Raw genomic sequence first — 57671 nt, forward strand, 5'->3', positions numbered from 1 at the left:
AGTTTTTTCCTTTAAGCTGAATATGGTTGAATTTCTGAATACCAAAAGCCGTAAAGAATCTCATCATTTCCATAGCAGGGCTATAGCTGTCGGTAGTTGTTACTCCGTAATATTGTTTTCCATTCCCATTTTCGTAGACAGGAAGTGTTTTTGCGCCTTTCTCCAATCCATCAAAAAAAGACTTTTCTTTATCCTGCGGAATAAAAAATACAGTTCCTGTTCTGTCATAGGCATCACCATTCGACTGTTGTTTCAGTTCTGCAAAAATATTTTCACCTTCTGTAATCGCAGGGAATTTTACTTTTTTAAGAATGATAGTTCCGTTGGCATATCTTTTAATTTGGTCGTCGGATTTTGAGGCATCAGAGAAATTGATGGTTTCATTTTCAAAAACATTCAAAGTGGTAAATCTGCTTTTCCAAAGTAAATCTTTGTATCCCAGCTGATCTGTTGTTTGTATGTTTCCTTTTACAATATTTTCAATTCCGGTATTCTTAATTTTTTTGATTGATCCGGCTGTAATTAAAGAGTTTTTATTTCTTTCCACTTCGAGAACCAGTCCTAAATTCTGTCCCAGAACAGAAGGTCCGCCCTTCAACTTCAGATCATTCGTATACCAGACTTCAATGGTGTTTGAATTGACCTTTGTAACAGCCTTTTTACAGTTATATCCTAAGATTTTTTTTGTTTCGTTGGTAAGCTCAAAGTCTTGTTTTCCAATGGACTCGGCGTCTGATGCTGAAATAATTGATCCCGGCTTTAAGAAAGCATAAGAAACAATAGTATTGGATGGTTTTTCAACCTTAGTAATCTCATAAGGGTAGCTGCTTTTTTGTTCTTTGATTGTACTGTTGAGAATGAAATTTTCTTTCTCATTCACCCAAACAATCGTGGAGGGCTGATCTGTTATAGCTTTTCCGTTATAAGAGCTGGTGTACTGAATTTCATATGTCTGTGCAGAAAACAGACAGTATAAGAAAACAGCCAGAAAATTGAAAACAATTCTTGTATGCATAAATAAATGAGTTTGCTGCAAAGTTATTCTAAACTTTTTACAGCATCAATACGGTTTTAATCTATATAGTTAGTAGACAATAAATTTGAAATGTTACAAAAATTGTTACATTTTTTCGGAAAGGTTTTAAAAACAAAAAAACTACTCCAAAAGATAGAGTAGTTTTTTGTATTGTTAATTGGGTTTAGATTAAGAAACTCTCTCAATCAAAGCCATATAGAATCCGTCATAACCTTCGCTAGGCATTACTTTTTCATCTTTAATCATTTTGAATCCAGGATTGTTTCTGATGAATTCATCTACCTGCAGATTATTTTCAGATGGAAGAATAGAACATGTAGCATATACCATTTTTCCTCCTTTTTTTAACATTTTAGAGTAGTCCTGAAGGATTTGTTGCTGTTCTTTTTTAATTCTGTCAATAAAGTCCTGATCAATTTTCCACTTACTGTCCGGGTTTCTCTTCAAAACTCCAAGACCTGAACATGGCGCATCAATCAACAGTCTGTCTGCTTTTTCATGAAGACGCTTGATCACTTTGTTGTCGGAGATCATACGGGTTTCAATATTGTGTGCTCCAGCTCTTTTTGCACGACGCTTCAATTCAGCAAGTTTCCATTCGAAGATATCTAATGCTACGATCTGGCCTTTGTTTTTCATTAATGCCGCTAAGTGAAGTGTTTTTCCTCCTGCTCCAGCACATGCATCCACAACTCTTTGCCCTTCTTTTACATCAAGGAAATACCCGATTTTCTGAGAAGACGCATCCTGAACTTCAAATAATCCTTCTTTGAAAGCTGTAGTAAGGAAAACATTCTTCTTTTCTTCCAGCTGAACAGCATCAGGATAATTTTTGATAGGAAAAGAAACAACACCCTCATCAGAAAGATCAGAAATAAGTTCTTTGGTTGTTGTTCTTAAAGAATTAGCTCTTAAAACTGTAGGAGCCTGCTCATTCAAAGCTGTCATTTCTCTTTCCCAGTTGGCACCTATTTCTTTTTCAAGAGTTTCAGCCAGCCATTCAGGAATAGAGTGTTCTATTGCTTTTGTAGGAACAGTATTCTTTTTAAGTTTAGTAAGAATGTCAGCAATTTTGATTCCGTCAAATTCTTCAAATTTTTTATAATTGGTTTTACTCCAAAGTAAATAGGCAATAATCAGTTTGTAGATATTGTTGGGCTTTACCCCTTCACCCATATAGTATTCAAGGCGTTTTTTCCAACGGATAATATTGTAAAAAATTTCAGAAACAACAGCTCTGTCCTGGCTTCCCCATTTTCTGTTTGCTTTCAAAAGTCTTTCAATAACTTTATCTGCATATTTGTTTTTCTCAAAAAATGTCTCCTGTAAGGCATCGTGAATTCCGATTGCCAAGTTTCTGTGAATAAGTTCCATAAGTTTGCTTCGCTGTTTGAATCTGCAAAAATACGACTTTTAATTGAGAGTTGAAGATTGAGTTGGAGAGTTTGGGAATTGGAGGAGTTTAGAGTAAGGGAGTAATGTGAGCTTATATTATTGATACAGGGTCAATCTGTTTATTGATTTTTTAAATGGTAGAAATAAATTTTAATGCTGAATTTGTAAAGATTTTCCGAATATTTATATTTTTTTATTTGTTGACAATAGTCTTTCACTTTAAAACGAATAAACCTGTGTTTTTGCTTAATGAAAAATATTTACTAACAAAAGATACACTGTTCATTACTATACTTTATTTTCTTTGCAGCAAGTTTATTTAATTTGTATTAATTCACAATATTGTGTAAAATTAATGTATGCTTATTATCTACTATACTGAACTTTATCTCTTGACTTCAACCTCCAAAAAGCTCTACCTTTGTAAAAAATAAGAATATGAGTGATACAGTACTTTGTCCAAAATGCAGCTCCGAGTTTACATATCCGAGCGATAATATGATGGTATGTTCCCAGTGTTTCTACGAATGGGATCCTGCAGAAGCAGCTTCTGAAGCAGCAAATGAAGGAAAAATATTGGATTCAAACGGAAACGAGCTTCAGGATGGAGATTCGGTAGTTGTTGTAAAAGACCTTCCTGTAAAAGGAGCTCCCAAACCGGTAAAAGCTGGAACAAAAGTAAAGAATATTCGTCTGAGACCTGGAAGTGATCACAATATTGACTGTAAAATTGACGGTTTCGGGGCAATGGCGCTTAAGTCAGAGTTTGTAAAGAAAGCATAAGAAAACATTGTTTTTCTTATGTCCTAAAAATAAGAAAAGGAAAAGATTGGACAGTGTAATCTTTCATAAGACTTAATTGCAAGATTGCTAATGTCCGTCTGGAAGGCAGAAAGAGAAATAACCAAAAATTTCCTTAAGCTTTTGTGGTACAAATGTAAGAAAAAGTTTGAATAACGGATTCTTACATTTGTATTTTTTTTATAGATAAGTGTAAGGAAATGTATAAGTTATGTAATGAATGGAAAAAAGGAAAAATCCAATTTGTAATAATGACTTACTTTCGCAGTCTTTAGATAAATGAAATATTTACAGATCCGGACATTCTCTCATCTGTATAGATAACAAGTTCTTTCTCCTTTGCTCTTAGTTTATTCCAATAATAATTTCCTGCAAATCTACTTTCCAGAACTTCAGCTTCGAAACCGGTTTCTGTGATTTTGATTTCTTTAGGGTAGAAAGAAAATTTCGGAAGCTGAAACTCTTCTGCTTCGGTTTCGCTGAAAATATTCACTTCTCCGAATAATTTCGCAACATAAGAGTTGTAAGGATTTCTGTAGGTTTCTTCCGGACTGTCATTTTGAATCAGTCTTCCATTTTGCAGAATAACAATCTGATCCAGCCATGGCATGATATCCTGAAGTTCGTGAGTAGAGATAATTAAAGAAACCCCATGCTGTTTTACATATCTGAAAAGTCTTTCTCTAAGCTCAATTTTTCTCGGAAAATCCAGATTACTGAACGGTTCGTCTAAAATCAGGAGTTTTGGAAGTACAGATAATGCTCTCGCAATAGCCACTCTCTGCTGCTGCCCGCCACTTAAATATTTCGGAAGTACATTCGCAAATTCCTGAAGCCCCACCACTTCAAGAAGTTCTGTTACGGTTTCTTTTTTTTGTTTTAAATTGATATTAGAAATAAATTTTCCTACGTTTTCGGCAACCGTAGCGTAAGGCATAAGATCAAAATTCTGTGCTACGGATTTCATTTCCGGTTCTCCGGGAACAAGATTTCCTTTCGGTCCCAAAAGCTTTGTTCCGTTAAAAATAATCTCTCCGCTTTCCCAATCCAAAAGACCATAAATAAGGTTGAGAAGAGTGGATTTTCCGCATCCGCTTTCCCCGGCAAGAGCTATGATTCTGTTTTCTTCAAACCTTAGGTTAAGGTTCTGAAACAGGGGATTTTCTTTGTTGTGAGAGAAAAATAAATTGTTTATTTCTAATAGCATATTACAAATGTAAGGTTTTTATGAAAACATAATTTTTTTTATTATATTAGCGGAACTAATAAAAATAAATCAAAAATGAGAAAAAAACTGTTTTCATTAGCTATTCCTGCTTTATTCGTTGCTGCTGTAATGGTTTCTTGTAAAAAAGACAAACCGCTTACCAGTGAGAGTAATGAGGTGGCGACTACCAGAGAAGGTAGTCAGTTCACTTTGGATACGCTAAACAGTAAGGTTGAATGGAAGGGATATAAAGTATTTAAATCTGAAAATACGAGCCATTTTGGAACAATCAAGTTTGAAAGTGGAGATGTGACGGTGAAAGACGGAAAACTGGAAAGCGGAAAATTCGTTGCTGATATGAATTCTTTAACTTCTGTGGACTTGAAAGACAGTCCTGAAGATTTAGGAAAATTAAATGGCCACCTGAAGAGCGGTGATTTCTTCGAAGTTGAAAAATTCCCGACAGCTTCTTATGAGATTACAAAGGTTACTCCGGCTACAGAAGGTGATTACAATACTCTTTTGGATGGTAATTTAACCATTAAGGGAATTACAAAACCCGTTCAGTTTAAAGCTAATGTTTCTGTGAAAAATGGAGAGGTGAGTGTAGCTACTGAACCGAAAGATATCAAGAGAGAAGAGTTTGGAGTGAAGTTCCAGGCTCCTGCTGAAAACGGTGTGATTAAAGACGAGGTGACTCTTCAGATCAGCGTTAAAGCTTTAGAAAAGAAATAATTTTTTTATTTAAGTGAAATAAGTGATTGAAGTCTGCCTCCCGAAAAAGAGGCAGATTTTTTTATGACGGACTTATTATTCAACTTAAAATCGTATTTTTGCAAAACATTTTGAAAGGGTAAAATAATGATAGAAAAGATAGAAGAACTACTGGTCGAAGTAAACGGCTTCAATGCTACCTCTAAGGAAGATATCGAAAGCTTCCGAATCAAGTACAACGGTAAAAAAGGTGTTCTTAATGATTTTTACGAAACATTAAAAGAAGTTCCTAACGACCAAAAGAAAGATTTCGGACAGAAGATCAACACCTTGAAACAGGCAGTTGCTGTAAAACTGGAGGATTTGAAAAATGCTTCAGAGTCTTCTGTTGTGATAGAAAAAGAAGATCTTACAAGACCTGCTTTTCCATTGGAATTGGGATCAAGACATCCGATCAATCTTGTAAAAAACAGAATTATTGAAATCTTCAAATCTATTGGTTTTGCGGTAGCAGACGGACCGGAGATTGAGGATGACTGGCATAACTTTACGGCACTTAACCTTCCGGAATATCATCCGGCAAGAGATATGCAGGATACATTCTTTATTGAACAGAATCCTGATATTCTTTTAAGAACGCATACTTCTTCCGTACAAACCCGTTATATGGAAGAAAACCAGCCGCCAATCAGAATTCTATCTCCGGGAAGAGTTTTCAGAAATGAAGCAATTTCTTCACGTTCTCACTGTATCTTCCATCAGATTGAAGGATTATATATTGACGAGAATGTAAGCTTTGCAGATTTGAAGCAGACGATCCAGTTTTTTACGACTGAACTTTTCGGAAAATCTAAAATCAGAATGAGACCTTCTTTCTTCCCGTTCACAGAGCCAAGTGCTGAGATTGATGTGTATTGGGGATTAAACTCTGAAACAGATTATAGAATTACGAAAGGAACAGGATGGCTGGAAATCATGGGTTGCGGAATGGTAGACCCTGCCGTACTGAAAAATGTGAATATTGATTCTGAGAAATATTCAGGATATGCATTCGGGATGGGTATTGAAAGAATTACCATGCTTCTTTACCAGATGAGTGACATCAGAATGTTCTTCGAAAATGATATCAGAACACTGGAACAGTTCAAAACACTATAAAAAATCAAACCTCCGGAGCTCCGGAGGTTTTTTGTTTTTAATTACTGACCTAAGAAACAAAACGTAATTAAAAACTGATCTTATTGAAAAATTTACACGTGTCTGTTTCTTATGCCTATACTTTGGATCAACCGCTGTCGAAATGAAGTATTGACATGCTGCAGCTCTCTGTCTGCCTCTATAATTAAGACAATCAATATTAACATTCTATTACATTGAACATAAAAAAAACCTGTAAAAACTTACAGGTTGTATCTTTAAAAACTTATGATTGTTATTTGCTGAATTTTAAAGGGTATTTTACGTTTTTGTAATCATCAATACTTGCTTTCAGTGAGCCTACCGCAAGTTCTGCTTTCAATAGCATAGGAACATGGTTGGCATCATTGGAAACCCACATGGTTACGCCTTCTTTTTCTTTGAATACTCTTCCGCTCTTTACAGATGGAATAATCTTTAAACAGTTGATGGTTCCGAATTTTGTCTTTAAATTTTCTGTACCAGTTACTTTCAGCTGGAAAGGAAACATTTCATCGTCAATCCATACATTCATATTGATGACGGTTCCTACTTTCAATTCATCCGGGCTTTTACTTCTTAAATAATAAAAACAGGAAAGCATATCCTGAACTCCTTTTACCGATTTTAAAACCTTAGAACCATTGGCTGGAGTTTTTTTATCTGTTAATATTAAAGTATTGTTATCGTGATTAAAAACCGTTTCAAAATGCTGGCGGTAGCTCCCCTCACGTACATTTCGTACATAGAAACTTGGTAATCCGGTCTGTGTATTGATGAAACTTTCATATAAATCTTCCACTTTGAAGAATGCTTTTACGGCACCTGTAGTCTGCCCTGTACCTTTTACATACAGGTGGGGAACTCCTTTATAATTGGTCTGTTTTGTAGTAAGGTTGGCTGTTCCTGCATTCAGGAAGCCATAGTGGATTCTAAGAGTGATGGATTCGCCGTCCGCGATGTTATCAATCTGGGCTGAGCCTAAAAAGAATATAAATACTGCAAAAAGGACTAAAATTTTCTTCATAACAAGACATTTACAAAAACACTGCCAAATTTAAAAACTTAATTAATAGATATTTGACAAATCTCAGGTTTTTATTTAGAATCAATTAAATATGCTTCGCATTAAAATTAGTAAATTTGCAGTTACATGTATAATTAAATTATCTTAAAGATTATGATAACCACTGATATATTGATCATAGGTGCGGGACCTACAGGACTTTTTGCAGTTTTTGAAGCTGGTTTATTAAAAATGAAGTGCCATATTATTGATGCGCTTCCACAACCGGGAGGGCAGTTAGCGGAACTTTATCCTAAAAAACCTATTTTCGATATCCCTGGTTATCCTTCAGTGAATGCTGGAGAATTGGTGGATAATTTGATGGAACAGATCAAACAGTTTCAGCCTGGATTTACTTTGGGAGAAACAGCTGTTTCCTATACAAAAGTAGATGATGAGTGGTTTGAAGTGATCACGAACAAAGGAACTGTTCACAGATGTAAAGCAATTGCAATTGCAGGTGGACTGGGAACATTTGAACCTAGAAAACCTACTTTCGACAATCTTGCTGATTATGAGGAGAAAGGTCTTGAATATTTTGTGAAAGAACCTGAGCATTTCAGAAATAAAAAAGTAGTGATTGCCGGAGGAGGAGATTCTGCTTTGGACTGGAGTGTTTTTCTTTCAAACGTTGCAAGTGAAGTGACTTTGATCCACAGAAGAAATGAATTCAGGGGAGCTTTGGATTCTGTAGAGAAAGTTCAGGATCTGAAAAACCAGGGGAAAATTAAATTAATTACGCCTGCAGAAGTTACCGGTATTAAAGGTGACGGAAAAGTAGAAGCCATCACTGTAGAAGTGGAAGGGCAGGAAGCTTACGATATTGAAACTGATTATTTCATTCCTTTATTCGGATTGACACCAAAATTGGGTGAGATCGGAAACTGGGGACTGAATATCGAGAAAAATGCTATTGTTGTAAACAATGCTCTTGATTATCAGACTAACATTGATGGTATTTATGCTATCGGGGATATCAATACATATCCTGGAAAACTGAAGTTGATCCTTTGTGGTTTCCACGAAGCGACTTTAATGTGTCAGAGTGTTTATAACAGATTAAATCCAGGTAAAAAATTCGTGTTAAAATATACAACCGTAAGTGGAGTAGACGGATTTGACGGAAGCCGTAAAGAAGCAGAGAAGGCAGTTGTGAAAAAAATTGACTAATTTTGCAGAATTATGTCAGACGTTAATATTAAAATCACCGACAGAGAAGGTGTAACCCACGATGTCGTAGCTCCTACGGATATGTCCATGAACTTAATGGAAATTATCCGTTCCTATGAATTGGCAGAAGAAGGTACTATTGGTGTATGCGGAGGAATGGCGATGTGTGCTTCATGCCAGGTATATGTAATTAATGATCCCGGTTTGGAACCGATGGGAGATGAAGAAGATGCCATGCTGGCTGAAGCTTTCCATGTGAAAGACAACAGCAGATTGGGATGTCAGTTGCATATTGCTGATGCCATGGAAGGGCTCGAAGTGGAAATTGCTCCTTATCCTTAGAAAATATTTTTTAATCTTAATAAGAAACCCGTCCGGATTTTCCGGACGGGTTTTTTCTTTTTATAAAAGCTTTACAGTTTAAATCTCCTCCTTAGAAATCCACTTTCCAACTGTAGGAGCCTGGTAATTTCTCATCTTTTCCAACAGATCTTCAATAGTATCACTAATCAGCAGCATGTCTCTGTTTATTTGTTTTAAAAATCCTTTGTCCACCATGGTCTGAACCAGTTTGATCAGATCATCATAAAATCCGTCAATGTTTAAAATTCCGATTGGTTTTTTGTGAAGCCCGAGCTGTGCCCATGTGATCATCTCGAAAAGTTCTTCCAGTGTTCCGTAACCGCCTGGTAAAACAATCACTCCATCGCAGAGTTCATTCATTTTGGTCTTTCTTTCATGCATCGTTTCCACAATGATGAGATCTGTCAGATTTTTGTGGGCAATTTCTTTGGTCTGTAAAAACTGGGGCAGGACTCCGATTGCCTTACCTTTTTCACTTAAAGCACCATTAGCTACTGTTCCCATTAACCCGGTTTCCGAACCGCCATAAACCAATTGTATATTTTGTTTTGCTAGGATTTGCCCCAGCAAAAATGCCTGTTCTTCGTAAATTTTATCTGTGCCGAAACTTGAGCCGCAGAATACGGTTATACTTTTCATTGTATAAGATTTGTTTTTTTATTCTATTGTTTAGATGTTTCGACAAGCTCAGCATGACACTATTGAAAATTTATCTCTAAAAAAAATCATTAGTATTAGCGATGTCATACTGAGCCTGTCGAGGCATTTTGATTTCAATTAATTAAATATATTCAGATTAAAACTAAAAATATCCAAAATCACAAGACTTTGGATATTCAATATAGTAATTTTAATGTTCTATTTCTGAGGAATATTCGCTAAAATATCTTTCAGGAAGCTCCAGAATTTCTGTGCTGAAGGGATATTAGCTCTTTCATCAGGTGAATGTGCTCCTCTGATGGTTGGTCCAAAGCTTACCATTTCCATTTCAGGATAGTTGGCACCAATGATCCCACATTCAAGACCTGCATGACAAGCTACTACATGAGGTTTTTCACTGAACTTCTCAGTATAAAGCTTCTCCATCAGCTGTACAATTTCTGAACCTGGTTTTGGTTTCCATCCCGGATATGATCCGCTGAATTCAACATTCATTCCAGCCAGTTCTGCTACAGATTTTAATTGTTCTGCAACTGAATATTTTGAAGAATCTACAGAAGATCTCGTAAGATTTAAGATTTTAAGCTCTCCGCCCTTAAGCTCTACTCTTGCTACGTTGTTGGAAGCTTCTACAAGATCAGCCACATCCGGACTCATTCTGTATACTCCGTTGTGAAGAGCTTTTAAAGTAAGGATCACTTTTTTGGAATCACCTTCTGAAATCGCTTTGTCTGAAGACGTAGAGTTCTCGATATTGATTTGAAGTCCCGGTTCTACCGTTGCAAATTCTTCTAAAATGTCTTTTTTAAGAGCAGTTGCATTTTCTATAAATTCCTGAGCATTTCTCACGGAAATAAGAGCAGCACCTTCTCTCGGAATCGCATTTCTCAAACCTCCGCTGTCGATAGAAATTAACTCAATATTCTGGTTTTCCAGTCCGCTGTAAAGAAGTCTTCCCAAAATGACATTGGAGTTTCCGAAACCTTTATGGATATCCATTCCGGAGTGTCCTCCCTGAAGGCCTTTTACTTCAATTCTTACAACTTGTCCTTTTGAAGCTTCTGTAGTATAAGTTTGTGTGATCGTTACATCTACACCTCCTGCACAGCCGATATCAATCTCGTCATCCTCTTCAGTATCAAGATTCAATAGAATTTGTCCTGTAAGCTGTCCTGGTTTTAATCCTAAAGCACCCGTCATTCCAGTTTCTTCATCAATGGTGAAAAGAGCTTCCAATGCAGGATGTGGAATATCTGAACTTTCAAGAATAGACATAATGGTTGCTACTCCTAAGCCGTTGTCAGCTCCCAAAGTAGTTCCTTTTGCCTTTACCCAGTCACCATCAATTTCCATTTTAATTCCTTCGGTTTCAAAATCGAAATTCACATCATTGTTTTTCTGGCAAACCATATCAAGGTGCGATTGAAGTACAATCGATTTACGGTTTTCCATTCCTGCAGTGGCAGGTTTTTTAATAATAACGTTTCCTACTTCATCTACCGTAGTTTCCAGTCCTAAATTTTCACCAAATCCTTTGATAAAAGCTATTACTTTTTCCTCCTTTTTTGAAGGTCTTGGAACAGCATTTAATTTGGAGAAATTTTTCCATATAATCTGCGGTTCTATATTAGATAATTCCATTGAATTTTATTTTTCTCAAATTTACGAAATAAAAAATGCTTCCGTGAGATACAGAAGCATTTTTGTATGATTTCGCTTTTATTAGCATCCACATTCTCCATAGATCGGAGTCGTGAATGTAGTGCCATCCGGTTTCTCAATAGTCAGAGTTCCTTCAAACAGTAAAGCTTCTTCGCCTTTTATTTTTTTACCTTTTACAGAAATTTTATAATCATCATTTTCTATTTCCTTGGTAAGCAGTTCATCTACCTCCATATCACTTGATGAAATAAGATTAAGAGCCAGTCTTTTGCCATCCAGCATCATATAAGCTGTTTTTCCGGCATCATCTGCATAGATGTATCTCTCATTTTCAAAATCAGCTTTGCTTACAGCAAAATAGCATGAACATTCTTTAATTTCTTTAGGAAAAGGAATGGTTCCCACCAAAATATTTCCTGAAGAAGAACCTGTTGCAGTTGAATCTTTGGCAACATGTAAAGAATCAGCAGTCGTGGAGCCTGAAACAGTCTCTTTTTCTTTTTTGCAGGCTACCAGTAAAAATGCGGAAAATACAATGATTAAATATTTCATATGTTTGTGGTTTTATTATTTATTACCCTCTTGCTCTTTCGAGAAGTGTCATCATTAATAAAGAAAGGATTACCAAACTTTCTTCCTCGTCATCAATGTCGATCAGTCTGTCCAGCTGGAATCTTCTTCCAAAGAATGAAGGCATTTTTTTTAGTTTAAAATAGGCCTTTCCATCAATCCCTGTTACGGTATACGATGGATTAAGGAAATACCCTGTGAACATTCCGATGATAGGAAGTTCTCCTACAAAGCTGTCCCAGAATCTTACCCATGCGCTGTCTTCCTGAATTTTAAACTTAGGCTGATCCTGAGCATCCAGAACATCATAACTTGCTTTCCAGATAGAACGCATTCCTTTTCTGGCTAATCTACCAAAGTTTTTATTGTCAATAAGATCATTCAAAGAATACGAAGCGTTGAAATCAATCCATTGATTAGCTCTGATTCTGAAAAGTTCCTTAGACTTGCTCTCATCATTGAAAACGATAACATCTTCTTTCAACTTGAACATTTTCTGACGAACATATGCTACATAATTTCCATTTCTGTCCGTAATATTGAAGTCACTTGCTAAAGTAGTGATTTTGAATTTGAAATCCAGAGGATAATTGAGATTGTTAAGTACCATGTTAGTTAATTTTTTTCATATTTAATTTAAGCCGCAAATATAGAGGTTTTTTTAGAGTTCTCAGGTATGGGAGAAATATGAAATGTCATAATGAGACATTAGTCTTATGGTCAATTGTCAATTTTTGCTGTGCAAAGTCAGCAGCCAATGAATCTCTGTATGAAAATTCACAAGCGAAGCGAATTTACCATTCACTATTAGCTATCAGTTATCAACTTTAATTCTTATTTTTGTAGCTATGGATTACCCAAGTAAAGTGTTGGCAAAGGCAGTAGATGAGATTTCAGGACTGCCCGGGATTGGAAGAAAAACGGCTTTGAGGTTAGCATTACATTTGTTGAAGCAGCCCAATTCCAGAGCCGTAAGCCTTGGAAATTCCCTGATTAATCTTGTCAACGAGATAAAATACTGTAAAGAATGTCATAATTTTTCAGATTTTGACATCTGTGAAATATGCAGCAATGAAAAGAGAAATGGTGAACTGATCTGTATTGTTGAAGATGTGCGGGATGTCATTGCCATTGAAAATACTGGAAAATACACTGGCAAATATCTGATTCTTGGAGGAAAAATTTCCCCCATGGAAGGAGTTGGCCCCGGCCAGTTGAATATTCCAAGCATTGAAAAGAAACTGAATGACGGGAAGGTAATGGAGTTTATTTTCGCACTGAGTGCCACGATGGAAGGAGATACAACGGCTTATTATATTTACAAGAAATTTAAAAGTTTCAATGTGAATTTTTCAAGCATTGCAAGAGGAATTTCAGTAGGGGATGAATTGGAATATGCTGATGAAATTTCTTTAGGAAGATCTATTATCAACAGGCTGCCATACAACGAAAAGGATTAATATGAAGCTGTCCGTTATTATCGTTAATTATAATGTTACCCAATTACTCAGAAGCTGTCTCCTGTCCCTCCAGAAATTTATACAAGAGGTAGAATATGAGGTGATTGTAATTGATAATGCTTCTACAGACACTTCATGGGGTGATCTTATCCCTGAGTTTCCCAACGTACATTTTATATCTTCTGAAACGAATGGAGGTTTTTCAAAAGCTAATAACCAAGCTATTCAAACTGCGAAAGGAGAATATATTTTGCTTTTGAACCCGGATACAGAATTTGAAGGGTTTTATATGAAAGAACTGCTGAACTTTGCAGACTCACAGCCTTCATTTGGATGTCTGGGAGTGAGAATGCATGATAGTGAAGGAAATTTTCTCCCTGAAAGTAAACGTTCGGTTCCGGATATGTTTAATTCTTTTGAAAAGCTGTTTACCAATTTTAAAAAGAACAATTCGAAATCCTATTACAGAAACGATATAGAAGAAAATGCTGTGGCAGAAGTAGAAGTGATCACCGGAGCATTTTTGTTGGCTAAAAAAGAGGTTTACGAAAAAATAGGAGGGTTAGATGAAGCGTACTTCATGTATGGAGAAGATATTGATCTCTGCTATACGTTTTTAAGAAACGGATATAAGAATTTCTATTATGGTAAGGTTTCAATTCTTCATCACAAAGGAGAAAGTACCATTAAGAATGAAGTATATCTCAACAGATTTTATGGGGCTATGCAGATTTTTGTTGATAAATATTATAAAGAATCTAAACCTGTACAATATTCGTTTTTAAAGGCAGGACTGAAGCTTCGCCATCAGATTGAAAAGATCAAGCTAAAATAAAAAAGCAACTCAATTTGAGTTGCTTTTGTTTTATATAAGATGATATTCTTCTTATTTTGCCGGAGCTACAGGAGTTTGTGCCGGAGTTGCAGTTTTAGAAGCAGGAGCTGACTGTTTTGCAGGAGCTTCTTTCTTCGCAGGCTGCTGTTGTGCAGGAAGTGCCTGAGACGGCTTACCTGTAATAACAACGCTTAAAAGGATAAGAACGATGATAGTTCCGCCTAGAGTCCATGTTGCTTTTTCCATGAAATCATTGGTTCTTTGTACTCCAAACTGTGCAGATGATGCACCTCCGAATGTACTTGAAAGGCCTCCTCCTTTAGGATTTTGTGCCATAACGATAATTACCAATAAAACACTGGCAACCATAACAAGAACCATCAATAGTGTAAATATAGTATCCATTAATTCTGATATCTTTTTGAATGGGCAAATTTAATGTTTTTTTACTGAATGACAAAAAAAGATGTCGCCAAATGTTGATAAAAATAAAAACGGCAACAATTGTTGCCGTTTTTTCTATAAAAATAGGATGTATTATTTAAAATCAGCATCAGTAGCCTTATTGATCTCATAAGACTTTACAGTCATCGTCATATCCATTCCCATTTGACTTACAGAGATTGTGTAAGGCATTTTTACCCCTTCTACATCTTTGTAGTTAGAGAATGTTGTTGGAATTGTCATCTCCTGACCTTTATTTTTTATTTTTTTAGTTTCTCCGGTCTTTAATCCTGTTGCAACGCTGTAGTAATACGTAGTATCTCCACCTTTAATTGCGTAAGAATCTTCGCCTCCGATTTTCTCAATTCCGCCTAATTTATAATCAGCAGATTTTGCAAAACCTAATTCTTCGAAAAGTTCCGGGTTCTTTTGTTTTTCAGCAATTTCTTCAGGTGTGATATCAACTTTTTGTCCCATTTGCATAGAGTAACCAGTTTTCCCGTCAAATACCTGCTTCTGAACCACCTGTCCCATTGCTGTTACAGTGGTAAGCTCCTTTCCGCCTTGTGCTTTAATGATTTTGAAATCAATATTCTGCCCTTGCATAGACATAGAAGCATTTGTTGTATAAGACGTGATTTTCGCCAGATTAGCTTTTCCTCCGATAGCATTGATGTATTTGTCCGCTACAGAAGCAACTGTTACGTTGGCATCTACTTTTTGTACCGTTGGCTTAGCAACCGGGTTGGCATCTTTATCGAAATATTTTACAGGATAACCCAGTTTTTCCAGTCCTTCAGAAATATCAGATGCTTTACCAGCGATGAAAATTCTGCTTTGGTTAGGTAAAATGGTAGCTTTTACAGCATTTGAAACATCTGCAGTAGTTACTTTATCGATAGATTTTAAATAATTGGTATAGAAATCAGCGGGTAAATCCTGAACTTTTTGATTTAAAGCAAATCTTGCGATAGTAGCCGGCTGCTCCAGAGACATGATGAAAGATCCCTTCAGCTTAGCTTTAGCATTTTCCAGTTCTTCTGGTTTTACCGTAGAAATAGCATTAAGTTCATTCATGAATTCCTTAACAGCTTTGTCGGTAACTTCATTTCTCACACTTGCACTTGCAGAGAATTCCGGAGAATATTTGCTGGCAACCATTTCTGAGTAAGCACCATAAGTAAATCCGTTTTTCTCACGAAGGTTCATGAAAAGTCTTGCTTCACCACCACCACCAAGGATATAGTTGGCAATTGTTGCAGGGAAATAGTTGGCATCCTTCATTTTCAGAGCGTTCAGGTTGCTTAATGAAACAACAGACTGTACTGCAGAAGGAACATCCACTACGTTGATCTCCGTTTTAGCAACATTGGAAGCTGACTCCAATGGTGTAATAGGAGTGTTTGCTTTTTTCCAGCTGCCGAAAGATTTCTCGATCAAAGGTTTCACTTGATCAAATTTTACATCTCCAACGATTACTAAGTAAGCATTGTCCGGAGCATAGTATTTTTTGTAAGTATTCTGAACATCAGCAAGCTGGATTTTGTTGATAGACTCAACAGTTTCAAACTCACCTCTTGAAGTATTTTTTCCATACATCAAAGCGTTAGAAACTCTTTCTGCGATAGAAGAGGCATTCTTTTCGTCAGCTTTTAACCCTTCAAGTGCTCTCTCCTTAGAGTTTTGAATTTCTTCAGCAGAGAATTTAGGATTAATGATAGCATCAGCCATCAAACCTAAAACTTCAGGGAAATATTTTGAAAGTGAATTGGCAGAAGCACCTCCTGAAGAGAAATTAAGATTTGCCCCAAGATAGTCTACTTTTTTGTTGAAATCATCTTTGCTGATGTTGGTTGTTCCGTTTTCGAACTGTTCAGCCATAATTCCGCTTACTCCGGTTACAGCTCCTTCATTGTACGGAGGTCTGTCCATAGAAAGACTTGCGCTTACTCTTGGCAGTTTGTTGTTTTCAACCACCATTACTGTAAGACCGTTACTCAGTTGGAAAGTTTTTGGCTTAGCAATGTTGATCGAAGGAGTAGGTCCCGGTTTCGGCATTGCATTAATATCTATTTTTTGTGCTGAAACCATTCCTGTAAAGAAAAACGCTGCAGCTATATATGTTAATTGCTTTTTCATTTGTAAAAATTTAATTTTTAATAATCATATAGTCACCTAAAAAGTTGAAATGATTACTTTTTCTCAGGTACGTAATTAATGATTATTCTTTGGTTAGAATTAAGATACTTTTTAGCAGCATTTTGAAGATCCTGTCTGGTGATAGATCTGTAAATGTCGATTTCTTTGTTGATCAAATTCGTGTCACCCATCAATACGTGGTTGGTTGCCAATGAAGCAGCAATTCCCTGAATGCTTGAGTTCGCATTTACAAATTGGTTTTCGTATTGGTTTTGAATTTTTTGATAGTCTTCTTCAGAGATTAAAGTAGTCTGAAGTTTTTTGATTTCAGCATCAATGTCGGTCTGTAAAGCCTGTTTCGTTGTTTGTCCCATTGGGATTGCGAAGAATGCAAAAATACTGTAATCTTCAAGACCCTGATTGAAAGCAGCTACCTGAAGCGCTTTTTTGTCCTGGTCAACTAATTTTTTATATAAAACTGAAGACTTACCACTGCTTAAATACGAAGAAAGCATATCCAAAACATAAGCATCTTTTTCTTTGTTAGCTGGAGTTCTGTACGCGAAAATATAAGCCGGAAGCTGGATGTTCGGGTCAGTAGCAGTAACTTCTTTTTCCTGTGTGATAGGAGTTTCTTTTGGGAAATCTTTTGGATAAAGCGTTCCTTTTGGAATTCCTCCATAATAGGTTTCAATCCATTTCTTAGTCTGCTCAGGTTTAATATCTCCCGCAACTACCAAAGTAGCGTTATTCGGAACGTAAAACTTCTTATAGAACGCCTGGAATTCTTCTAGTTTAGCAGAGTTCAAATCCTCCATAGAACCAATTGTAGGCCAGTTGTACGGGTGATTTGTAAATAAATTTTTCTGAATCGTTGTGAAAAGATTTCCATAAGGCTGGTTATCCATTCTCAATCTTTTCTCTTCTTTTACAACCTCTCTCTGGGTATCCACACCAATTTGGTTGATTACAGCGTGACGCATTCTTTCAGCTTCCATCCAAAGTCCAAGCTGTTCGTTGTTGGAAGGGAACGTTTCATAATAATAAGTTCTGTCATTGGTAGTGTTGGCATTGTTCTGTCCTCCGTTTGAAGAAACGATCTTGAACCAGTCTCCTCTCTTGATGTTGGGAGTTCCTTCGAATAGAAGGTGTTCAAAGAAGTGAGCAAAACCAGTTCTGCCTTTTACTTCATCTTTTGCACCTACATGGTACATCACACCCGTCGTTACAACCGGCGCCGAATTATCCTGATGAAGAATTACGTGAAGACCATTGGGAAGGTCATACTCTTCGAATTTAATTTGCTGTGCATTCAGCATTAGCCCGAAGAAAGCTACGGCAGCAGCAGAAAGAAGTCGCTTTTTCATAAAATTTAGAAATTGTTTATCAATTAGTACGAAAAGTGAATTAAATGTTACAAAGTTTATAGAAATATCTGATTGCAGGGGAATAATTTTTAGAGATTTAAAAGTGAGTGATGAATTCTTTATAGGTTTCGGGACGCTTGTTTCAAGGCAGGATATATAATTTTTTATTTGTTTAATAACATTCACAATTCATTAGCGAAGCTAAATTGACCATTGACAAATATAGTTGACAACTCAAAAACTGAATACTTCAAATTCCTAACTTCTATATGAAAGTTTGAATTCTCCTCCGAATACCTTAATTTTGTGTTCCCAAAATTTTTTTGCTGTATGGACTATTTGAAAGGACTCAATGAATCACAATATGAAGCCGTTACCTCTTTACAAGGGCCTTTGATGGTGCTTGCCGGAGCAGGTTCCGGGAAAACGCGTGTACTGACCATGCGTATTGCCCATTTAATACACAACGGAATAGACCCTTTCAATATCCTGGCTCTTACCTTTACCAATAAAGCAGCCCGAGAAATGAAAGACCGTATCGCAAAAGTAGTAGGGGACAGCAATGCAAGAAGCCTTTGGATGGGAACTTTTCACTCGGTTTTTGCAAGAATTCTGAGAATTGAATCCCATTATCTTGGATATCCTTCCAATTTTACCATTTATGATCAGCAGGATGCCCTGAATGTGATTAAAAAGGTTTTGAAGGATATGAATATTGATGCAGATCTTTATAAACCTAAAAAAGTTCAGGCAAGAATTTCAACTTACAAGAATAATTTGATTACCGTAAAAGCTTATTTCAACAATCCAGAATTGATGGAAGCGGATGAAAAAGCAAATATGAAATTCATCGGACAGATTTATCAGAAATATGTGGATCAGTGTTTCAGAAACGGATCTATGGATTTTGATGACCTGTTATTGAAAACGAATGAACTATTAACCCGTTTCCCAGAGGTACTGGCAAAATATCAGGACAGGTTCCGATACATCATGGTAGATGAGTACCAGGATACGAACCATTCTCAGTATCTTATTGTAAAAGCTTTGGCTTCAAAATTTGAGAATATTTGTGTAGTAGGAGATGATGCTCAGTCTATCTATTCCTTCCGTGGAGCAAATATCTACAATATCTTAAACTTTAAAAAAGATTATACGGATGCTAAAACGGTATCATTGGAACAAAATTACCGTTCTACACAGAATATTGTAAATGCTGCTAATGTTGTTATTGCTAAAAACCTGCAGCAGTTTAAGAAAAATGTATTCAGTGATAATGAAGAAGGGGATAAGATCAAAATTTACCGCTCTCTTTCTGATGCTGATGAAGCGAATTTCGTGGCAGGAAATATTTGGGAACTTCGTAACCGTGATCAGAGAAAATATAGCGATTTTGCTATTTTATACAGAACAAACTCTCAGACACGTGCTTTTGAAGATGCGCTGAGACGTAAAAATATTCCGTACAAAGTATATGGAGGACTTTCTTTCTACCAAAGAAAAGAAGTAAAAGACCTTATTGGTTATCTTCGTCTGCTGATTAATGAAAACGATTCTGAAGCGTTGATGAGGATTATCAATTATCCTGCAAGAGGAATTGGGGAAACAACACAAAATAAACTGATCGTTTTTGCAGACGCTCACAATATTGCAGTTTCAAAAGTATTGGAAAATCTTCCGATGTATGCTCCGCAGCTAGGGCTGAATAATGGAGTTTTGAACAAACTGAACGATTTTTGGTCTATGATTAAGGCTTTTCAGGTATTGCTGAAAACAGAAACGGCTTACAGTGTTGCTATGGAAGTAGCAAAACGAAGCGGTTTAATCAAATTTTTAAAAGATGATCAGACGCCTGAAGGGATTTCAAGAGTAGAAAACGTACAGGAATTAATGAACTCTATGCAGGGTTTCATCGAAGAACAGATGCAGCTTGAAGATGGGGACCCTAGTCTTTCCAATTTTCTTGAGAATATTGCGCTTTCTGCTGATACTCAGGATAAAAATCTGGAAGATGATATGGTTTCTCTGATGACGATTCACCTTTCAAAAGGATTGGAATTCCCGGTAGTACATCTGGTAGGACTTGAAGAAAACCTTTTCCCTAGTTTTATGAGTTCTGCAACGAGAGAAGATCTGGAAGAAGAAAGAAGATTATTCTATGTAGCATTGACAAGAGCTGAAAAACAGGTGTTCTTCTCCTATGCTGTTTCCCGTTTCCAATGGGGGAAAATTACGGATGCGGAACCTTCAAGATTCTTAAGTGAAATTGATGATGAATATATTGAATTCCTTAATCCTGCTCTGGAAAAAAGATTTATCAATAATTCAGGGGTGAAGTCCAATATTTTTGATGAACATCCTTCCGAAATGAAATCGTTCAAAAAGGTTGAGAAAAAAACTATCGACAGAGGTGATGCTTCTAAGCAAGCTCCGGAAACCAGAAAACTGAAACCCGTAAGCACGGCTAAAATTATCAATCCAAGCGGCGCTTCTTCTCAGGATATTGAAGTGGGAGATAAAGTGAGACATGATCGTTTCGGGATAGGAGAGGTTTCTTTTCTGGACGGAACAGATCCTCAGAATATCAAAGCAAAAGTCATTTTCATCCATGAAGGAGAGAAAAATCTGATCCTGAAATATGCAAAGCTAACTAAGATTTAATTTCAAAATAGAGATATAAAGACAACGGATTCAATTTTTGGATCCGTTTTTTTATGAATGTTTCCTTAATTTATCATAACTTTAAATGAGGGATAGAAAGAAACGATTACCATTTTTTATAAAAACAAAGTCTATTAGTTTTGTGGACTAATAAATAAATTTTACATTTGCATCTTGTAAAAAACATAAATGTTAATCAAATTCTAAACTATGAATAATAAGAAAACTATTCTTTCGGCCTCTGTTCTGTTTTTCCTCGGCGTATTTACTTACGGACAGGAAAAAGACAGTATAAAAACAAATAAAGACACCATAAAGACCAATAATGTAGAAGAAGTAGTAGTATTGGGTTCCAGAGCAGGAGCAAGATCTAAAGTTGACAGCCCGGTTCCCGTAGATGTATTCAATGTAAAAGAATCTTCAATTATACTTCCTCAAACGAATATAGGACAAATTCTTAACGCTGTTGCGCCTTCATTTACTTCTACAATTCAGACTAATTCTGATGGTACCGACCATTTGGATCCTGCTCAGTTGAGAGGTTTGGGACCAGATCAGGTACTGGTTTTGGTGAATGGAAAGAGAAGACATACTTCAGCATTAGTCAATGTAAACGGAACACCCGGAAGAGGTACCGTAGGAACCGATTTGAATGCCATTCCATCTTTTGCTTTGAACAGAATTGAAGTATTAAGGGACGGAGCTTCTGCACAATATGGATCTGATGCCATTGCCGGAGTGATCAACCTTGATTTGAAAAGAGATACAGGAAAATTGGCAGGGCAGATAAGTTATGGTGGAAACCTTACACCAACAGCTAACGATCATACCGGAGATTTTGACGGGCAGAATATCCAGCTGGATTTAAACTATGGAAATAAAATAGGAACCAAAGGTGGTTTTTTTAATATTACATGGTCTTCACAGTTCAGAAACCCAACCTATAGAGCAGGAACAGAAAGCGGTCCTATTTACAACGCTTATAACGCTATTGAACAACGTGCATTGAATGACGGTGTGAATCTTTCTTCTCTCTTTACAAATATCAACAATACGCCCAATTCACAGCAGCTTGTGAATTACATTCATCAGTATGCACAGAATGTAAATTATTTCTCTCCGGATCTGCAAAATTCTATCCAGGGAGCTAATACTATTTCTGCATTGCAGAATGTTTTGAAATCTGCCAATTTTACCAGAGATCAGCTTAATTATATCACAGATCAGGAATTAGCTTACAGAGGGCAGACGAGAAAGGATTTTAATATGCAGGTAGGACAGTCGAAGCTTAATAATCACCAGTTTTTTGTAAATGCTGAAATTCCAGTAAGTGACAACTGGAAAGTGTATACTTTTGGTGGTTACAGCATAAGACACGGAACCTCCGGAGGTTTTTACAGAAGACCAAGTGAAAGCAGAACCTTTACAGGATTATATTCTAACGGTTATCTTCCACAGATTGGGACAGATATCCAGGATATTTCATTAGCAGCCGGAATCAAAGGTAAATGGGACGGCTGGAATATTGATTTCAGTAATACTTACGGACAGAATTCATTTACTTATAATATTCAGAATACAGGAAATACATCCTTACGTTTTGCTTCACCTACTGAATTTAACGCAGGTGGATTAAGATTTACTCAAAATACCATCAATTTAGACTTCTCTAAAAAATATGATGTATGGGAAGGAATCAACGTGGCATTTGGGGCAGAGCACCGTTATGAGAATTTTAAAATTACTCAAGGGGAAGAAGCTTCCTATGCAACGTATGATGCTTCCGGAAATGTATGGAACGGAAACTCTGTGAGACCTACAGACTTCTTTGGAGCAGCGCTTCCGGGAGGTTCACAGGTATTCAACGGATTTAAACCTGGAAATGCTGTAGATAAAAACAGACAGTCGGTAGCAGCTTATGCAGATGTTGAATTCAACTTTACTAATTGGTTACTGGTAGATGCGGCAGCGAGATATGAAAATTATTCTGATTTCGGGTCTACATTCAATTATAAATTGGCATCAAGAATCAAAGTAGCACCTAATTTCAATGTGAGATTTGCAGGATCTACGGGGTTCAGAGCGCCATCTATTCACCAGATTTATTATAATGTAACATCTACATTATTCACAAATAATCAGCTTCTGGAAGTAGGAACTTTCAGTAATGATTCTCAACTGGCAGGATTACTGGATATGCCAAAACTAAAGCAGGAAACATCCAAATCAGCAAGTGTAGGATTTACTTACAAAATTCCTTCGGCTAGTCTTACCTTTACTGCGGACGGATATTTCACAAGAATTGATAACCGTATCATTCTTACTGACCAGTTTTTGAGAGCAAGTGTTCCTCAAAAAGCACAGGAAGCTTATGATCAGTTAGGAATCAATGCGGCGCAATTCTTTACGAATGCCATTGATACGGAAACAAAAGGATTAGATGTTGTGATTTCACATACTGCCAGATTCTCTGGATTTAAATTAGATAATAACTTCGCCATTAACCTTAATAAGACAAAACAGGTTGGAGATATTCACTCTGCAGGACTTTTACAGTCGCCACAGCTTGAAAAAGTATACTTCTCTGAAAAATCAAGAGTGTATCTGGAAGAAGCTGTACCTAGAGTAAAAGCGAGTCTTTCTCACACACTTTCATGGAAGAGTGCCACTTTCTATTTGAGAAATACCTATTTTGGAAAAGTAACAGGAGCTGATATTATTGATGTAAACGGAGACGGAATCATTGATTTTAATGAGCACCAACCGATCGGAGATAAAATCATTACGGACTTATCTGCTGCTTACCAGTTTACCAAATATGTAGGATTGACTTTAGGTGTCAACAATTTGTTTGATATCTATCCAACGAAAAACCTTACTGCTTCTACCAATAACGACCAATTCATCTATTCACGTTCCACTTCACAGTTCGGGCAGAATGGGAGGTATGTTTTTGCAAGACTTAACTTCAATTTTTAAATAGAACAAAAGATAATGCTTATCAAAAAACAGTTCAGAAATCCTGAACTGTTTTTTATTTAGGTAATATGAATTTTATCTTTCTACCAATTCTTTCACAGGTTCACCATAATGGTCAATTTCAGTTGTATTGATCTGAAGCAGCTGATACCACTTTCTGAATGCTCCTATGAATACAATAAGCATAAGAATCATAGCTGTCGCCGCTAAAACTGCCAGCAAATACTGTCCTTTCGGAATATAAATAGCTGTTACCTGAATATAGCCCGCCCAGAATGTAATTCCAGCCATGAAAACACCCGGAATAGCCGAACATAAGGCATATTTTCCTCTTTTCATCCTGATCAGCATCGTTGTACAGACAATAAGTCCACAGGCTGCCAGCAGCTGATTGCTGATTCCGAATAGCGGCCAGATGCTGTTTACATTTCCGGTGTACACCAGGTATCCCCATGCAAAGGTGAAAAGAATACTGCTGATAATAATTCCCGGAATCCAGTTTTTATCATTAAATTTTGGAACCACAGACCCCAGCATTTCCTGTAAAAAGAAGCGTCCAACCCTTGTTCCGGCATCAATAGCCGTAAGAATAAATACCGCCTCAAACATAATCGCGAAATTATACCAATAAGCAGTCAACTGATCCATATACGGAATTTTGTTGAAAATATGTGCCATTCCCACAGCCAGCGATACAGCCCCTCCGGTTCTTCCATACAGATCAATACCTATTTTCTGTGAATAATAATCGATATCTACACCGTGTAAAGATGGATGTGCCGCAAGAAAAGAATCATAAGCCTCTTTGGGAGTGTTGATCGCAAAATAATCACCCGGCATCAATGTACAGGCAGCAATAAGTGCCATCAGTGCTACAAAACCTTCCACCAGCATGGCTCCATATCCTACGAAAAGAATTTCTCTTTCTTTGTTCAGCATTTTCGGAGTAGTTCCTGTAGCAATCACAGCATGAAATCCGGAAATCGCTCCACAGGCAATCACAATGAAGATAAAAGGAAGTACCGGACCGCCAATAATAGGACCACCGCCGTTAACAAAAGCAGTAATAGCCGGCATTTGTATAGTAGGATGGATGACAATTACTCCGATGGCCAGCATGATAATGGTTCCTATTTTTAAGTAAGTCGAAAGATAATCTCTCGGAACCAAAAGAAGCCATACTGGTAATACAGAAGCAATAAAACCATAGAGAGGAATCGCAATAGAAATGGTTTTAATATCCCATGAAAATAAACCATTCATCGTCGGGTTCTGCATCAGAGTGTGTCCCCCGATAATCCCTGCAATCAGAAGAATTCCTCCCAAAATACTTGCAAACAGAACGCTGTTCTTTTTATAACGCATAATCAGTCCCATAATGATCGCAATCGGCATAGTAATCACAACAGTAAAAAGAGACCATGAAGCTTCATGCATCGCGTTGATACAGGCTAGAGATAAACCAGCAAGAGTAAGAATCAGAATAAAAAGAATCGCAAATCCTGCTACCGTTCCTGTTGTTTTTCCGATTTCTTTAGAAGCAATAGTCGCAAGACTTTGTCCTTTATGCCTTACTGAAGCAAAAAGTACAATCATATCATGTACTCCGCCTCCCAGTACGCATCCTATCAATATCCATAAAGCACCGGGGAGATATCCGAACTGGGCAGCAAGAACAGGTCCTACCAAAGGCCCAGCCGCTGCAATAGCTGCAAAATGATGTCCGAAAAGTACATTTTTATTGGTAGCAACATAATCTTTACCGTCTGCAAATTCCACAGCAGGGGTCATATTCTGATCGTTGAGCCTGAGGACTTTATTGGCAATAAAAATACCATAAAAACGATAAGCTATTGCAAAAATAAGAACAGATACAAAGATGAGAGTAAGCGCATTGATATTGTTTAAAGATTCCATATTGCTTATTTTTATTGATAAAAAATTAATTTATTGGTGTTTTTGTTATAAATAATCTAAACAATAGCCAAGGTAATTAATTCTCAATAAAAAAATATAAATATGTATATCAATCTAGCAAATTTGTTGTTAATATGTTATTTATTATATTGATTTATAATGTTTTGGATTTTTTTGAATAAGTAAATGTATATTATTTCTTTTGTGAAATAATGAACTCTACCATCTGATCTGTCATCTGATCCAGATAAGTTTTATCAGTGGTTCCAAAACCATGTACTCCGCCTTCTACAATAATCAGAGAGTTTTGAATTTTGGCTCTGTTTAATTTTCTGTGAAGCTTTTTAGACTGGTTCAAAGGAACTATTTTATCATTATTCCCCTGAACAATTAAAGTAGGGACTCCTCCCGAAACGAAATTAACGGGAGATATGGTTTTAAGATAATCAATAGCACTGTCCTGATCTTTTCTAATATTATACCCAGAAATTCCTTTAACAAGATTTTCCTGTAAACCGACAATTTTTTTAGACATTAACCCAACCAGAGCTACCGGAATCGTGCCTAGTTTTGTGTGGAAAAGTTTGTTGAGGTCTGCAGGGCCATAATGATCAATTACATAATTTACCTTAGCAGAATAAGAGGAAAGTTCCGGATTGCCCAGATAAGCATTGTCCGAAGTATATGCTGCCATCAGGGAAAGGTGGGCTCCGGCTGAAGCCCCGAACAATCCAATATTATTGGTGTCAAAATGATATCGTACTGCATTTTTTCTTACCCATCTTACCGCATCTTTGGTGTCTTCCAAAGGCAGTGGAAAATGAGTGCTGTCATTCAGAAGCGTATAATTAATACTGATTACGGCATATTGTTTTGCCATCAGTTTGGCAATGGTAGTTTCTACATAATTATCAGCGTGAATTACTTTATCACCTTCTATCCATCCGCCTCCATGAACATAGATTAATACAGGTAACAACTGGCCTGAAGGAGCATTTTTAGGAGTGAAAACATCCAGTTTTACAGCATTTCCTTTTCTGTTGGTTTTGTATACAATGTCCTCAGACAGATGGGCTATTTCCGGAAGTAATGTACTTTTTACAAGAGGAGCCTTAGTCTGTACCTGTGAAAAATTCTGTGAGAAAAATAAATTAGAAAAACTTATTATTAAAATAAAAAACAGGTTTGTGAAAAACCTGTAGATTGATATGTTGTTTGTAGATAAATTCATAATAAATTTTTTAAGGGAATGTTACTTTACTAACTCCTCAAAAAGCTTACCAAAAGTAGCGTTCAGGTCTTTGGATTTTCCCGGATGAGGTCTTGAAGTCTGCACCACAGAACTTCTCACCGCCGTCAGCCATCGGAAGCGCTCCGGAATATCAAGAAAAGCAATAGGACCGCCGTCTTTATCGCCATTCGCGATCTTCTGAAAGCTTTTCAGGTTGTGAATAACATCATCATAATCCAGCTTGCTGTGCATCAGTTTGAATTTGTCCGGGCACAAATAAAATTCCACTCTGATGAATTTTTCCTTCTTAGAAAACATCACGAGCCCGATATTGAAAAATTCTTCTCTTTCAACCTTGGGTACCAGGCGTATTACCGCGTATTCATATATTTTATCCTCTTGCATTTTTCGCTTCGTTTACAAAGATTTGAGAATTTTCTAATCTGGTTTTCATAAACTGAAAATAGATCTCACGGATTTCATCTGGTGTTTCATCAGCATCATTCCACTGTAACCAGTCTTCAGGAATTGTGTTGACAATTTCTCTGAAAAGAGTATCATTCAGTATTTCATGGGCAAACTTGTCGGCTTCATCAAGCATTTTTGCTTTAGGAAGAAGAACATGGTCTTTCACATATTTGAAAGGTGTTTTGGCTGCTGCATCAAAATTCTGCCAAGAGTGGTGAAAATAGAACGAAGCACCATTGTCTATGATCCAAAGTTCTTTATGCCACATCAGCATATTGGTATTCTTAAAAGTACGGTCAATATTGGTGATGAATGCATCCAGCCATACTATTTTTGAAGCTAAAAGCGGATCCACACGTACTCCCGGATCATAGGTAATAGAACCGGAAAGATAATGCAGTCCAAGATTCAGACCTTCAGAATGCTTCAGAAGATCCTGTATTTCCTCATCGGCTTCTGTTCTCCCAAAATCAGCATCCAGATTGATAAAAACCAGTTCGGGAATTTTAAGACCCAAAGCCTCGGTAATTTTTCCGCCCAAAAGTTCGGAGATCAGCATTTTTACCCCATGGCCTGCACCACGGAACTTTAATACATATTTGAAATCATCATCAGCTTCTGCCAGAGCCGGAAGAGATCCTCCTTCTCTCAGTGGCAGAATGTAACGCATCACGGTTACAGTTCTTAAATTCTGCATGAAGCAAAAATAAGGCTATTTTTATAAACTTCAGCCTCACTTTATAGAAAAGAAATAAGGAATCAGGAGCCAAAACCAGAGTTTTTTTCATAAATTTCCATTTCAAATAAACACTTCAAATACAAAATAACATCGAATTATGAGCCTGATTAGCGAAAAGAATATCTATTTAGAAAATAAGGAAACAAGAGGTTTTCTTGCGGATGCTTTTTACAAAGACTCCGGACAAAAACTTCCCTTAGTGATATTTGTTCACGGATATAAAGGTTACAAAGATTGGGGTGCCTGGAATCTGATGGCTGAAAAGTTTGCAGAAGCAGGATTTTTCTTTGTAAAGTTTAATTTTTCACATAACGGCACAACGGTGGAAGATCCTTATAACTTCGCGGATCTGGAAGCTTTTGGCAATAATAATTATTCTAAAGAGCTTTCCGACCTGGGAGCTGTGATTGATCATTTTAGTAAAGATCCACATGTGGATAATGAAAGAATTGTTTTGATAGGACATAGCAGAGGAGGAGGAATTTCTATTATTAAAACTTCTGAAGATGAAAGAATCAATGGTTTAATTACATTGGCAAGTGTAGATACTTTAGACCGTTTCCCCAAAGGAGATACTTTTGAGAAGTGGAAGAATAATGGAGTGTACTATGCACTGAACGGCCGTACCAAACAGGAAATGCCTCATTATTATCAGTTTTATGAAGATTATGAGAAGGATATTCACCGTTTTGATGTAGAAAGAGCTGCTGAAATGGCTAAAGCTTATATGCTGATTATTCATGGAACAGAAGATGAAGCGGTTGAAGTAAAACAGGCGGAACATCTCCATCTTCTTCACCCAAACTCTGAATTATTTCTGATCGAAAATGCCAATCATACTTTCGGAGCGAAAGAGCCATGGACAGATTCTGATTTACCACAAGATTTATATAGCGTAACTGAAAAATGTATTGATTTTATAAAAGAAAAATTGAAATAAAACGTTCAAAACTACGTTATTATAAATTAACCACCATAAAGTATAATTATGAAAAAAATTATTGCAGGCGCATTCGCGCTTTCATTATTTGTTGTTTCTTGTAAAAAAGAAGCCAAGACAGAATCTTCTGTAAGCAGTGATACATTGGCTACGGTAACACCTAAAGATTCCGTATCTGCTCCAAAAAGCGATTCTATTGCAGCACTACCACCTTCTGCTTCGGGATCGCAGAATATTATCACCAAAAATGTGGGTAAATATCCTCATGATATTAAATTTTTTGAAGACAAAAGCATCACAGAAAGGTTGAAAAAACTGGCCGGATCTCAGTATGATGAGATGGTGAAGAATTTTAATGTAGAAAGTCCTATCACATCAGAAAACGGAATCTATAAATTGACAGGCTGTAAGCAACATGACTGCCCAGGATATGCTACCAGTATTTTCTATGATGCTAAGAATGATAATCTGAATGTTTCTATTGATAAAAATGGGAAAGCAACAGAATTTGCTGAAAAAGGAAAAATCACGGTTTCAGAATCATTGAAAGCGAAATAAGAAAGGATGTTAGAAGCTGGATGCTGGGAAGTTATTGACGGTATTCTATATCTATTGAAATCAAAATAGAACTATTTTCCAAAAGGTTCTTCTTTTGGACAAAAGTTATTTTAAAAACCTTATAAACTTCCAACATCCAGCTTCTAACTTCCATCGTAAATAAAAAAGCGGCCTGAAATTTCAGGCCGCTTTTTTATTGGATAGTGAGTAAACCCCACGCTTCTTCAACTTTGCTTTCCAGAAGTAATTTCTGGGCATCAAGATGAATATTTTCATCAGCGTGGAAATCACCTACGGGTAATACTTCTGTATTGGCAAGCATTCCAAGATCATTTCCTGTAAATACTTTGCTGTATTTTATGGAATCAGGCAGCTGATCGAAACCAATTCCTTTGGTTACCAAAGGTTTTGGTACTTCAAAAAGACTGTTTTCATTGCTTCTGGAATACCAGTTGCTGCCTAAACGCGCTACCATATCCAGTTTTTTCTGATCCAGATTTCCTGCTTCATTCAGATATTCTTCTCTGATATGGATTTTCTGAACTTCACAGATAACAAGATTTCCTGCACCGCCCTGATCTCCCAATGATTTCACCTCTAACACTTTACATTCAAAGTTAACAGGGCATTCTTCAATCAGTTTTGGCTGTACAAGATCTGCATCTCTCATCGTAAGACCGGATTTGATAAACTCATTGACTCCGGTTTCATATTCTGTAGAAGCCAAAGAGATCTGTTGTACAATTGGAAAATTGACTGTCCCAATTACAACTTCCGGTACTTCAAGAACATTTTCCAACGTATGTTTTGTAGTATTGTCACGCACTCTTCTTGATGGGGAAAAGATCAAAATCGGAGGAACCGTACTGAACATATTAAAAAAACTGAATGGAGATAAGTTGTTATTTCCATCTTGATCTACTGTAGAAGCCAATGCAATCGGACGTGGCGAAACGGCTGTCTGCATGATCGTCTGAAGCTGTACGGAGGTTATCTCGGAGGGGATTACTGTTTTCATGTTTTTGCTTTTAACACTTAATTTAACTTAAGTATTCAAATGATATTTAAAAAAGATGCTTCGACTCGGCTCAGCATGATACTTCTAATACTAACTGTTTTACGCATATTTTTAGCAATGTCATGCTGAACAGGGTCGAAGCATTTAATGATTAATTTTTATATTAGAGAGTCGGGATAATTTTACCTGAAACTTCACCGAAACCTACTCTTACACCATCTTTTTCAGCCCAAGCCTTCATGGTAACGGTATCATTGTCTTCAATGAATTTTCTTTCTTCTCCATTGCTTAATGACAAAGGATTTTGTCCTCTCCATGTCAATTCCAGCATAGATCCGAAAGATTTTGGATCATTTCCGGAAATAGTTCCGCTGGCGTATAGATCACCCACTTCTACGTTACATCCGTTTACCGTGTGGTGAGCCAGCTGCTGAGTCATATTCCAGTACATGTGTTTGTAGTTGCTTTCGCAGATCAGATTTTGATCTCCGTTTTCAGGCTGGATATAGACTTCAAGGTTGATATCATAGTTTTTATCTCCTTCAAATTTTAAATACTCTAAAACTTCAGGATCCTGAGTAGGAGAAGCTGTTCTGAATGGTTCTAAGGCTTCAAGTGTAACTACCCATGGAGAAATAGAAGAACCAAAATTTTTGGCAAGGAATGGTCCTAGCGGAACATATTCCCATGATTGGATATCTCTTGCAGACCAGTCGTTGAAAACTACCATTCCGAAGATGGCATCTTCAGCGTCTTTGGTAGAGATGCTTTCTCCCATCTCTGTATTTCTGTTGATGATAAAAGCCATTTCCAATTCGAAATCAAGCTGTTTAGATGGACCAAAAAGCGGTTTGTCTGCATCTGCAGGTTTTGTCTGACCTTTCGGACGGTTGATTTCTGTTCCGGAAACTACGATCGAAGAAGCTCTTCCGTGGTAACCTACCGGTAAATGTTTCCAGTTTGGTAACAAAGCGTTTGCAGGATCACGGAACATTTTTCCTACGTTGGTAGCGTGTTCGATGCTGCTGTAGAAGTCTGTGTAGTTCGGAATATGAACCGGCATCATCATTTTTACTTTATCCAGGTCATAGAAGGCATCTTCGATGGTTTTCTGATCTTTTGATAAAGTGGATCCTTCTTGCAATAGGGCTTGAATTTTAGTACGAATAGCGTTGGTAACAGGTTTACCCAGTTCGATAAATTCGTTGATGGTATAGGCTTCAAAAACATTGTCGTCTAATCCTTCAATATCTTCAAAATAACCAAGATCGTACAAGGTAGCAAGATCAATTACCTGATCTCCGATTCTTGTACAGCATCCGATATATTCTTTGTTAAAAACTGCGACTCCAAAAGGAATATTGTGTATAGAAAAATCCGAATTTGAGGAATAGTCTACAAATGATTTCATAAGTTTAGATTTTAGTTAGATTACATATCATCCCGAGAAATTCCCCGGAACATTTATTTTGCCTTTTTAGAGAAAGATGCTTCATCTATCCATCTGTCTTTGGTATTGACATCGATGAGGTACAGAATATTATCCTGTTGTGTCAACAATAAAGTCTTGGTAACAGGCATTGGGATTTTTTTATTTTCAAGCATGTCTGCTCTTAAAGAAATAATATTTTTTTTCCTGATGATATCACCGGTGAAAACATTAGAGCTGCTTTCTCCCGTGGCCTTATCGTCAAAAACTTCTACATAAGTGGCATTATTCCCTTTGATAATAATAAAGTCCCGCTCCGTATGATCGGCTTCATCTTTGATGAAAACGAACTTTTTGTTGTCAATATTTACATTTTCAAGATGCTGATTGATGCCTTTTCTTTGTTCAAGTCTTTCAAGGATTCCGTTCAAAGAACCAAATTGAGCTTTAAGACTCAATGTTCCCAATAGGAAAATCCCGATTAAAAATTTTCTCATATACTGTGTTTTATAAAAAAGTTTTGCCAGAATACTGTATCCTGACAAAACTTATATTTTTTAATGTAAAATTAAAGATTACCTCTTCTTTCCTGCTCTCTTTCTAATGCTTCGAATAAAGCTTTGAAATTTCCGGCACCAAAGCTCTGTGCACCGTGTCTTTCAATGATTTCGAAGAATAGAGTAGGACGGTCTTCTACAGGCTTCGTAAAGATCTGTAATAAGTACCCTTCTTCATCATGATCAATAAGTATACCTAAATCCTGAAGTTTTTTAAGATCTTCATCAATATGACCTACTCTTTCAGGAACCATGTCGTAATAAGCCTCTGGTGGAGCAGAAAGGAACTCTACACCACGTTTTTTAAGTTCTGTTACAGTGTGGATAATATCTTTTGTAGCTACAGCGATGTGCTGTACACCTTCACCTTCGTAGAAATCAAGATATTCTTCTACCTGAGATTTCTTTTTACCTTCTGCAGGTTCGTTGATCGGGAATTTTGCAAATCCGTTTCCGTTTGACATTACTTTAGACATCAATGCAGAATATTCTGTGTTGATCTGTTTGTCATCAAAAGAAAGGATGTTTACAAATCCCATTACTTTTTCATACCATTCTACTGTTGGGATCATTCTGTTCCAGTCAACATTTCCTACACAGTGGTCTACATATAATAAACCTGCCTCTTCAGGCTTATAATCACTTTCCCACTTTTCATAACCAGGCATAAAAGCTCCGTTATAATTTTTTCTTTCAACAAACATGTGAACGGTTTCTCCATACGTATAGATTCCGGACATTCTTACCTCACCCTGCTCATCAGTTATCGTTACTGGTTCTAAATATGGTTTTCCACCTCTTTTAGTTGTTTCTTCGAAAGCTGCATAAGCGTCATCTACCCAAAGTGCCAAAATTTTTACTCCGTCACCATGTTTTTTTACGTGCTCGCTGATAGGAGAGTCAGATTTTAACCCTGTAGTTAATACCAATCTGATTTTTCCCTGTTGAAGCACATAAGATGCACGGTCTCTTACTCCTGTTTCAGGACCGGCATAAGCTACAGACTGAAAACCGAAAGCGGTTTTGTAATAATGGGCAGCCTGTTTTGCATTTCCTACATAAAACTCAATATAATCTGTACCGTTAATCGGTAAGAAATTTTCTGCTTGAGCTATTTTCTCGGCAAATGTAAGTGTTGACATATTTTCTCTTTTACTTTTATTTTATTGGTATGCAAATTACAAAATTCTTAGATATCGCGAAAATAATACGGCTGATTCATTGAATATATTTAACATAAAGTTAAAGAAGAGTTTACTTAAGTATATTTAAGTTTCTTAAGTTTAGAATCGGCTACTTACATTTGTCATACAAAAGACAAGTGAAAAAAATATTTCGAAAAATGAAAGCCGTAGAGATTTCTCTACGGCTTTCTTATTTTCAGACTGTTTCAATTCTTTTGTTCAGCATTCCTGCATCAGGATTATAATTGTCCCATATCTTCCAGGTGTCATTTATTTTTCGGATAAAATAGATCTGAGTGCTCAGCTGATTCACAAAATGTTCTTCTCCTGTTTCTCCTACTTTGAAGAGGAGATTCCAGAATTCCTGAGACTCTAATATTTTTTTGTCCGGCTCATCAGTAACTACATGAATATCAAAAACTTCATAGTTTGATCTGTTGTTTTTGGTAACCAGATGGAAATCCTTGTCACACAACTCTTTACTGAATTGTGATGCTCTTTCCAGGAAAGGTGAATCGGCGAATACCAAATCTTTTAGCAGTTCAGTATTGTGAATAGGGAACAGTTTATAAAACTCAAAAGCTGATGCACAGTAATCATAAACCATCTGGGTTAGATAGGACTGGTCATCAATTTCGTCGTCGTCTTCTTTCTTATATCTTACCGTAAGGATGTAGTCATTAAGATCTTTATATCCCAAGAAGATGCAAATTTTATCTAATGTTTTTAAGAATCTGAGATCACTGTGGGTTTTATCCTGGTAATCATTTTCAAAAAATCGCTGAAGGGTAACATGGGAAATGGTATTTCCGATTTCAAATTTTTTACCACCTTTCAGTTCTTCAGCTTCAGAGAGTTCGTCTTTGATGATTTCGGAAAGAATAATATAATGGCTTCTCTTCCATTCACTCACATTCCCCAAAACAGAATTCCTTACCTTGGAATGCTTTACAACCTCCTCTCGTATCGAATTATATATAGTTTTCAATTTCCTTGTTTTTGAATGAGTTTTATCAAATATACTGCCAAAATATTAATATTTTCGTACGATTTTGTGATGTTAAATTCAAAATTTGTTTTATTTTTCAGGTGAAGAATAGTTTTTGAAATCTTTGTGGTTTGATTATCAGTGTTTAAACCTTTCAAAGGCAGCTCTTTCCAACATTTCTCTGTCATCCGGATGGGCAATACTGATGAGTTCCTGTGCTCTCTGGCGGAGGTTTTTACCATATAGATAAGCTGTTCCGTACTCTGTAACTACATAATGGATGTGACCTCTTGTGGTGACTACACCGGCACCTTGTTTAAGAAAAGGTACAATTCTGGAAATTCCTTTTTTTGTTCTTGCGGTAATGGCGATGATAGGTTTTCCATCATCACTTAAAGCAGCACCACGCATAAAGTCCATTTGTCCTCCGATTCCGCTGTATTGCATCGTTCCGATAGAATCTGCACATACCTGCCCCGTAAGATCTATTTCAATAGCAGAATTGATGGCTACCATTTTTTTGTTTCTCATGATGTTGATCGGGAAATTGACTTCACTTACATCTCGGAAAGCAAATACGGTATTGTCATCCACATAATCGTAGAGTTTTCTGGTTCCGAAACAGAAACTTGTAATGGTTTTGTTATCGTTGTAGCCTTTGTATTTATTGTTGATCACATCATCCTGAATCAGGTCAATAACACCGTCACTCAGCATCTCTGTGTGGATTCCCAGATCTTTATGGTTGGTAAGGCATTTCAAAACAGCATCAGGAATCGTTCCGATACCCATCTGAAGAGTAGATTTGTCTTCAATAAGTTCTGCCACATTTTTTCCTACAAGCATTTCTTCAGGGCCTACTTTAGAACCATAATCTACCGTAGGAAGTTCTTCTTCATGCCAAACCAGTTTGTGGATTCTGCTGATATGGATCATTCCGTCTCCATGAGTTCTTGGCATTCTCGGATTGACAATTGCAACAATGATTTTCGCTGTATCTACAGCCGCTCTTGCAATATCTACAGAAGTTCCTAATGTGCAAAAACCATGTCTGTCTGGCGGAGAAACGGTGATAATAGCTACATCTAAAGGAAGGATATTCTTTCTGAATAAAATAGGAATTTCACTTAAGAAAACAGGAACAAAGTCTCCACGGTCAGAATTCACTGCATCACGCACAGGAGTGGAAACAAATAAAGAGTTGATGAAAAAACTGTCTTTGTACTCCGGCTTTGCAATTTCTACATTTCCCTGCTGGGTAATAGAAACCATTTCCACATTTTGCAACCGATTAGACTGTCTTGCCAGTTCATCAATAAGGTAATTAGGAGTACATGCACTTCCATGGAAAAATACACGGTTTCCACTTTTTATGGTATATATTGCTTCTTCTGCACTGATGTAGTTATTCATATTTTGCTATTTTAAAACGGTGTTGAGCGTATTTTTTAACTCAAAAAATACCTCTCTTCTTTCAAAGATAATCTTTATAATTTTATATTCATGTAAATATTTTGAGGATATTTTACAGATTTTTGTCATGTAAAAGGACAGAATATGTATTAAAAGATAAAGGACTAAATGCGTTGGCATTCAGTCCTTTTTGTTTCATTTATTATTGTATTGGAAATCCTAATTAGTGGTCTCTACAGCTGTTTTCTGCTTCATACTTCCAGTTTCTGCAAATCTTAGATGCCAGCTGAATACTTCCTGCAGCAAGTGAGGGGTATGACCTCCTTTTTCACAAGCTCTGTCAAAGTAAGATTGCAATTCTTCCTTATAATCCGGGTGAACACAATTGTCTATAATTTTCTGTGCTCTTTCTCTCGGTGCCAATCCTCTTAAGTCAGCCAATCCGACATCCGTTACCAGAATGTCTACATCATGTTCTGTATGATCGGTATGAGAAACCATTGGAAGAACGTGAGAAATATTATTGCCTTTTGAAGCTGCCTGAGTCACAAAAATACTTAAATAAGCATTTCTTGCGAAGTCTCCGGAACCTCCGATTCCGTTCATGATTTTTGTTCCTCCTATATGAGTAGAGTTTACATTTCCATAGATATCAAATTCAATGGCTGTATTGATGGCAATTACGCCTAATCTTCTGATCAACCCCGGAGTATTGGAAATATTCTGAGGTCTTAAAACGAACTTGTCTTTATATTTTGACAGATTTCCTAAAACTCTTTCATAACATTCCTGAGAAACGGTAATGGAAGATGCAGAAGCAAAACTTAGCTTACCGGAATCGATCAGATCAAATGTACTGTCTTGTAACACTTCAGAAAACATCGTCAGGTCATAAAAATTACTGTCTTTGAATCCTGTCAGAACAGCGTTGGCAACTTTACCGATACCTGCCTGAAGCGGAAGTAATCTGTCTGTAAGCCGTCCCAAAAGAACTTCATTTTCAAAGAATGCAAGAAGATGTTTGGCGATGGCGGTTGTTTTTTCATCTGGTTCTGCAATGTCTGCCGGGCTGTCTTTAAGGTTGGTAAAAACAATGGCTTCAATTTTTTCAGGATCTACAGGAATGCTTTTTCTCCCGATTTTGTTCCACGGAGCTACAATAGGAATCACATTTCTGTAAGGATAATCTTCTGCCTGGTAGATATCATGAATTCCATACACTTCTTCAGGAACTTCGGTATTGATCTCAATAATTACTTTTTTAGCCAAAGCCGCAAAAGTCACTGAATTTCCTACAGAAGTAGTAGGAACAATACTTCCGTCTCTTTCAATATAAGCAGCTTCGATAATGGCTACGTCTATGCTTTGAAGATTTTTAGTGTGAAGAAGTTCGGCACTTTCGCTTAAATGTTGATCGATGAAGAGAATTTCACCGTTATTGATCTTGTTTCTTAAGATAGGATCTACCTGAAATGGCATTCTTTTATTCAAAACATTGGCCTCTGCAAGCTTTCCGTCAGTACCGTGCCCTAGTGAAGCTCCGGTCATCAAAGTGACTTTCAGGTTTTCTGTTTTTCCTCTTTCTGCAAGTGCTGGCAAAATGGCTTTGCTGTCACCTGCTTTTGTAAAGCCGCTGGACCCAATGGTCATACCGTCTTTAATGATTTTTACTGCATTTTCAGCTGTAGTAACTTTTTCGTGTAGACTTTCTAATCTGATTCTTTCTAACATGTAATATTGATTTTGTTTTAAACCACCATTACTTAGGATGCGTTATGAAAAATAATGATGGTTAATATGTTAACCATACCTCACAAATTTACGAAAAAAGACGCTTTAAATAAAGGATTTAAAGCGTCTTTTGTATGTATTCAGTAGTACTTTCTTGATAATTTTACTGTTTTATTCCAGCCATGAAGTTTTATAAGAAGGATCTTCTACTTTTAAAGCTTCTTCTGTAATTTTCAAAGGACGGAAAGGGTCTACCATTACGGCATATTCTTCCGTGAATTTTTTACCGATACTTCTTTCCATGGCACCGGGGTGAGGTCCGTGTACAATTCCTCCTGGGTGAAGGGTAAAGTCCATCAAATCAATGTGGTTACGGCTCATGAAATCACCTTCTGTGTAGAACAATACTTCATCAGAATCAATGTTGGAGTGATTATATGGCGCCGGAATTGCCTGTGGATGATAATCATACATTCTTGCACAGAATGAGCACACTACGAAATTGTGTCCTTCAAAATTCTGGTGAACCGGTGGCGGTTGGTGAATTCTTCCGGTAATTGGTTCGAAGTTTTTAATATTGAATTTATAAGGATAAAAATATCCGTCCCAGCCTACCACATCAAACGGATGTGTAGCGTAGATGAAATCTGTAATCTGGTTTTCTTTTTTTACTTTGATTAGGAATTCTCCTTTTTCATCAACAGGTTCTTTGTAAGTAGGAGCAATCATGTCTCTTTCGCAGAATGGAGAGTGCTCTAAAAGTTGCCCGAATTCATTTCTGTATCTTTTCGGAGTATAAATAGGAGAGTGGCTTTCTAATACAAAAAAGACTGTATCATCAGACTTCAATTCCACCTGATAAATGGTTCCTCTCGGAATAATAAGATAATCTCCGGTTACGAATTCAAGATCACCTACAAATGTTTTCAAAATTCCGGTTCCATTATGAACATACAAAAGCTCATCGCATTCTGCATTTTTGTAGAAATAATCCATCGATTTTCTTGGTTTAGCCAATCCCATTTTCAGGTCGTTGTTCATCAAAAGGATCTTTCGGCTGTCCATAAAATCGTCTTCAGGAGTCACATTCATTCCTTTAAACATTCTTGGAGCCACATTTTTTTCCACAGCAATTTTTGGAGTGACATCTTTCGGCTCACCGATAGATTTGATCTGTGTAGGGCGGTGGATATGATATAACAGAGAAGAAATACCATGGAAGCCTTCTGTACCGAAAAGCTGCTCATAGTAAAATTTATCTTCAGGAGACTTAAAGATCGTATGCCTTTTTGGTGGGATATTTCCCGATTGATGATATCTCATTTTACTTTCATATGTAGTTTCTCAAATTTAATCATTTTTCACGAATTGGCTCAACCTATATTTTTCTGATAAAGTTTTGTATTTGAAAAATAATTGTTAGATTTGTCTAACAATTTTAATTTCATGAAGCGAATATTATTTTCTATTACTTTTTTATCAACCTATTGTTTTGCGCAGGAGACAGACAGTTTGAGTGTACAGCAGACTAAGAGTCAGGATTCTGTAAAAGCTATGAAGAGGGAAATCAAGACGAGTACCATCGAAGATGTAGTGGTTACCGGTACCATAAAACCGATGAGCAGGTCAAAAAGTCCTGTAGCAGTTGAAATCTACAGTCAGAAATTTTTTCAGAAAAATCCTACTCCCAGCATTTTTGAAGCCATTGCGATGGTAAATGGAGTAAAACCCCAGTTGAACTGTTCCGTATGTAATACAGGAGATATTCATATCAACGGACTGGAAGGACCATATACCATGATTCTGATTGACGGAATGCCGATTGTAAGTTCACTTTCCACAGTATATGGATTGAGCGGAATTCCGAATAGTCTGGTTGACAGAATAGAGGTTGTGAAAGGTCCTGCATCATCTATTTATGGTTCTGAAGCAATGGGAGGAGTGATTAATATTATCACCAAAAATGCATTGACCGCTCCTAAATTAAGTGTTGACCTGATGACAACGAGCTGGTTTGAAAATAATCTGGATCTTTCCACCAAATTTAATGTCGGGAAGAATGCAGCTTCATTATTAAGTTTAAATTATTTCAGTTTTCAGGAAAGAATAGATCAGAACAAAGATAATTTCACGGATGCCACTTTACAAAGCAGGATTTCCGTATTTAACAAGTGGAATTTTAAGAGAAAAGAAAACAGACAGGCAAGTTTTGCTTTGAGATATCTGTATGAAGACCGTTTTGGGGGAGAAATGCAATGGAATAAATCTTTCCGTGGCAGTGATGAGGTGTACGGAGAAAGTATTTATACAAATAGAGCAGAGGTTTTCGGTTTATATGAATGGCCGATGAAAGAGCATATTGTGACCCAATTTTCTTACAATTATCATGACCAGAACTCGTTTTATGGATCCAATCCGTTCAATGCTACACAAAAAGTAGCTTTTGTGCAGACGTATTGGGACAGAAGCTTCGGGAAACATGATATTACTGCCGGACTTACTTTCAAAAGAACTTTTTACGATGACAATACACCAGGAACATTAGCTTCAGACGGTATCACCAATGCCCCGATGAAGTCTCCTATCTGGGGAGCCTTTATTCAGGATCAATGGGAAATCAATGATAAAAATACATTGTTGCTTGGATACCGATATGATTATGATAAAGTACATCATTCCGTACACTCTCCGAGGTTTGCCTGGAAATTTAATCCCAATCCATATCACACTTTACGTTTCAATTTTGGAACAGGATTTAGAGTGGTTAATTTGTTTACGGAAGATCACGCAGCTTTGACAGGTTCAAGAGAAGTCGTGGTAAAATCAGATTTGAAGCCGGAAAGATCCATCAACGGAAACCTGAATTATATCTGGAAAATTCCTGTAGGTAACCGAATGGTGAACCTTGATGCTTCTGCATTTTATACCTATTTCAGTAATAAAATTGTAGGAGATTTTGATTCTGATCCTAATAAAATTATTTATGATAATCTCCACGGATATGGAATTTCAAGAGGAGCTTCCCTGAATGTAGATTTTAGTTTTCAGTTTCCTTTGAGTGTTAATCTGGGAGTGACTTATCTGGATGTCTATCAGAAATTTGATAACGAAAATCAAAAAACACAACAGCTGCATGCCCCGAAGTGGAGTGGTACTTATAACCTGACTTATAAGTTCGAGAATAACCTGACCATCGATTTTACAGGACAGTTCTACGGACCAATGCGACTTCCTGTTTTAGTGAACGACTACCGCCCTGAATATTCACCCTTTTATTCTTTAGCTAATATTCAGGTGTCCAAGAGCTTCAAATCTGGATTTGAAGTGTATTGCGGAATGAAAAATTTATTCAATTTCAGACCTAAAGATCCTTTGATGAGACCATTTGACCCATTTGATAAGCATGTTGATGATCCTATCAACAATCCTAATCATTATACTTTTGATACGGCATACGGCTATGCACCGATGCAGGGGATCAGAGGTTTCCTGGGAGTAAAATATACTTTAAAATGAAAAAAATAGCTTTATTTTTAATGTTAGTGCCCTGTTTTTATCTGTCTCAGATGAAGACAGGCACTTTTTCTGATCTTGAGATTCAGCAGAAAGAAAATCCGAAGCCGGTTATGATCCATCTTTATACAGACTGGTGTGCGGTCTGTAAGATTGAGTCTTTCCGTATGAGTAAAGATAAAGAGCTGGTGAGTATGATTAATGATCATTTTTATTTTGTCAATTTTGAGGCGGAGAAAACGAAGGAGAAAATTCATTTCCAGAATCAGGAGTTTGAATATCTGCAGAATGGAAATTCCGGAATTCATGAGTTGGCGCTGGCTTTGTCTAAAAATAAAAATCAGCCGGTTTATCCTTTATGGGTATTTCTGGATAAGCATCAGAATCTGGTATATTATCAGGAAGGGCAGATGACGCCTGAAAAAATGAAGCAGAAGCTGTTGGAGATTTCTGCTTTGTAAGGTGTGAGATTTAAATTTAGACAATTATATACAATTTCAAATTAATCCTGCTATCTTATTATTATGACGCTGTCATTCTGAATGTAACGCAGTGAAATGAAGAATCTAAGCTTTACATGAGATTCTTCCTTCGTCAGAATGATAATGGTGTAAAATCCTATATAGCCGTGTAAATTTAAATGTTTGCATCGATCAACACAGCCAGCTGAATACAGGGCTCGTCAGAACGGTTGCTCCATGCGTGATTCGTTCCTCTTTGGATAACAATATCTCCCGGTTTCAGAAGCGTTTCCCCTTCTTCCATAATGAGGTAGAGCTCACCGGAAAGAATCATAATATAATCCAGTGTTGGCGTTTGATGCATCATCGGATGAGATTCATCCTTTTTCCATTCTACTCCTAAATCTTTATCCGGAGGAACTACCACATATCGGAAATAAGTGCCGTTTTTAGGGGTTTGCGGAAATCCGGTATTGGGAATTTTTGTTTCAAAGTCCAGACTGGCGGGCATTGTCTGAGTATTCCATACATCTGAAATGATCAGTCCCGGAAAATGTTCCACAGCGTTTTCTACCTGTTGGTCTTCTATAATAACAGATTTTCCGTCTTTATTTCCTGTTACGATTCGTCTTGGTATTTTGTTCATAGATTAATGTTTCATAATAAGTTTATGACCTTGGGCCTGATTGTTCTTTAAAATAGAATGTGCCTGCAGAACCGTTTCTAAAGAAAGATTTCCAACGATTTTATACTGAGGAGGAGAAATCGTTTCATTCTCGAGAAGTTCCTTTATTTCAAGTAAACTGTTTTTATAATACTCATATTTTTTAACCATTCCATACGTATAATTGGAGATATTGATAATCAGAGTTCCTTTGTTGAAAAGGGCTTCATGAGCCTCTTTAGTGACCAAGGCTGTCACATCCACATACGTTCCGTTGATTTTTAAAACTTCTGCAGTAACTTCTGACATGTAATTTCCAACCAGATCAATTCCATATTCGAAAGGCTGGTTATTATTGGCTTTTACAATATTTTGAATAAGATTTTCTTCCTTATAGTTGATAATCTGATGATTTTTCAATCCCAGATTGAGAAGAATCTGTCTGTTTTCTTCACTGCCAACTGTGGCTGTGATCTTCCGGATATTATGTGCTAATAAAAGTTTAATCAGAAATGAACCCACACCCCCGGTTGCTCCAGTTACCAAAACTGTATTTTCCGGATTTAGTTTCAAACGGTTAAAAATCTGTAAAGAAGTAAGCCCTGCTGAAGGAATAGCAGCCGCCTGTTCAAAAGAAATGTTTTTTGGTTTAAAGGAAACAATGGCTTCAGGAACTGCAATGTATTCAGCGTAAGTACCGTTGCTTCCCATGGAACCGCTGCCACAGTAAACTTCATCTCCAATATTAAATTCTGTAACTTCTGAACCTTTATCCACTACAATTCCTGACAATTCTCTTCCTAAGATCGGGGAACTGATCAGTTTTCGTTCAAGCTCATTTTCCAGCATCTGATAATCGATGGGATTGAAACCGCTTGCTTTAATCTGGATTAAAACTTCATTGCTTTTGGGCTGAGGCTGTTCGGCAAATCCGTCTTCCAGCTTTCCATTTTTATTTAAGATAACTGCTTTCATTATTGTTAATTTGATATACAAATGTAAAAAGGGAATAGTTTATATTTGCTACTAGTTAACTAATGGTAACTAGTTACCTTCATGAAACTATTATGGCAAAAATCATTGAAAACGGTATCGAAAGAGAAGCCAGCTGTACAGAAGAGTTATTCGCAATGCGCGACAGTCTGGATGTATTGGGAGGAAAATGGAAGCTGATGATTTTACGGTATCTGACGAACAGACCGGATCAGATGATTCATTTTAAAAAGCTGGAACGCAGTATTGAAGGGATCTCTGCAAAAATGCTGAGCAAAGAATTAAAAGAACTGGAAACCAATCTTTTGGTCACAAGAACCATTCAGGATACAAAACCGATTACGGTAACGTATGCTGTGACGGAATATGGGAAATCTGTATTTCCTGTGACGGAAACATTGGTGAATTGGGGGATCATTCATCGTGAGAAAATCAAAGAATCAATGAGTTCTTCTGATGTATAGATAAAAAATCCTCAGACTCGTTTAGAGTTGAGGATTTTTAAATTAATGCCAAATTGTTTATTAATTTTTATCTAACCATGACTGTACCAGTTCAGAGTGATCTTCCACCCATTCTTTAGCGGTGGCTTCTTTATTTTTACTCTGTTCCATTTTCATTAAAAGATCAGACATGTTTTTATCATCAAAATGAAGTTTCGAAAAGAATTTGGCAAGCTCCGGATGATCTTTTGCAAAGCTTTTTCTGGAATAGGTTTTAATCTGTTCTGCTTCACCATATATCTTTTTGGGATCATCAAGAAACTTAAGCTTCATTTTTCCAAACATCCAGTGAGGCTGCCATCCTGTTACCACAATCCATTCTTTTCGCTGTATGGCATTCTGTAATTCGGTGATCATGGCAATGGTAGAGGAGTTGATCTGCTGATAATCCAGTTTATAATCTATAATTGCTTTATCTGTTCCTGTGGTTAATCCGGCTCCTTTTTCAATTCCAATGATTCTGTGATTGAATTGATCGTTATGCTGATTGAGTTCTTCAATGGAATTAATAGTAACGTATTCCGGAACAACTAATCCGATACGGCCGTTGTCGTAATTGGTTCCAAGATGAGTCAGTCCCGGAAACTTAGCCAGCTTTTTAGCATGGGTGTAAGGAAGCCAGACTCCCATGAAAAGGTCTGTATCTTCATTATTCATTGAAGCCATAATCATATCTGTAGAGGCTTTTTGAATAATTACATGATAACCTTGTTTGTCAAGAATGGCTTTCGCAATATGGGTCATCGCCACATCTTCTGCCCACCCGTCTACCATTCCTATGGTGATATATTTAGAGTTTTTTATGTTTTCACACGAACTTAATGCTGTAAATATTAACATTAAAACGGGTAAAAACAGATATTTAAATTGTTTCATCTTATTGCTTTTTCTTTACAAATCCTTGAGTAATTCGGTCGAGGATAATGGCTAAAATCACAACGGATAAACCACTTTCAAATCCTAATCCGATATCCAGATTATTAATTCCTTCCAGTACTTTCTCTCCTAAACCGCCTGCTGCAATCATTCCTGCAATAACAACCATGGATAAGGATAAAAGTATGGTTTGATTGATCCCTGTTAAAATTGTTTTCATCGCTAAAGGAAGCTCTACCTTGAATAGAATCTGACGGTTGGTCGCTCCGAAAGCTCTGGCTGCTTCTACAATATCTTTTGGAACGGCTTCAATTCCCAATGTCGTTAATCGAACCGCAGGCGGCATGGCAAAAATGATGGTTGCAAAAGCACCTGGTACTTTACCGATACTGAAAAACAGTACAGCCGGAATCAGATAGACAAATGCGGGCATAGTCTGCATCAAATCCAGTAAAGGGCGAATAATTTTTTCTGCTATTTTGCTTTTAGCAGCCAAAATTCCCAAAGGAATTGAGAAAATAAGGGCTGTGATGGTGGATACAAAAATAAGCGCCAATGTTTCCATGGTTTCTTTCCATAATCCCATTAAAAATATTAAACTAAGTCCGGCCGCGGTAACTACTGCGATTGCTTTTCCGGCTTTCCATAGTGCCAGCAGGGTAAAAAAGAGAATGATTACATAAAAAGGAGTGTTTGTTAAAACCCATTCAATTCCCATAATGGAGGCGTTTCCCACATGTTTTATGACATCAAATACAGGCTTTCCGTTTTCTGTGAGCCAATTGATTGCAGTTTCTACATATTGGCCTATATCTATAGTTTTATTCATCTTATTGATTGTTTGCGATTTCTTTTAATTCTATGATCTCTTCTTCGTTAAACTTGGTAGCTTCTATGATGAGTGATAATTGGGTAATAAGACCTAAGAATTTATTATTTTCATCTACCACAGCGATAGCCGATTTACTCCCGGAGATCAATGGCAGCATTTCTTCTACAGTAACTTCAGGATAAACTGAAGGAACATTGCTGTTGATAATTGATTCTACCGTAGGTTCTTTCTTTTTGGCGATGCGCACAACATCGTTAAGGGTTACAAAACCAAGAAATTTATTTTGAAAATCCACAACAGGTAAGTTTTCCAGACCTGTAGCTCTCATTTTTCTTAAAGCACCTTCAGGACCGTCTTTTCTGAAACGTACCACCGTTGCTTTGTCAAACATTAAAGATCTTGCGGTAATAATCGTTTTACGGTCTACTTTCTCTACAAATGCTTTTACATAGTCGCTTGCAGGATTGGTTAAAATATCTTCGGCCGTTCCTATTTGCTCTATGACACCATCTTTCATAATGACGATACGGTCTCCGATTTTAATGGCTTCATCCAAATCGTGCGTAATAAAGACAATGGTTTTTTGTAATGTATTCTGTAGTTCAAGCATCTGATCCTGCATTTCAGATTTTATCAAAGGATCCAGTGCGGAGAAGGCTTCATCCATAAGCAACACTTCAGGATCGTTAGCCAGAGCTCTTGCCAATCCTACTCTCTGCTGCATTCCTCCTGAAAGCTGGGAAGGATACTGATTTTCAAAACCGTTTAATCCTACAATATCCAATGCTTTCTGTGCTTTTTGATCACGTGAAACTTTGTCTTCACCTCTGATTTCAAGTCCGAAACCTGCATTATCGAGAATTGTATGATGCGGCAATAATCCAAATTTCTGAAATACCATGCTCATTTCCGTTCTTCTTACTTCCAGCAGTTCTTTGTTGTTTTTACCGGTGATATCATCGTCATTGATGTATACTTTTCCGGAAGTGGGCTCATTTAGCCTGTTAAGACAGCGCAATAAAGTGGATTTTCCACTTCCTGACAGTCCCATGATGACAAAGAATTCTCCTTCATAGATTTCAAAACTGGCTTTGTTGATTCCTATGGTACAACCTGTTTTTTCAAGAATTTCCTTTTTGGAAAAACCTTTGTCCAGAAGTTCCTGTGCTTTTTCTTTGTTTTTACCAAAGATGATGGTCAGGTCTTCCACTTTAAGTTTTACTTTTCTAGTGTTTTCATTTTTTTCCATATTCAGAATTTTTCAAATTAATAAATGATATAAAAAATTGTACACCAATTCATTATATACGTTTAGCTTTAGTTGTTCTGCTGATGACGATAGGATAAAATAATTTGCCAAGCCTTTAATGATAAAAGCTTTAAACAAAAAAATAACAGCATAAAGACCTGCTGGCCTTATGTATATTTTAAATATTTCAATAGATTATACTCTAGAAGAAGAGTGTATCATGTAAAAAGAAACCGATCTTTTACATAGATTCTACAATTAAATTACTGATGAGGTAATTACAGATATGTGTACTGAACAACTTGAATGGCTACATTTGATCAAAATGCTTGCCAGCATCAAAAAACTGTATATCAATTTTTTATGACGGTGCAAATTTACGAATTTTATATTAAATGAATTTTTAAGGATGTAAAGTATTGATTTTCAGTGTTATTTTAAAGGTGAGGTTTCATGGAAATTTTTCTCTTACCATTAAAGTTTAGAGAACATTTACGCTGTAAGGATTTTTTTTTAAAGTTTTACAAAATAATCAATGAAGTTATTTCAATAAAACAGCAGTAATGGCAAGGATAGCGGGTAAAGCCTGAACGAAAAATATTTTTTTTGTGGCAGAAATTGCTCCATAGATTCCGGCAACGGCTACACATCCTAAAAAGAATAATGCTACATTGGTCTGCCATTGAGGATCTTTAATCAAAAAAGACCAGATCAGTCCGGCAGCCAGAAAACCATTGTAAAGTCCCTGATTGGCAGCTAATCCTTTGGTTGGTTTAAACATTTCTGCAGGCAGAGCTGCTTTAAAAACTTCTTTCCCCTTGGTTTCCCATGCAAACATTTCCATCCAAAGAATATAAATGTGTTCCAGTGCAACAACAGCGATCAGAATTTTAGCAACGATTTCCATGATTCAATATTTTTCTCATTGTAAAACTAAAAAAATAAAGTTAAGTTTGAGTATTAATTTGTAAGATGGACTCATTCAAATCACATTTAAATAAATTCATTACCATAACCGATGAGGAATTTGCTTCCATCATGTCTTTTTTTCAGGTTATAAAAGTGAAGAAGAAAGAAACCCTGATGCTGGAAGGGGAGATTTGCAAGTTCAAATATTTCGTTCTGGAAGGCTGTCTTAGAAAGTACTTCATCAATGAAAAAGGAGGAGAACAAACCACAGAATTTGCTATAGAAAACTGGTGGATGTCTGATACTTTTGCTTTTGAAAAACAGATGAAATCGGACTTTAATATCCAATCTGTAGAAAATTCCAAAATTTTAACCATAGATTTTCAGGCGCAGGAACTTTTATTGGAAAAGCATCCCATCATGGAGCGCTATTTCAGAATGGTGTATCAAACTGCTTATGCTGCTGCCGAGAAAAGAATCCGTTATATTTATGAGATGACGAAGGAAGAATATTATGTGCATTTCAGTACGTTATATCCTTGGTTTATACAGAGAATTCCACAATATTTAATTGCTTCTTTCCTGGGTTTTACTCCGGAATATCTGAGTGAAATCAGAGCCAAATTACGATCTTAAACCAGTTTAAGTTTTTTACGGATCAGAAGCCGGAAATTTGTCATGTTATTAAAAGCTAATGCAATGACAGATCATAAAAATCAATTTCCGCAACTTTTTTTAAGATTGGCTCTTGCCATTACGATGCTTTCTGCAGTGGCAGACCGATTTGGGTTGTGGAGCAAAGAAAATTCATCATGGGGAAACATGGAGAGTTTTAAAGAATATACAAGACAGCTGACATTTTTCCTTCCGGAAGCCTTGAGTACGGTTTCAGCGTATGCCGCTACCTTTTTTGAAATTCTTTTTCCTTTGATGCTGATTTTTGGATTTAAAACAAAGTTTGCAGCCTATGGAAGCAGTATCTTAATGTTGATTTTTGCTATATCCATGACCATTGCATCAGGACCAAAAGCTCCGCTGAACTATTCTGTGTGGGTGGGAAGTGCTGCTGCATTTCTACTGGCAGTACAACAACATTATTCTTTAAGTATAGATCAATTAACCAAAAAATAATAATATTATGAGCGCAAGATTAAATATTGCAACAGTAGATTCAGCAGCCTATAAAGCAATGCTTGGATTGGAAGGGTATTTACAAACTATTTCTTTAACACACATTCAGAAGGAGCTGATTAAAATCAGAGCTTCACAGATCAATAAATGTGCTTTCTGTCTTGATATGCATACCAAAGATGCTATCAAATACGGAGAAAATCCTCAAAGAATTTTTATTCTGAACGGATGGACAGAAGCAAAAGAATTTTTCACTGAAGAAGAGCAGGTGCTATTGGCAATGACAGAAGAAATTACACTGATCAGCGATAAAGGATTAACTGAAGAAACGTATCAAAAAGCGAAGTCTTTCTTTGATGATAACCAGATTGCTCAGATCATTATGGCGATTATTACCATCAATGCCTGGAACAGAATTGCAGTAAGTACTCATCTTCCGATTGCAAAATAGTGAAGATGAATGCAGGAAGTTGGATGTAATGAAGACTGCATCATCTACGGATGTTTACTTTATTTTAAGAAACGGCCTTTCAAATTTTTGAAAGGCCGTTTTGATACAAGATGCAAAGTAACAGTGTAACACAGTTTGGGTATTAATTCTAAAAATAAATTCTTTGGTTCATTTTATTTTTTAAACTGGAATTACATTGTCTCTTTGTTTCTCAGATTATATTTTTAATATTTAAATTAATAAATTGCCACAGGATTTACATTCACCTGAGTAGAGCCTACATATAAAGGCTGCCCTAACACGAATAAAAATTCCCATACTTTTTGCTTCACCAATGGACGGCTGTCAATCAGTTCTAGGTTATAGATTCCTTTTTTAGCCAGCATAAACTGGTTGATAGGGAATTCTTCTTTACTTTTTGGGTTAGGGTATACTTCGGAAGCCCAGGTATCACCACCAAAAGCCACTATTCCCTGATCGGAAAGCCATTTTGCTGCCTCCATTCCGATTCCTGGTTCTGTTTCAAGGAATTGCTGGTTGTTTTTACCGATTAATTCAAGCCATCCGGTATTGAAAAGTATGATGTCACCTTTTCTTAGGGTAAGTCCCTGTTTCTTTAGAACAGATTTAATATCGTCTACTGTAAATTCTGTTCCTCCGGGCACGATTGATTTTCCGTAATGAGCAGTCATATCAAGGACGACACCGCGGGTAACGAAAGGAGGTACTTTTTCAACACCCAGTTTTTTTACGCCTTCCACGGTTACAAAATCTGTAGCTTTATTTCCGTTGTAGTAAGTGTTGTCAATACCGATGTGTCCGATGCCGTTCAGTTGTGTTCCCACGCCGGTCCATCCGTTTACTAATTCATCATTGAAGGTAAATTTATTGGGACCTATGCTTTTCCCGCCCTGTTCTCCGGGTTGAATATTATATAAATTGAAACTTCTGTGCCTGAAAGCAGGAAGATTTTTATCAATAGGAACGGCAAGTGCTAATGTTTTGCCTTGTTTTACCAACCCCAGTGCTTGTTTTACAACTTCGGGTGTTAAGAGATTGGCGGCGCCAATCTCGTCATGAGCACCGTAAGCAGAAGGATACCATGATTTGTCTTCCGGATTGACGAGTGTCTGAGCTTTTAAACTAATACTGTTGATAGTCAATAGTGTGGCTAACCCGAACATTTTGATCAGATTATTTTTCATTTTTAAAAAGATTTGGGGATTAGGGGAGGGAAGCGAGAAGCAGGGAGAGGGAAGTTATTGAAGACTTATTGTATTTGCAGCCTCCTTCTTCCAGCTTCTAGCTTCCAGCCTTTACATTAAATTTCGCTCAACGCTGAATTGATGAAGTTCAATTCTTCCTGTGAAAGGTCAATAGACATTGCTTTTGCATTTTCGATGGCCTGTTGTGCATTTCTTGCTCCTGCCAATACTACTGTGATTGCTGGTTGCAGAGTTGTCCATCTTAATACCAGCTGAGAAAGACTTGCTCCTTTTTCCTGAGCGATAGGTTCTATTTTCTCTAAGAAAGTTTTTACTTTATTCAGATCAAACTGAGAAAAATATCCATTTCTGTGGTCGTTGTCCTTTAATTGAGTTTCTTTGAAGTATTTACCCGTTAAAAGACCTCTTTCCATAGGGCTATACACTATAATTCCTGTATTGTTTTCCAAAGAATAAGGAACAAGATCATTTTCAATAGCACGGTTCAGCATACTGTAAGAAACCTGGTTGCTGGCAAGTTTTAAAGTTATGTTAGCTTCTTCCATTTGAGCCACGCTGTAATTGCTTACTCCTGCTGTGCGAATTTTTCCCTGCTGGATTAATAATTCCATGGCTTCCATAGTTTCGGATATGGGCGTTGTGCTGTCTGGCCAGTGAAGCTGTAGAAGATCGATATAGTCTGTCCCTAATCTTTTTAAACTTTCTTCAACTTCTTTGATGATGTTTTCTTTAGAAGCTAACTTATACACCGGAATGGTTTTTCCTTCGTCTTCTGCATCAAAGAAAAATTCTCCTTTGCCATTATTGCTTCCGTCCCAAACCAGTCCGAATTTTGTTAAAAGCTGAATTTTTGAACGGTCTTTTCCTTTGATGGCTTCACCGATCATTTCTTCACTCAGTCCGAAACCGTAGAATGGTGCCGTGTCGATAGAAGTTACCCCATGGTCCAATGAGGCGTGAATAGAATTGATAGAATCCTGTTTTTCATTACCTCCCCACATGTTTCCGCCGATGGCAAAAGCTCCGTGCGTGATTGTTGATAATTCTAAATCAGTGTTTCCTAATTTTCTATATTCCATTTTGTTTGTTTTAAAATTGTTGTTGTAAACCACCCCGTCAAATCTTTGATTTGCTAGAGATTACCTCAAAGGTGTCATTCTGAATGAAATGTAGTGAAGAATCTTATGTAATTGGTTGTTATTGAGATTCTTCCTTCGTCAGAATGACAAAGTCCGAATAATTTGACTTTTGAGATAACCTCAATTTTCGCTACATCGATTAGCTTATTGGGGTAAAAATTGTGTGTTATTTATTTAATTCTTTTACGATAGCTTCTCCAACGCTTTTTGCTGACTGTGGATTCTGTCCTGTGATCACTCTCTGATCTGTTACCACATGATTTTGCCAAAGCCCGGATTTTTCAAATTTTGCTCCTCTTTCTTTCAGTTTATCTTCCAGTAAAAAGGGAACTACGTTGGTTAATTTTACTTCAGATTCCTCTTCATTGGTAAAAGCATTGATTTTCTTACCATCTACAAGATATTTCCCGTTATTCAGTTTGATATTCACCAAACCTGCAGGACCATGACATACAGCGGCTACTATACCTCCGTTTTCATAAATTTTGGAAGCTATGTCTGCCAGTTCTTTATTATCTGCAAAATCCCACATCGCTCCGTGTCCTCCTGCATAAAAGATGGTTGAGTATTCTTTTGGATTAACCTGAGATGGAGTCATAGAATGATCAATCTTGTTTTTATATTCTTTATTTTCCCAAAACTCTTTGTTAACAGGATCTTTCAAATCGAAGCCATCTACCGGAGGAGTTCCTCCTTTCGGACTTACAAAGTCGATTTCATATCCTGCCTTGTGAAGAACTTCCCACGGATGAGAAACTTCACCCAGATAATATCCCGTATCTTCACCCGTACTGCCTTTTTTATCATGACTGGTTACGACAAATAAAATTTTCTTTTTCATATTCTTTGATTTTTTGGTTTGTGCCTGTACGAATCCAATCGTAAAAACGGCAAGCATTAAAAACGCTAATTTTTTCATATTAAATGATATTGGTGGTATAAATCTGTGGTTTGTCCTGAAGCTTCCCATCTACCAGAGCTCCGAAAACCTGAATGTAAGGCTGTTGGTTGTGTTGAGCCAGTCCTTCCTCGCTTTTCCAGATTTCGTAGAAAACAAATTCATTTTTGTTTTCAATGCCCTGATGCAGACTGTAAAGTTCGCAAGCTTCTTCTTTTCTTGTTTCTTTTACCATATTCTGAAGAACTTCCAGGACTTCTGCCTGATGCTCTTCTTTGGATTTTATAATGGCTGTAAGATGAATTTTCATAATTAAATAAAATTTTCAATTGAGTTATAGATAGGTTTCCATTCCAGTTCTGTTCTGGCTTTATCCGAACTGCATCTGCTGTTAGATGCAAAGCCGAAATAGCCTCCTGCAGGACCAAATTTATTAACAGCATCTTGAATGCTTAATGAGTTTGCTGGCTTTAAATTATATTTTTTGCTGATGTTTTCTGCAATGTTTTTTAAAGAAGATGAACCATTTTCTGCATAATAGATGGAACCTGCTTTTGCTTTTTCCAATGCAAGTACATACAAATCTGCAAGGTCTTCAATATGTAAGTTAGACCAGATATTTTCACCCTCACCAAAATACACTCCATGTCCTTTTTCCTTAGAGAAGTTGATAAGAGCAGGGATTTGAATGCTGTCTTTTTTTATTCCTAAACCTTCTCCATAAACCATTGTAGGAACAATAACAATACTTCTTATGCCTTTTTTTGCAGACTGTAGGACGTAATTGTTAATAAGCACTCTTGAGGCCATTTCCAGTCTTGGCTGCAAAGGATAATCTTCTCTGAAGATAAAGTCACTTTTTTTACCATTCTCTTTTCCTCCAAAAATAGCTGATCCTGAAGTAAATATAAACGTTTTATGACTTCCTTCCAGAGCTTTGATAAAGTTATCTGCTGCATAAGCATCATCCGCAGAATCAGCATTATGGATAACCGTATCTACACCGGAAACTGCTGTTCTGATATGATCTTCATCATGAATATTTCCCGCAATGGTTTTGATTCCCAATGATTCCAGTTCCTGAGCATGAGTTTCATTACGAACCAGGCCTGTCACTTCATAATTCCTGTTAAGGAGTTTTTTTGCGATAGTTCCGCCAATATAGCCGGTAATGCCTGTGATCAGTACTTTTTTCATAATACCAGTTCCGGTTTCAATTCTTTTTCAAATACATTTCTTACATGCTCTCTGTACAATTTCATATCACGCTCTATATTGGCGTTTTTCTCCACATCATGGAAGTGGAAGCTTTCCATTTTTTCTAATGAAACAAAGGCATTCATTCTATGGAATCCAAATAACGGACCTTCATCCACGCTTTTTTCACTGAAAAATTCTCCGGGAAGCGTGAAAGCTGTTGCAGGAGCGTTCCAGCTGGTAGTCAGCATATATTTTCGTCCTCCAAGCATTCCTCCTGTACCATAGTTGATTTGAGGATTCTCAGCATTTCTTCCGTCGCTCATATAAATTCCTTTTGCATGGCCTGCTGTGAAAACTTCGTCAATATATTTTTTCAATCCGTTTGGAAGCTGGAACCACCAGATAGGGGTGTGGTAAACGATATAGTCTGCCCATACAAATTTTTCCACTTCTTCATTTTTGTCGTAGTTTTCACTTACATTGGTTATCTTTACTTCTACGTTATCAAATTCTTTAAGAACTGCTAATGTATTGTCTGCAATAGTCTGATTATATTTTCCTCCGGAATGTCCGAAATTTTGTCCTCCGTTGATGATTAGTACTTTTTTCATTTTTTTATGATTGTTTAAATTTTACTCTGCAAAGTTAGGATGGATTATTGTATAATTAAAATAGTATAAATTATAACTATCTATTATAAAAATGATAGTTTAAATTTTATTATTCATGTGAAATGTCATACCGTCTGTTGATTCTGATCTCATTGCTCTCTTGTAAATTTGTTATGATAAATAGAATGAATATGATACAGATTGCGGTCTTTAGTGATGTGCATGGAAATCTTCCTGCATTAAATTCAGTGTTGAAGGATATAGAAGAAAGAGGAATTCGTCAGAAATTCTGTTTGGGAGATCTTGTAGATTTTGCACCATGGGGCAATGAAGTCACTGAAAAAATAAAAGCACTGAATATTCCGTGTCTGTTAGGAAATCATGATGAAAGAATTGCTTTTGATATTCCTGTTGTTCCACTATCTAAACATTCTGAAGAAGAGACTAATGCACGATTTATAGCCATTGATCATTCTAAAAAATATATTACAGAAGAGAACAAAAAGTTTTTATCAGAACTGCCATTTCATTTAAAATTAAACTATAAAGTAGGGAAGAAACACTGGAATATTCAGTTGGTACATTCCAGTTTATCAAGCAATGATACCTATTTATATGAATCAGAAGAGGATGAGATTTTTATAAGAATGCTGGAAGACGCTCAATCTGACGTCATTGCCATGGGACACACCCATTTATCTTTTAAAAAACAGTTCGAAAATGGCACATGGGCTATTAATTGTGGCTCTGTAGGGCGTTCTAAAGAAGAAAACAGGCTGGCTTCTTACCTTATTCTTACCTTAGATGAAGATCAGGTTTCTGCTGAAATTGTACAGATAGCCTATCCGCTTGAAGAAACCATTCGTGGAATTGAGGAAAGTGATATTCCGGATTATTATTCTGCTTTTCTAAAAAATGAAAAAGTACAGTTGTTTTAATATTCTTTTATTGAAATTTTTCTCCTTAAGAAAGTTTTTTTTGGATCTGTCATGAACAGGTGATATGAAAGTTTTTTTTAAAATTTATTTTTAATATATTGATTAATAAATTTTTGTGATTATTCGAACGTTAATCTGCATACATTCGAACTGATTTTAAGGATAAAATCAGTTCGAATTTTTTTATTCGGACTTTTTTGAAAATTATCTGGAGGATATTTGTATCAGATTATTAAGGTCAACCTAAAATTTAGAAATCATGAAAAAAACAAGTCTTTTTATTGTATTGCTATTCTCAGTGTTTTGTTTTGCACAATCACAAAAAGGAAAAATGGATACTCTGATTGTTACAGAGATCGGAGGCATAAAACAAGCCATAGATATTAAAACAGATGACTCCAATAAGCCGGTACTTTTATTTTTATCGGGTGGACCAGGAAGCTCAATGAGGAAAAACGCAGACTCTTTTACCAATATTTTAAAAAATACATTTACCATTGTTCAGTGGGATCAGAGAGATGCCGGGAAAACACTGGAATTAAATCCTTCTCCTGTTACTCCTTCCGTTGAGCTTATGGGAAAAGATACCTATCAGGTTATTAATTTTTTAAGAAAGGAGTTAAAACAGGAAAAGATATATTTATTGGGAAGTTCTTGGGGAAATGCACTAGGGTTTTATATTGTAAGAAATCATCCGGAGCTTTTGAATGCCTATTTTGCAGTAAATCCCGTCGTTAGCCAATTGGAGAGTGAGAAAGAATTGCTCAATATTTTAAAAGATCATTTTAAAGAAGATCCTGTTGCCAGTAAAGAATTAGCAAGTGTTCATATTCCGTTTAAAGTGGATGAGGATCTGTTTTATTTAAGAAAATGGCTTTTTTATAAAGATGGGAAAAAGTATGTAACAGGTGATGATTTCAGAAAAGGATTTTTACAATGGTCAAAAACATGGTCTCCAGCATGGAACGAAGTGATGAACATTGATCTGCCAAAGACTTTAAAGAAAGTAGATTGCCCGATTTATTTTTTTGTAGGCAAAAACGATATTCAAACCTCTACCAGAATTACCACTGAATATTTTAAAAAAGTAAAAGCACCTAAGAAAGGCTTGTTTTTATTTGAAAATTCAGGTCACCAGATTCATAAAGATGAAGCGGAAAAATTTCAGATTACCATCATTCAGGCGTTAAAATAAAGCGAAGTGTTGGAAGCTGTAAAATAATCTTTAATAAACATCAGTATTGTAATTATTTTGTAATTTTGTATCAGAATATTAATAATTAAGTCATGGTTAATTTAGAATGGTATCGTACTTTTAAGGCGATCTATAAAACCGGGACATTGACAGGTGCAGCTGATGCTCTATTCATATCACAACCCGGAGTGAGTTTGCATTTAAGTTCTTTGGAAGCTTATGTAGGATATAAGCTGTTTGACAGAACGGGAAGAAAAATGATCCCTACAGAAAGAGGAAAAGTATTGTTTAATGCAGTGGCTGAGCCTATTACCAAACTGGAAGATGTAGAGAAAAACTTTCAAAAGTCTACAGAAAAGCATACTCCAACCATCAGTGTTGGGATGTGTTTTGAAACATTTCAGACCACCTTGGAGCAGTATGTTTCTTCATTACCTTTTAATCTGATTATCAGCTTTGGAGAATACCCTGAAATGCTGGATCAACTGGACAAAGGAATTCTTGATCTGATCATTACTCCGAAAAAAGGATCTTCACCCAATATAGAACATGAAGCATTCTCTTCGGAGCAGATTATCCTGGTAGGAGGGAAAGATGTAGATAAAACAGCTTTCAATAAAGTATTGAAAACAAAAGATGCAGATCAGATAGAGGAGTGGCTGAAAAACGAAAAATGGTACGGAACCACCGGAGATATGGAGCATCTTTTCCAGTACTGGATATTGAATTTTGGACATAAACCCAATTTCCGTCCTAACTATATCGTTCCCAACATGAATTCAATCATCCGTTGTCTCAAAGGAGGAACAGGATTGGCTGTTGTCCCTGATTTTCTATGTAGAAAGGATATTGAAAGCGGTGATATTCAGCTTATCTGGGAAGGAAAGAAAAAGTTTGAAAATACCCTGTATTTCGGATGCCGTAAGAAAACCAATTATCAAACCGAAATTGAACATATTAAAGGGTTATTCCGTAAGGTGATGGCTTAATAAGACCATATCTCT

General features: G+C 36.6%; 56 protein-coding genes (2 of these 56 only partly in view). 20 read left to right on the top strand and 36 right to left on the bottom strand.

The window, feature by feature from the left end:
• A protein-coding gene (locus LKL37_RS19250) for a GLPGLI family protein (protein WP_431612061.1) crosses the window boundary here: on the bottom strand, positions 1-1015 show its 5' portion. It extends 653 nt beyond the left edge of the window; the window shows 1015 of its 1668 coding nt (coding positions 1-1015); the start codon lies at positions 1013-1015; its stop codon lies beyond the left edge, outside the window.
• 189 nt (positions 1016-1204) lie between these two features.
• The gene (locus LKL37_RS19255; protein ID WP_431612062.1) at positions 1205-2410 is read right to left on the bottom strand and encodes an RsmB/NOP family class I SAM-dependent RNA methyltransferase; all 1206 of its coding nucleotides are present in this window, start codon (positions 2408-2410) and stop codon (positions 1205-1207) included.
• A 459-nt stretch (positions 2411-2869) separates the two neighbouring features.
• Here LKL37_RS19255 and LKL37_RS19260 point away from each other — a divergent pair, with 459 nt between their 5' ends.
• Positions 2870-3214 (top strand): zinc ribbon domain-containing protein YjdM, encoded by a 345-nt coding sequence (locus tag LKL37_RS19260; protein WP_047373671.1) that lies wholly within the window; start codon positions 2870-2872, stop codon positions 3212-3214.
• Positions 3215-3503: 289 nt separating this feature from the next.
• On the opposite strand, the gene LKL37_RS19265 is transcribed toward LKL37_RS19260, so the two are convergent.
• Positions 3504-4439: an ABC transporter ATP-binding protein gene (locus LKL37_RS19265; protein WP_431612063.1), complete on the bottom strand. Its 936-nt coding sequence runs from the start codon at positions 4437-4439 to the stop codon at positions 3504-3506.
• 75 nt (positions 4440-4514) lie between these two features.
• Here LKL37_RS19265 and LKL37_RS19270 point away from each other — a divergent pair, with 75 nt between their 5' ends.
• Positions 4515-5174 (top strand): YceI family protein, encoded by a 660-nt coding sequence (locus LKL37_RS19270; RefSeq protein WP_431612064.1) that lies wholly within the window; start codon positions 4515-4517, stop codon positions 5172-5174.
• 126 nt (positions 5175-5300) lie between these two features.
• Positions 5301-6311, top strand: a complete 1011-nt coding sequence (pheS, locus tag LKL37_RS19275; protein WP_431612065.1) for a phenylalanine--tRNA ligase subunit alpha — start codon at positions 5301-5303, stop codon at positions 6309-6311.
• A 274-nt stretch (positions 6312-6585) separates the two neighbouring features.
• Here the strand turns inward: pheS and LKL37_RS19280 are convergent, their stop codons facing one another.
• Positions 6586-7356, bottom strand: coding sequence for a DUF3108 domain-containing protein (locus LKL37_RS19280; protein ID WP_431612066.1), 771 nt, complete (start codon positions 7354-7356; stop codon positions 6586-6588).
• A 153-nt stretch (positions 7357-7509) separates the two neighbouring features.
• Between LKL37_RS19280 and LKL37_RS19285 the strand changes: the two genes are divergently transcribed.
• Together LKL37_RS19285 and LKL37_RS19290 are read left to right on the top strand one after the other, a co-directional pair.
• On the top strand, positions 7510-8565 hold the full coding sequence (locus LKL37_RS19285; protein ID WP_034697025.1) for an NAD(P)/FAD-dependent oxidoreductase: 1056 nt from the start codon (positions 7510-7512) through the stop codon (positions 8563-8565).
• A gap of 12 nt (positions 8566-8577) precedes the next feature.
• Positions 8578-8907 (top strand): 2Fe-2S iron-sulfur cluster-binding protein, encoded by a 330-nt coding sequence (locus LKL37_RS19290; protein ID WP_034697026.1) that lies wholly within the window; start codon positions 8578-8580, stop codon positions 8905-8907.
• A 78-nt stretch (positions 8908-8985) separates the two neighbouring features.
• Here the strand turns inward: LKL37_RS19290 and LKL37_RS19295 are convergent, their stop codons facing one another.
• The 4 genes from LKL37_RS19295 to LKL37_RS19310 all read right to left on the bottom strand — a co-directional run bounded on the left by LKL37_RS19295 (position 8986) and on the right by LKL37_RS19310 (position 12430).
• Positions 8986-9567: a TIGR00730 family Rossman fold protein gene (locus LKL37_RS19295; RefSeq protein ID WP_431612067.1), complete on the bottom strand. Its 582-nt coding sequence runs from the start codon at positions 9565-9567 to the stop codon at positions 8986-8988.
• A gap of 219 nt (positions 9568-9786) precedes the next feature.
• Positions 9787-11229: an aminoacyl-histidine dipeptidase gene (locus LKL37_RS19300; protein ID WP_431612068.1), complete on the bottom strand. Its 1443-nt coding sequence runs from the start codon at positions 11227-11229 to the stop codon at positions 9787-9789.
• Positions 11230-11310: 81 nt separating this feature from the next.
• The gene (locus tag LKL37_RS19305) at positions 11311-11802 is read right to left on the bottom strand and encodes a hypothetical protein (RefSeq protein WP_431612069.1); all 492 of its coding nucleotides are present in this window, start codon (positions 11800-11802) and stop codon (positions 11311-11313) included.
• A gap of 22 nt (positions 11803-11824) precedes the next feature.
• Entirely contained in the window at positions 11825-12430 is a 606-nt protein-coding gene (locus LKL37_RS19310) for a hypothetical protein (RefSeq protein WP_431612070.1), read from the bottom strand.
• A gap of 238 nt (positions 12431-12668) precedes the next feature.
• Here LKL37_RS19310 and recR point away from each other — a divergent pair, with 238 nt between their 5' ends.
• Together recR and LKL37_RS19320 are read left to right on the top strand one after the other, a co-directional pair.
• The gene (gene recR / locus LKL37_RS19315; protein ID WP_431612071.1) at positions 12669-13280 is read left to right on the top strand and encodes a recombination mediator RecR; all 612 of its coding nucleotides are present in this window, start codon (positions 12669-12671) and stop codon (positions 13278-13280) included.
• Entirely contained in the window at positions 13276-14115 is an 840-nt protein-coding gene (locus LKL37_RS19320) for a glycosyltransferase family 2 protein (RefSeq protein ID WP_431612155.1), read from the top strand. Before recR ends, LKL37_RS19320 begins: the two co-directional genes overlap by 5 nt.
• A gap of 51 nt (positions 14116-14166) precedes the next feature.
• Here the strand turns inward: LKL37_RS19320 and secG are convergent, their stop codons facing one another.
• The 3 genes from secG to LKL37_RS19335 form a co-directional block, all read right to left on the bottom strand.
• On the bottom strand, positions 14167-14520 hold the full coding sequence (gene secG, locus LKL37_RS19325) for a preprotein translocase subunit SecG (RefSeq protein ID WP_431612072.1): 354 nt from the start codon (positions 14518-14520) through the stop codon (positions 14167-14169).
• A 132-nt stretch (positions 14521-14652) separates the two neighbouring features.
• Positions 14653-16698 carry a M16 family metallopeptidase gene (locus LKL37_RS19330; protein ID WP_431612073.1) on the bottom strand — a complete coding sequence of 682 codons (2046 nt, stop codon included), beginning with the start codon at positions 16696-16698 and terminating at the stop codon, positions 14653-14655.
• 53 nt (positions 16699-16751) lie between these two features.
• Entirely contained in the window at positions 16752-18065 is a 1314-nt protein-coding gene (locus tag LKL37_RS19335) for a M16 family metallopeptidase (protein ID WP_431612074.1), read from the bottom strand.
• 330 nt (positions 18066-18395) lie between these two features.
• On the opposite strand from LKL37_RS19335, the gene LKL37_RS19340 reads away from it, so the two are divergent.
• A complete protein-coding gene (locus tag LKL37_RS19340) occupies positions 18396-20726 on the top strand; it encodes an ATP-dependent helicase (protein WP_431612075.1) in 2331 nt (776 codons plus the stop codon).
• 210 nt (positions 20727-20936) lie between these two features.
• Positions 20937-23705, top strand: a complete 2769-nt coding sequence (locus LKL37_RS19345) for a TonB-dependent receptor plug domain-containing protein (RefSeq protein ID WP_431612076.1) — start codon at positions 20937-20939, stop codon at positions 23703-23705.
• A 75-nt stretch (positions 23706-23780) separates the two neighbouring features.
• On the opposite strand, the gene LKL37_RS19350 is transcribed toward LKL37_RS19345, so the two are convergent.
• The 4 genes from LKL37_RS19350 to LKL37_RS19365 all read right to left on the bottom strand — a co-directional run bounded on the left by LKL37_RS19350 (position 23781) and on the right by LKL37_RS19365 (position 28018).
• Positions 23781-25622, bottom strand: coding sequence for a carbon starvation CstA family protein (locus tag LKL37_RS19350; protein WP_431612077.1), 1842 nt, complete (start codon positions 25620-25622; stop codon positions 23781-23783).
• Positions 25623-25815: 193 nt separating this feature from the next.
• Entirely contained in the window at positions 25816-26853 is a 1038-nt protein-coding gene (locus tag LKL37_RS19355) for an alpha/beta hydrolase fold domain-containing protein (RefSeq protein ID WP_431612078.1), read from the bottom strand.
• 21 nt (positions 26854-26874) lie between these two features.
• On the bottom strand, positions 26875-27258 hold the full coding sequence (locus LKL37_RS19360; protein WP_431612079.1) for a DUF3037 domain-containing protein: 384 nt from the start codon (positions 27256-27258) through the stop codon (positions 26875-26877).
• Entirely contained in the window at positions 27245-28018 is a 774-nt protein-coding gene (locus LKL37_RS19365) for a HipA family kinase (RefSeq protein WP_431612080.1), read from the bottom strand. Before LKL37_RS19365 ends, LKL37_RS19360 begins: the two co-directional genes overlap by 14 nt.
• Positions 28019-28157: 139 nt before the next feature.
• On the opposite strand from LKL37_RS19365, the gene LKL37_RS19370 reads away from it, so the two are divergent.
• Complete coding sequence (locus tag LKL37_RS19370; RefSeq protein ID WP_431612081.1) at positions 28158-29000, top strand: alpha/beta hydrolase family protein; 843 nt, start codon at positions 28158-28160, stop codon at positions 28998-29000.
• A gap of 48 nt (positions 29001-29048) precedes the next feature.
• The gene (locus LKL37_RS19375; RefSeq protein ID WP_431612082.1) at positions 29049-29558 is read left to right on the top strand and encodes a hypothetical protein; all 510 of its coding nucleotides are present in this window, start codon (positions 29049-29051) and stop codon (positions 29556-29558) included.
• A gap of 193 nt (positions 29559-29751) precedes the next feature.
• Here the strand turns inward: LKL37_RS19375 and LKL37_RS19380 are convergent, their stop codons facing one another.
• From LKL37_RS19380 to LKL37_RS19415, 8 genes are all read right to left on the bottom strand, one after another.
• Complete coding sequence (locus LKL37_RS19380; RefSeq protein ID WP_431612083.1) at positions 29752-30576, bottom strand: flavin reductase family protein; 825 nt, start codon at positions 30574-30576, stop codon at positions 29752-29754.
• Between the two features lie 163 nt (positions 30577-30739).
• Positions 30740-31987, bottom strand: a complete 1248-nt coding sequence (gene fahA / locus LKL37_RS19385) for a fumarylacetoacetase (protein WP_431612084.1) — start codon at positions 31985-31987, stop codon at positions 30740-30742.
• 53 nt (positions 31988-32040) lie between these two features.
• Positions 32041-32502 carry a hypothetical protein gene (locus LKL37_RS19390; protein WP_431612085.1) on the bottom strand — a complete coding sequence of 154 codons (462 nt, stop codon included), beginning with the start codon at positions 32500-32502 and terminating at the stop codon, positions 32041-32043.
• A gap of 71 nt (positions 32503-32573) precedes the next feature.
• On the bottom strand, positions 32574-33704 hold the full coding sequence (gene hppD, locus LKL37_RS19395) for a 4-hydroxyphenylpyruvate dioxygenase (protein ID WP_431612086.1): 1131 nt from the start codon (positions 33702-33704) through the stop codon (positions 32574-32576).
• A 238-nt stretch (positions 33705-33942) separates the two neighbouring features.
• Entirely contained in the window at positions 33943-34734 is a 792-nt protein-coding gene (locus LKL37_RS19400) for a hypothetical protein (protein ID WP_431612087.1), read from the bottom strand.
• A gap of 138 nt (positions 34735-34872) precedes the next feature.
• The gene (locus LKL37_RS19405) at positions 34873-36147 is read right to left on the bottom strand and encodes an acetyl-CoA hydrolase/transferase family protein (RefSeq protein ID WP_431612088.1); all 1275 of its coding nucleotides are present in this window, start codon (positions 36145-36147) and stop codon (positions 34873-34875) included.
• 219 nt (positions 36148-36366) lie between these two features.
• Positions 36367-37878 (bottom strand): succinate CoA transferase, encoded by a 1512-nt coding sequence (locus LKL37_RS19410; protein ID WP_431612089.1) that lies wholly within the window; start codon positions 37876-37878, stop codon positions 36367-36369.
• 171 nt (positions 37879-38049) lie between these two features.
• Positions 38050-39201: a homogentisate 1,2-dioxygenase gene (locus LKL37_RS19415; RefSeq protein WP_431612090.1), complete on the bottom strand. Its 1152-nt coding sequence runs from the start codon at positions 39199-39201 to the stop codon at positions 38050-38052.
• Between the two features lie 123 nt (positions 39202-39324).
• Here LKL37_RS19415 and LKL37_RS19420 point away from each other — a divergent pair, with 123 nt between their 5' ends.
• Together LKL37_RS19420 and LKL37_RS19425 are read left to right on the top strand one after the other, a co-directional pair.
• A complete protein-coding gene (locus LKL37_RS19420) occupies positions 39325-41394 on the top strand; it encodes a TonB-dependent receptor plug domain-containing protein (protein WP_431612091.1) in 2070 nt (689 codons plus the stop codon).
• Positions 41391-41852 carry a thioredoxin family protein gene (locus LKL37_RS19425; protein WP_431612092.1) on the top strand — a complete coding sequence of 154 codons (462 nt, stop codon included), beginning with the start codon at positions 41391-41393 and terminating at the stop codon, positions 41850-41852. Before LKL37_RS19420 ends, LKL37_RS19425 begins: the two co-directional genes overlap by 4 nt.
• A 175-nt stretch (positions 41853-42027) precedes the next feature.
• Here LKL37_RS19425 and LKL37_RS19430 read toward each other — a convergent pair whose 3' ends face one another.
• Together LKL37_RS19430 and LKL37_RS19435 are read right to left on the bottom strand one after the other, a co-directional pair.
• A complete protein-coding gene (locus tag LKL37_RS19430; RefSeq protein ID WP_431612093.1) occupies positions 42028-42498 on the bottom strand; it encodes a cupin domain-containing protein in 471 nt (156 codons plus the stop codon).
• Between the two features lie 3 nt (positions 42499-42501).
• The gene (locus LKL37_RS19435) at positions 42502-43491 is read right to left on the bottom strand and encodes an NADP-dependent oxidoreductase (protein ID WP_431612094.1); all 990 of its coding nucleotides are present in this window, start codon (positions 43489-43491) and stop codon (positions 42502-42504) included.
• Positions 43492-43583: 92 nt separating this feature from the next.
• Between LKL37_RS19435 and LKL37_RS19440 the strand changes: the two genes are divergently transcribed.
• Complete coding sequence (locus tag LKL37_RS19440) at positions 43584-43973, top strand: winged helix-turn-helix transcriptional regulator (protein WP_431612156.1); 390 nt, start codon at positions 43584-43586, stop codon at positions 43971-43973.
• 60 nt (positions 43974-44033) lie between these two features.
• Here the strand turns inward: LKL37_RS19440 and LKL37_RS19445 are convergent, their stop codons facing one another.
• The 4 genes from LKL37_RS19445 to LKL37_RS19460 form a co-directional block, all read right to left on the bottom strand.
• Entirely contained in the window at positions 44034-44888 is an 855-nt protein-coding gene (locus LKL37_RS19445; protein ID WP_431612095.1) for a glycine betaine ABC transporter substrate-binding protein, read from the bottom strand.
• A 1-nt stretch (position 44889) separates the two neighbouring features.
• Positions 44890-45717 (bottom strand): ABC transporter permease, encoded by an 828-nt coding sequence (locus tag LKL37_RS19450; protein WP_431612096.1) that lies wholly within the window; start codon positions 45715-45717, stop codon positions 44890-44892.
• A 1-nt stretch (position 45718) separates the two neighbouring features.
• Positions 45719-46969 (bottom strand): quaternary amine ABC transporter ATP-binding protein, encoded by a 1251-nt coding sequence (locus LKL37_RS19455; protein WP_431612097.1) that lies wholly within the window; start codon positions 46967-46969, stop codon positions 45719-45721.
• A gap of 541 nt (positions 46970-47510) precedes the next feature.
• The gene (locus LKL37_RS19460; RefSeq protein ID WP_431612098.1) at positions 47511-47876 is read right to left on the bottom strand and encodes a DUF1304 domain-containing protein; all 366 of its coding nucleotides are present in this window, start codon (positions 47874-47876) and stop codon (positions 47511-47513) included.
• Positions 47877-47941: 65 nt separating this feature from the next.
• Between LKL37_RS19460 and LKL37_RS19465 the strand changes: the two genes are divergently transcribed.
• From LKL37_RS19465 to LKL37_RS19475, 3 genes are all read left to right on the top strand, one after another.
• Positions 47942-48514 carry a Crp/Fnr family transcriptional regulator gene (locus LKL37_RS19465; protein WP_431612099.1) on the top strand — a complete coding sequence of 191 codons (573 nt, stop codon included), beginning with the start codon at positions 47942-47944 and terminating at the stop codon, positions 48512-48514.
• A gap of 63 nt (positions 48515-48577) precedes the next feature.
• Complete coding sequence (locus tag LKL37_RS19470; RefSeq protein ID WP_431612100.1) at positions 48578-49009, top strand: DoxX family protein; 432 nt, start codon at positions 48578-48580, stop codon at positions 49007-49009.
• 7 nt (positions 49010-49016) lie between these two features.
• Positions 49017-49460: a carboxymuconolactone decarboxylase family protein gene (locus tag LKL37_RS19475; protein WP_062675364.1), complete on the top strand. Its 444-nt coding sequence runs from the start codon at positions 49017-49019 to the stop codon at positions 49458-49460.
• 236 nt (positions 49461-49696) lie between these two features.
• Here the strand turns inward: LKL37_RS19475 and LKL37_RS19480 are convergent, their stop codons facing one another.
• The 6 genes from LKL37_RS19480 to LKL37_RS19505 form a co-directional block, all read right to left on the bottom strand.
• Positions 49697-50665, bottom strand: a complete 969-nt coding sequence (locus LKL37_RS19480; RefSeq protein ID WP_431612101.1) for a cyclase family protein — start codon at positions 50663-50665, stop codon at positions 49697-49699.
• A 116-nt stretch (positions 50666-50781) separates the two neighbouring features.
• A complete protein-coding gene (locus tag LKL37_RS19485) occupies positions 50782-51765 on the bottom strand; it encodes an aldo/keto reductase (protein ID WP_431612102.1) in 984 nt (327 codons plus the stop codon).
• 226 nt (positions 51766-51991) lie between these two features.
• Positions 51992-52744 carry a type 1 glutamine amidotransferase domain-containing protein gene (locus LKL37_RS19490; RefSeq protein WP_431612103.1) on the bottom strand — a complete coding sequence of 251 codons (753 nt, stop codon included), beginning with the start codon at positions 52742-52744 and terminating at the stop codon, positions 51992-51994.
• Between the two features lies 1 nt (position 52745).
• Positions 52746-53033, bottom strand: coding sequence for a putative quinol monooxygenase (locus LKL37_RS19495; protein WP_431612104.1), 288 nt, complete (start codon positions 53031-53033; stop codon positions 52746-52748).
• 2 nt (positions 53034-53035) lie between these two features.
• Positions 53036-53920 carry an NAD-dependent epimerase/dehydratase family protein gene (locus LKL37_RS19500; RefSeq protein WP_431612105.1) on the bottom strand — a complete coding sequence of 295 codons (885 nt, stop codon included), beginning with the start codon at positions 53918-53920 and terminating at the stop codon, positions 53036-53038.
• Positions 53917-54534, bottom strand: coding sequence for an NAD(P)H-dependent oxidoreductase (locus LKL37_RS19505; RefSeq protein WP_431612106.1), 618 nt, complete (start codon positions 54532-54534; stop codon positions 53917-53919). Before LKL37_RS19505 ends, LKL37_RS19500 begins: the two co-directional genes overlap by 4 nt.
• A 191-nt stretch (positions 54535-54725) precedes the next feature.
• Between LKL37_RS19505 and LKL37_RS19510 the strand changes: the two genes are divergently transcribed.
• The 3 genes from LKL37_RS19510 (at position 54726) to LKL37_RS19520 (ending at position 57656) form a co-directional block, all read left to right on the top strand.
• Complete coding sequence (locus tag LKL37_RS19510; protein WP_431612107.1) at positions 54726-55472, top strand: metallophosphoesterase family protein; 747 nt, start codon at positions 54726-54728, stop codon at positions 55470-55472.
• 259 nt (positions 55473-55731) lie between these two features.
• Positions 55732-56667 carry an alpha/beta fold hydrolase gene (locus LKL37_RS19515; protein ID WP_431612108.1) on the top strand — a complete coding sequence of 312 codons (936 nt, stop codon included), beginning with the start codon at positions 55732-55734 and terminating at the stop codon, positions 56665-56667.
• Between the two features lie 92 nt (positions 56668-56759).
• The gene (locus LKL37_RS19520; RefSeq protein ID WP_431612109.1) at positions 56760-57656 is read left to right on the top strand and encodes a LysR family transcriptional regulator; all 897 of its coding nucleotides are present in this window, start codon (positions 56760-56762) and stop codon (positions 57654-57656) included.
• On the opposite strand, the gene LKL37_RS19525 is transcribed toward LKL37_RS19520, so the two are convergent.
• Positions 57633-57671, bottom strand: the 3' end of a protein-coding gene (locus tag LKL37_RS19525) for a GNAT family N-acetyltransferase (protein WP_431612110.1). Its footprint extends 429 nt past the window's final position; only the last 39 of its 468 coding nucleotides appear in the window; the start codon falls outside the window, past its right edge; it ends in the stop codon at positions 57633-57635. The two genes, LKL37_RS19520 and LKL37_RS19525, sit on opposite strands and share 24 nt — an antisense overlap.

It is taken from the genome of Chryseobacterium sp. 'Rf worker isolate 10' (assembly GCF_050753305.1).
Lineage (GTDB): Bacteria > Bacteroidota > Bacteroidia > Flavobacteriales > Weeksellaceae > Chryseobacterium.

Coding starts and splice junctions, on each gene's coding strand:
- LKL37_RS19255 (WP_431612062.1), bottom strand. CDS start 2,410: ATGGAACTTATTCACAGAAACTTGGCAATCGGAATTCACGATGCCTTA.
- LKL37_RS19260 (WP_047373671.1), top strand. CDS start 2,870: ATGAGTGATACAGTACTTTGTCCAAAATGCAGCTCCGAGTTTACATAT.
- LKL37_RS19265 (WP_431612063.1), bottom strand. CDS start 4,439: ATGCTATTAGAAATAAACAATTTATTTTTCTCTCACAACAAAGAAAAT.
- LKL37_RS19270 (WP_431612064.1), top strand. CDS start 4,515: ATGAGAAAAAAACTGTTTTCATTAGCTATTCCTGCTTTATTCGTTGCT.
- pheS (WP_431612065.1), top strand. CDS start 5,301: ATGATAGAAAAGATAGAAGAACTACTGGTCGAAGTAAACGGCTTCAAT.
- LKL37_RS19280 (WP_431612066.1), bottom strand. CDS start 7,356: ATGAAGAAAATTTTAGTCCTTTTTGCAGTATTTATATTCTTTTTAGGC.
- LKL37_RS19285 (WP_034697025.1), top strand. CDS start 7,510: ATGATAACCACTGATATATTGATCATAGGTGCGGGACCTACAGGACTT.
- LKL37_RS19290 (WP_034697026.1), top strand. CDS start 8,578: ATGTCAGACGTTAATATTAAAATCACCGACAGAGAAGGTGTAACCCAC.
- LKL37_RS19295 (WP_431612067.1), bottom strand. CDS start 9,567: ATGAAAAGTATAACCGTATTCTGCGGCTCAAGTTTCGGCACAGATAAA.
- LKL37_RS19300 (WP_431612068.1), bottom strand. CDS start 11,229: ATGGAATTATCTAATATAGAACCGCAGATTATATGGAAAAATTTCTCC.
- LKL37_RS19305 (WP_431612069.1), bottom strand. CDS start 11,802: ATGAAATATTTAATCATTGTATTTTCCGCATTTTTACTGGTAGCCTGC.
- LKL37_RS19310 (WP_431612070.1), bottom strand. CDS start 12,430: ATGGTACTTAACAATCTCAATTATCCTCTGGATTTCAAATTCAAAATC.
- recR (WP_431612071.1), top strand. CDS start 12,669: ATGGATTACCCAAGTAAAGTGTTGGCAAAGGCAGTAGATGAGATTTCA.
- secG (WP_431612072.1), bottom strand. CDS start 14,520: ATGGATACTATATTTACACTATTGATGGTTCTTGTTATGGTTGCCAGT.
- LKL37_RS19330 (WP_431612073.1), bottom strand. CDS start 16,698: ATGAAAAAGCAATTAACATATATAGCTGCAGCGTTTTTCTTTACAGGA.
- LKL37_RS19335 (WP_431612074.1), bottom strand. CDS start 18,065: ATGAAAAAGCGACTTCTTTCTGCTGCTGCCGTAGCTTTCTTCGGGCTA.
- LKL37_RS19340 (WP_431612075.1), top strand. CDS start 18,396: ATGGACTATTTGAAAGGACTCAATGAATCACAATATGAAGCCGTTACC.
- LKL37_RS19345 (WP_431612076.1), top strand. CDS start 20,937: ATGAATAATAAGAAAACTATTCTTTCGGCCTCTGTTCTGTTTTTCCTC.
- LKL37_RS19350 (WP_431612077.1), bottom strand. CDS start 25,622: ATGGAATCTTTAAACAATATCAATGCGCTTACTCTCATCTTTGTATCT.
- LKL37_RS19355 (WP_431612078.1), bottom strand. CDS start 26,853: ATGAATTTATCTACAAACAACATATCAATCTACAGGTTTTTCACAAAC.
- LKL37_RS19360 (WP_431612079.1), bottom strand. CDS start 27,258: ATGCAAGAGGATAAAATATATGAATACGCGGTAATACGCCTGGTACCC.
- LKL37_RS19365 (WP_431612080.1), bottom strand. CDS start 28,018: ATGCAGAATTTAAGAACTGTAACCGTGATGCGTTACATTCTGCCACTG.
- LKL37_RS19370 (WP_431612081.1), top strand. CDS start 28,158: ATGAGCCTGATTAGCGAAAAGAATATCTATTTAGAAAATAAGGAAACA.
- LKL37_RS19375 (WP_431612082.1), top strand. CDS start 29,049: ATGAAAAAAATTATTGCAGGCGCATTCGCGCTTTCATTATTTGTTGTT.
- LKL37_RS19380 (WP_431612083.1), bottom strand. CDS start 30,576: ATGAAAACAGTAATCCCCTCCGAGATAACCTCCGTACAGCTTCAGACG.
- fahA (WP_431612084.1), bottom strand. CDS start 31,987: ATGAAATCATTTGTAGACTATTCCTCAAATTCGGATTTTTCTATACAC.
- LKL37_RS19390 (WP_431612085.1), bottom strand. CDS start 32,502: ATGAGAAAATTTTTAATCGGGATTTTCCTATTGGGAACATTGAGTCTT.
- hppD (WP_431612086.1), bottom strand. CDS start 33,704: ATGTCAACACTTACATTTGCCGAGAAAATAGCTCAAGCAGAAAATTTC.
- LKL37_RS19405 (WP_431612088.1), bottom strand. CDS start 36,147: ATGAATAACTACATCAGTGCAGAAGAAGCAATATATACCATAAAAAGT.
- LKL37_RS19410 (WP_431612089.1), bottom strand. CDS start 37,878: ATGTTAGAAAGAATCAGATTAGAAAGTCTACACGAAAAAGTTACTACA.
- LKL37_RS19415 (WP_431612090.1), bottom strand. CDS start 39,201: ATGAGATATCATCAATCGGGAAATATCCCACCAAAAAGGCATACGATC.
- LKL37_RS19420 (WP_431612091.1), top strand. CDS start 39,325: ATGAAGCGAATATTATTTTCTATTACTTTTTTATCAACCTATTGTTTT.
- LKL37_RS19425 (WP_431612092.1), top strand. CDS start 41,391: ATGAAAAAAATAGCTTTATTTTTAATGTTAGTGCCCTGTTTTTATCTG.
- LKL37_RS19430 (WP_431612093.1), bottom strand. CDS start 42,498: ATGAACAAAATACCAAGACGAATCGTAACAGGAAATAAAGACGGAAAA.
- LKL37_RS19435 (WP_431612094.1), bottom strand. CDS start 43,491: ATGAAAGCAGTTATCTTAAATAAAAATGGAAAGCTGGAAGACGGATTT.
- LKL37_RS19440 (WP_431612156.1), top strand. CDS start 43,584: ATGGCAAAAATCATTGAAAACGGTATCGAAAGAGAAGCCAGCTGTACA.
- LKL37_RS19445 (WP_431612095.1), bottom strand. CDS start 44,888: ATGAAACAATTTAAATATCTGTTTTTACCCGTTTTAATGTTAATATTT.
- LKL37_RS19450 (WP_431612096.1), bottom strand. CDS start 45,717: ATGAATAAAACTATAGATATAGGCCAATATGTAGAAACTGCAATCAAT.
- LKL37_RS19455 (WP_431612097.1), bottom strand. CDS start 46,969: ATGGAAAAAAATGAAAACACTAGAAAAGTAAAACTTAAAGTGGAAGAC.
- LKL37_RS19460 (WP_431612098.1), bottom strand. CDS start 47,876: ATGGAAATCGTTGCTAAAATTCTGATCGCTGTTGTTGCACTGGAACAC.
- LKL37_RS19465 (WP_431612099.1), top strand. CDS start 47,942: ATGGACTCATTCAAATCACATTTAAATAAATTCATTACCATAACCGAT.
- LKL37_RS19470 (WP_431612100.1), top strand. CDS start 48,578: ATGACAGATCATAAAAATCAATTTCCGCAACTTTTTTTAAGATTGGCT.
- LKL37_RS19475 (WP_062675364.1), top strand. CDS start 49,017: ATGAGCGCAAGATTAAATATTGCAACAGTAGATTCAGCAGCCTATAAA.
- LKL37_RS19480 (WP_431612101.1), bottom strand. CDS start 50,665: ATGAAAAATAATCTGATCAAAATGTTCGGGTTAGCCACACTATTGACT.
- LKL37_RS19485 (WP_431612102.1), bottom strand. CDS start 51,765: ATGGAATATAGAAAATTAGGAAACACTGATTTAGAATTATCAACAATC.
- LKL37_RS19490 (WP_431612103.1), bottom strand. CDS start 52,744: ATGAAAAAATTAGCGTTTTTAATGCTTGCCGTTTTTACGATTGGATTC.
- LKL37_RS19495 (WP_431612104.1), bottom strand. CDS start 53,033: ATGAAAATTCATCTTACAGCCATTATAAAATCCAAAGAAGAGCATCAG.
- LKL37_RS19500 (WP_431612105.1), bottom strand. CDS start 53,920: ATGAAAAAAGTACTGATCACAGGCATTACCGGCTATATTGGCGGAACT.
- LKL37_RS19505 (WP_431612106.1), bottom strand. CDS start 54,534: ATGAAAAAAGTACTAATCATCAACGGAGGACAAAATTTCGGACATTCC.
- LKL37_RS19510 (WP_431612107.1), top strand. CDS start 54,726: ATGATACAGATTGCGGTCTTTAGTGATGTGCATGGAAATCTTCCTGCA.
- LKL37_RS19515 (WP_431612108.1), top strand. CDS start 55,732: ATGAAAAAAACAAGTCTTTTTATTGTATTGCTATTCTCAGTGTTTTGT.
- LKL37_RS19520 (WP_431612109.1), top strand. CDS start 56,760: ATGGTTAATTTAGAATGGTATCGTACTTTTAAGGCGATCTATAAAACC.